We start from the raw sequence: 56,420 nt of genomic DNA, 5'->3' as shown, positions 1-56,420 counted from the left end.
CCTCTGCAGGTGGGTGTATCCCGGCAGGTACGCGTCGCCGGCTTCGATCGCCTGCTCGAGCAGCGCCTGCTGCATCTCGACGAGACGCGCCGCAACATCACGCAGCTCGCGCTTGCACCAGAGGCGCAGGTCGGTCGCGACCTGATCGTTGCGCGACCGCGCGGTGTGCAGCTTGCCGCCCGCCGGGCCGGCCAGTTCGGTGACCCGCCGCTCGATCGCGGTGTGGATGTCCTCGTCGGACGGCGCAAACGCGAACGTCGCGGTCTCCATCTCGACGCCGACCGCGTCGAGCGCATCGAGCACATCGTTGCGTTCGTCGTCGCTCAGGAGACCCACTCGCGCCAGACCCCGCACGTGCGCCTTCGACCCGGCGATGTCGTCACGCCACATTCGCTGGTCGTACGGGAGGCTGACGGTGTAGGCGAGCAACGACTCCGACGGCCCGCCGGTGAAGCGGCCGTGCCAGAGCGTCTGAGCCTTGGCGGGCAGCTCCCCGTCGCGCGCGAATTCGTGCTTGTCGTCGAGATCCATGGGTTCCTTGTCAGTTCATTCCTGCGAGTTGGCGGAGCTTGTCGGCGAGGACCGAACCGTCTGGTTGGTCGGCGACACACATCAGCGTGTCGTCGCCGGCAACGGTGCCGATCATTCCCTCGATCCGGCTGCGGTCGAGAGCTGATGCCACGACGTGTGCACATCCGGGTGGCGTCCGCAGCACGACGATGTTGCCGGAGAGCGCAACTTCGGCGACCCACTCCCCCATCACCCTGCGGAGTTGGTCGAGCGGCGCGAACCGGTCGGGCTCGAACTGGGGGATCGCGTAGACCGTGTTGCCGCTTGCGACGCGGACCTTCACCGCGCCGATGTCGTCGAGGTCACGCGACACGGTCGCCTGCGTGGCCTCGATCCCCTGCGCGCCGAGCAGTTCGATCAGCTCGGGTTGGCTGGTCACTTCCTGCTCGCCGACGATCCGGACGATCACGGACTGGCGTTGCACCTTCGTGGTCATCGCGGGCTCACCCTGCGTTCGCTGCGAGCTGAGCTTCAAGGGCCTGGCCGATCATGGCGACCGCTTCGTCGATCTCGTCGTCGGACACCGTGAGCGGAGGCAGCAGTCGGATCGTGGTCGGGTTGACCGCGTTGACGATGAGGCCCGCCTCCAACAGATCGGTGTACGCCTGCTTGGCATCGAGTCCTTCCGCGAGTTCGATGCCGAGGATCAACCCGGATCCCCGCACACCGGTCACGCCAGGGACCGACGAGAGCGCCCACGCAAGACGTTCCCCTGCGCGCTCGGAGAGGGCCGGCGCATCGAGTCGCACCATTTCGTCGATGACCGCGTTGACGGCTGAGCAGGCGATGGCGGTTCCGGAGTAGGTGCTGCCGTGATCGCCCGGTTCGAACACCGCGGCCACGTCGCGCCGGGCCCAGCAGGCGCCGATGGGCATCCCGTTCCCCATTGCCTTCGCCAGGGTGACCACATCTGGTGCGACCCCGAAGTGCTCGAACCCGAACCACTTGCCGGTTCGGGCGAATCCCGTCTGCACTTCGTCGACGATCATCAACGCGCCGACGTCGTCGCACACCTCACGGACGGCACGGAAGTACTCCTCGCTCGCGGGGTTGACGCCGCCCTCGCCCTGGATCGGCTCGATCAGGACGGCGGCGACGGTGCCATCGACCGCGCCTCGCATGGCCTCGATGTCTCCCCACGCAACGTGACGGAAGCCTTCCGGCATCGGTTGGAACGGCTCGTGCTTCGTCGGTTGCCCCGTCGCCGCCAAGGTGGCGAGGGTGCGGCCGTGGAAGCTGCCGAGCGTGCTGACGATCGTGTGCCGGCCGCGACCACCGTGCTTGCGCGCGAGCTTGATGGCGCACTCGTTCGCCTCGGCTCCGGAGTTGGTGAAGAAGATCTGTCCGTCGTGGCCGGTCGCGTCGTGGAGCAAGGTGTTGACCTTCACCGCCGCTTCGGTCGCGACCGGGTTGGCGAAGAAGTTCGAGACGTGGAGCAGTTGCTCCGCCTGGTCGGCGATCGACTCGGCGACGATCGGATTCGCATGTCCGAGCGACACGACGGCCAGGCCCGCCAGGAAATCGAGATAGCGCTTGCCCTCGGAGTCCCAGAGTTCCGTCCCTCGACCTCGGTCGAACATGATCGCCGGCGGCCCGAAGACGGGCATGAACGGACACGCGTCCATCGGGGCGTGGTGAAAGTCGTGAGATGTCATGTGGGTACCACCATGGTTCCGATTCCGGCGTCGGTGAACAGTTCGAGGAGCAGGACGTGCGCGATGCGCCCGTCGAGGATGTGCGCGCCCTGCACTCCGCTGCGGACCGCCTGTTGGCAGCTGGCGACCTTCGGGATCATCCCGCCGGCGATCGTGCCGTCGGCGATCAGGTCGTCGAGCGCATCGGCGGTCGTCTGGCGGATCAGGCTGGCGGCGTCGGCCACGTCCGAGCGGAGGCCCTCGATGTCGGTCAGGTAGATCAACTTCTCGGCACCCAACGCCTCGGCGATCGCTCCGGCGGCGGTGTCGGCGTTGATGTTGAACGCCTGGCCGGTCTCGTCCGAACCGATGGTGGCGATCACCGGAATGAACTCGTCGTCCAACAGCCGCTCCACGACGGCCGGGTTGATCTCGGTGACGTCACCGACGAACCCGAGCCGTTCGTCACGCGCCCGCGCCCGGATCAGGCCGGCGTCCACACCGGACATCCCGACCGCGTAGTTCCCGTGCACGTTGATCGCCGCCACGAGTTGGGGGTTGACCTGCCCCTTCAACACCATGCGCGCGATCCCCACGGTTTCGGCGTCGGTGACCCGGAGACCGTCGACGAACTCGGTGGTCTTGCCCAACCGTGACATCAGTTCCGAGATCTGCGGACCGCCGCCGTGCACCACGACCGGCCGCATCCCGACGAGCCGCATCATCACGATGTCCTCGGCGAACAGGGCCAACGCATCGTGGTTCGAAGTTCCGGCGAGCGCGTTGCCGCCGTACTTGACCACGATCGTCTTGCCGGCGAAGCGTCGGATGTACGGCAGCGCCTCGACCAGAGTCTCCGCGCGAAGTGCGGATGCGTCGGGGGCGAACGTCACGGAGCGAGTCCGATCGTCGACAGCCCGGCCGTTTCCTCGAGACCGAGCGCGACGTTGGCTGCCTGCAGCGCGCCGCCCGACGCCCCCTTGGTGAGGTTGTCGATCGCGCACATCGAGATGACCGTGCCGGTGCGTTCGTCGAGACGAGCCGTGACGTGCGCGGCATTCGAGCCGAGGACCGATTTCGTCGCCGGGGCACCGTCGATCACCGACGTGAACGGTTCGTCGCCGTAGAACTCATGGAGCGCGCCCATCAGTCGATCCGGGGAGCAGTCGGCGGCGGGCCGGGCGTAGCAGGTGGCGAGGATCCCGCGGCTCATCGGGACGAGGTGCGGGGTGAACGTGACCTGCGCCCCGATCTCCTGCTCCATCTCGGGCGTGTGGCGATGGTGCAGCAATCCGTACGGCACGACGTTCGAATCGATGTTGGTGAACACGTTCGTCTCGGTCGGGTTGCGGCCGGCACCGGTGATCCCGGTGACGTTGTTGACGATGATGCCGTCGGCGTCGACCAGACCGGCCGCCACGAGCGGCCGGAGCGCGAGCGTGGCTGCGGTGACATGGCAGCCCGGTGTGGCGATCAGTCGGGAGCCGACCAGGTCGGCGCGGTGGAGTTCCGGCAGTCCGAACACGGCTTCGGCGAGGAGTTCGGGCTCGGAATGCTCGAAACCGTAGAAGTCGGGATACTGCTTCGCGTCCTTGAGCCGGAACGCCGCCGACAGATCCACGACGCACGGAACCTCGCCGACGATCTGCGGTGCGAGTTGCATCGACGCCTCGTGCGGGAGTCCGAGGACGACGAGATCGAGTCCGTCGACCAGGCCCGGATCGAACTCCGAGTACACCAGGTCGGGGTACGCGGTCGCGAGCGACGGATACAGGTCGGCCGCGCGGCGACCGGCCATCGAGTCCCCCGTCGCGACGACGAGTTCCAGGTCCGGGTGTGCCGCGACCAGTCGCAGGAGCTCCGCGCCCGTGAACCCCGACGCCCCGATGATGCCGACCCGCAGGCGTGCCTCGCTCATAGCTGCATGACCATACACGACTCTGCATGTTCATCCAAACAGCTGAGTCCCGTGGCGTCACGCCGACGGTAGTGCTCGCGGTGTCGGCGGGCCAGACTGAGGCGGTGTTCGCGATGTCACAACAGACGAAGGGTCGGCTGCTCGTCGCTACCCCTCCTCTGGCGGACCCGAACTTCGACCGGGCGGTCGTCTACGTGCTCGAACATCACGAGGACGGAGCGATCGGCCTCGTCCTCAACCGTCCGACCGACGAGGCGCTGTCCGAACCCCTCGACCGTTGGATCGAACTGCAGAGTGTGCCGTCGTCGGTCTTCGCCGGCGGACCGGTGGACACCAACGCGATGATCGGAATCGCGAGAACCAAGGATCTGCTCGATGAGTCGACCGAGCTCCTCACACCGATCAGCGGCCTCGTCGCCTCTGCCGACTTGTCGGCCGACCCGGCGATCGCCGCCGCGCACATCGATGCCGTTCGTGTGTTCCGCGGCTATGCCGGCTGGGGAGCCGGACAACTCGAATCCGAGATCGACGAGGGCGCGTGGTTGGTCCTCGACTCCGAGATCGGTGACGTGTTCTCCGACGTTCCGGAACAACTCTGGTACGACGTGTTGCGTCGGCAGCCGGGACGGCTGAGCTGGCTCGCGCTCGCCCCCGATGACCTCAGCTTGAATTGACGGACAACGCGGCGATCGCATCGTCGGCCCGTTCGACCGGGACCAACAGATGATCATGGTGGTACCCCGCGAGCACGTTGCACGAGATTCCCGCATCGCCGAGCACCTTCGAGAATGCTGCGGTCAAGCCGACGGCCTCGAGGCTCGATTGCACCGTCAACGACAACCATGCCATCTCGACCACGACCGGGAGCCCCGCCCGTCGCGCCGACTCGACCGGCAGCACCAGCGTCGTCAGCGTCCCCTCCTTGACCATGCCGTGAGATGCCGCGAGCAACCCCGGAGTCGGAACCTCGACCGCCACGAACGTGAACACACCGGGTCGACGCTCGACATCGAGCGAGGCGAGCATCGCCTCGAGGTCGGTGGATCCCGGTGCAGTCATGGCCTCAGCTTCGCAGTTCGGCACCCAGCTTGGTCGCCGCGGCCTCGATTCCGCGTCGGATCTCGGCGATGTCGGCATCCGTGAGGTTTCGCTCCTGGGACTGGAGGCGCAATCGATAGCCCAACGCGCGTGACCCGACGGACGCTTGGTCGCGGTAGTTGTCGAACAGGTCGAGGTCGACGAGGAACTTGCCGGCGCCTTGTCGCACCGCCTTCTCCAACTTCTCCGCGGGGACCGCCTCGTCGAGTCGGAAGGACACGTCGAGGTCGCTCGACGGGTACCGGCTCGTCGATTTCCACTGCGCCGGCTTCGGCTCGCGAGCCAAGAACTGATCGAGGTCGACCTCGAGGATCGCCACGCGTTCGGTCACGTCGAACGCAGCGAGGACCTCGGGGGCGACCTCGCCGACGGCTCCAAGTGGTTCCTTGCCGGCCTGGAGTGTCGCGCTGCGGGTCGCATGCAACCCGGCCGGGACGCGGGCCTGATCGATCCGCGCGCCGCCGCCGAGGGCAGCGGTGATCTCCCGCCAGACGGCCATCGCCGCCGGCGCGTCATGACCCGCGAGCACGACGGCGAGCGCCTCGAACTCGCCCGGCAGCTCACCGTCGCCGGGCGGGTAGACGTGGCCGATCTCGAAGAGTCGGGCACCGGTCCGACGGTGCGACTCGTTGAACGCGATCGACCGGAGCAGCCCGGGACGCAGCGACGTGCGCAGCACGCTCTCGTCGGACACGAGCGGGTTGGTGATCGCGATCGACTGCGCGTCGAGACCGGCCTTGGCCAGTGTGTCGGGAGCGAGGAACGGGTTGGGCATCGCCTCGGAGATCCCGAGGCCGAGCAGCACGTCACGGAGCACCCGCCGCCGCTGCTGGCGTACCGTCAAGCCGCCGTGGTCGGATGACTTCGGGACGCGCGACCCCAGCCGGGCGTAGCCGTAGTGGCGACCGACCTCTTCGATCACGTCGACCTCGGCGGTCGAGTCGAGCCTCCAGGTGGGCAGAGCGACGGTGCGCGTGTCACCCGATCCGGACACGGTGTATCCGATCGGATCGAGCAGGCTCGGGAGATCGTCGGCGGACAGGTCGGTGCCGAGAATGCGGTTGACGTTGGAGATCCGCACCTCGGCGGTGCGCTGCTCGGCCGGGAGGTGCTCGGATCGTGCGTCGACGGCACCGGCGTGGACGACCAGATCGGGGCAGGTCTCCGAGAGCAGTTCTGCGAAACGCGCGACTGCCAGTGGCATGCCGTACGGGTCGACACCGCGTTCGAACCGCTGTGAGGCTTCGGAACGGAGCCCCGAACGGGTCACGGTCCGGCCGATCCCGACGAGTTCGAACCATGCCATCTCGAGCGCGACGGTCGTCGTGGCGTCGGAGATCTCGGAGTCGAGGCCGCCCATGATCCCACCGACGCCGATCGGTGCATCGTTGGCGTCGCAGATCAGCAGGTCGTCGGTGGTGAACGTGCGATCCTCACCGTCGAGCGTCACGAGGTGTTCGCCGTCGGTCGCGAGGCGGATCCGGAAGCCACCGCCGCCGAGGGTCTCGAGGTCGTAGGCGTGGTTGGGCTGGTTCAGTTCGAGCATCACGTAGTTACTCACGTCGACCACGTTGCTGATCGGCCGCATCCCGGCGGCCGTCAGTCGGCGCTGCATCCAGCCCGCCGATTCTCCGACGACGACACCGGAGATGACCGTCGAGGTGAAACGCGCGCAACGGTCTCCGTCGACGATCTCCACGGGCGTCGTCCGCTCGTCGCCGGTGACGTCGATCGTTGGCGTCGGTGGCCGGAACTCCACGCCCATCTTGGCGGCGAGATCGCGGGCGATTCCGACGTAGCCCCAACAGTCGGGCCGGTTCCGCGTGACATCGGCGTCGATCAACACGTCCGGTCGGATGCCGAGCGCGTCGCCGTACGGAATGCCGAGCGGCAAGCCCGAGGGCAGGATGCGGATTCCGTCGTGGTCCTCGCCGAGGCCGAGTTCCCGGGCAGAACACAACATCCCTTCCGAATCGATGCCGAGGATGCCCCGGCGCTCGATCGTCATGCCGTTCGGCATCGTCGTACCGAGCGTGGCGAGCGGGACGATGTCGTCCTCGGAGATGTTGTCGGCGCCGCACCACACATGGCGTTCCTCGCCGTCGCCCGCGTCCACGTAGACGCGCTGGACCTTCGCGGCGTCGGGGTGACTCTGGAGGCGCAGGATGCGCGCGGTGACGACACCCTCGACGGTCTCGCCGACCGGGGTGATCGACTCGACCTCGAGGCCGAGCGCGGTGAGCTCGTCGGAAACCCGCTGAACGTCATCGGGGTTCGTGGGGTCGCCGAAGTCGCCGTAGTCGTTGAGCCAGGACAGGAGAATCTTCATCGTTCGCTCCCTCTCAGAACTGTTCTGCGAATCGGAGGTCGTCGGAGAACATCTCACGGATGTCGGCGACACCGTGGCGCATGATCGCCATCCGGTCGATCCCGAATCCGAACGCGAAGCCGCTCCATTCCTCGGGGTCGAGTCCGCCGGCGGTGAGGACGTTGGGGTGGACCATGCCGCATCCGCCGAGCTCGATCCACGAGCCGTCGGGGCGTTGGATGTCGAACTCCGCCGATGGTTCGGTGAACGGGAAGTAGCTCGGCCGCAGGCGCGAGTTCCAGCCCTTTCCGAAGAATGCTTTGGTGAACGCGTCGATCGTGCCGGCGAGGTCGGCCATCGAGATGTCCCGGTCGACGACCAAGCCCTCGATCTGATGGAACACCGGCATGTGGGTCGCATCCGGGGTGTCCCGGCGGAAGACTCGACCCGGCGCGATGACGTAGATCGGCGGCTCCTCGGTGAGCATCGTGCGGATCTGCACCGGCGACGTGTGCGTGCGCAGCACGGTTGTTCCGGGTCGGCCGCCGGGCGGAACGTGGTCCACGAACAGCGTGTCGAACTCGCCCCTCGCCGGGTGCCCTTCGCCCATGTTGAGCGCTTCGAAGTTGTGCCAGTCGGTCTCGACCTCGGGACCCTCGGCCACGCGGAACCCGAGTCCGACGAACACGTCCTCCAGCCGTTCCCACGCCTGCGTCACCAGGTGGGCGTGTCCACGAGCCGGTTTGCCGACGTACTCGGTCAGGTCGAGGCGTTCGTTCTCGACCTGCTGACGCATCGCATCTGCCGCAACGGCCGCACGGCGTTCGTCGAGGGCGGCATCGACCGCGCTCATCGCCTCGTTGATGGCAGCGCCGGCGACCTTCTTCTCGTCGATCGTGTCGAGCGAGCCGAGCCGCTTCTTCAGCCCGGCGAGTTCGCCCTTCTTTCCCGCGAAGCGGGTGGTCATCTCGGCGACCTCGTCGGGTGAGGTCGCGCGTGCGATGTCGGCGAGTGCCGCGTCACGGGCGGCAGTGATATCGGAAATCAAGAGGTGTCCTTTCGAAGGAACGGTGTGAGCAGGAGCGTTTCGGGAACCCCGGGGTCAGCCGGGGTACGGAAATCGCTGCAACCGCGTCGTCACGACTCCAAGCGTAGCCGCCGTCCTCGGTCCACACATCGTTTCATTTCGCCGCCGACGTCGGAGGGAAACCCGGAATGAACAGCTGGCGAACACCTGGTCCACACTCCCAGCGGAGCGAGTCCGCGTCCGTAGCGTCCGGCGCCGTGCGTCTCCACCACATGCTCGCCCTTCCCCTCGCGCTGGTCCTCGCCGTGTCCGCGTGCGGCGGTTCCGACGAATCCTCCGATCCGTCCTCGCCGGTCACCGACGCCGCTGCGGAACCGGCCGACACCGAGCCCGCCGAGACCACGGCTCCGCCAACGTCGGCCGAGGAAGCGACCACGACGGCCTCCCCGACCACCACGACAACGAGTACGACGACCACGACGCCGGCCCCGAAGGTGTTGGAGATCCTGGTCACGAACGACGACGGGATCCGCGCTCCCGGCATCGACACGTTGGTGGAAGCGCTTCGCGCCGTGCCCGACGTCGAGGTGGTCCTGGTGGCGCCGAGCGAGAACCAGAGCGGGTCGTCCGACACCACTACCGCGGGAGCGGTCACCAGCGCCGACGGAACGACGGCAACCGGGTTTCCGGGCACGGCGGTCATGGGCACGCCCGCCGACTCGGTCGGAGTCGCCCTCGGTGAACTGGGGCTGATGCCCGACCTCGTCGTCTCCGGCGTCAACTCGGGCCAGAACATCGGTCCGTTCGTCGACCTGTCGGGAACGGTGGGCGCTGCCCGGACAGCCGCGCGTGCCGGGGTCCCCGCAATCGCGGTCAGCTCCGGATTGGTCCCCGACGAGGCCGACGCGTCGTTCTCGGACGCGGCGGCGTACGTCGTCGCGTTCATCGCGGAGCACCGCGCCGACGACGGCTCGCTCGACCTGGCCGTGTCGGTCACCAGCGTGAACGTGCCGAGTTGTACCGACGGCGGTCAGATCCGCGGTCTCGTCGAGGTTCCCGTCGCCACGGCGTTTCCCGACGGGGCCGATCCCTTCGCCAGCGATTGCAACTCCGAGTCGACGGAACCGGCCGACGACTACGCCGCCGTGTCGACCGGATTCGCCAGCATCAGCGACGTCGGATTCTGATCACCCGACCGCTTCGGCCAGACGGATGCGATTGCCGTCAGGATCGGTGACCTCGAAGTCACGGGCCCACGGCATCTCGTCGGGAACCACACCGAAGTGTTCCGCGAGTGGGTCGATCTCGTCGACCCAGATGTAGAGAAGACCCGGTCCGGGTGCGTCGCCGGTGTGTTCGGAGAGGTGGATCAGCGCGCCCTCGCGTTCGAGCCCGACGTACGCCGGCATCCCCTCGTCGAAACGGTGTTCGAACACCTGCTCGAACCCGATCCGTGCGTACCACTCGACCGACACCTCGGCGTCGGCGACGCGGAGGATCGGAACCACCTGCGTCGTCATGGTTCGGCGACCTTGGCCAGGTCCGTCACGACCTCGGCGCCGATCGCTTCGAGGATCGTCGGTGGTGCGATCACCTTCTGGCTCCGATCGCCACCACCGAGAACGATCCTCGGGCGAGACAACACCCGCTCGTCGACCCAGATCGGAAGATCGGCGGGGAGCCCGAAGGGGGTGACGCCCCCAATCTGCATCCCGGTGAGATCAGCGGTCGCCTCCGCGTTCGCAAACGACGCCTTCTTCACCCCGAGCCGTTTGCGGACCACCTTGTTCACATCGAGTCGGGTGTTCGCCAGGACGACGCAGGCTGCGTGGACCGGCGGATCGGACTTGCCCACGACGACGATCGTGTTCGCCGAGTCGCCGAGTTCGAAGCCGTACGCCTCGCAGAACTGAGCCGTGTCGGCCAGATCCGGGTCGCACTCGAAGATCTCGTACTCCACGCCCGTGTGGTCGAGTCGTTCGGTCAGCGCGGCACCCATCCCGCACGAAGGTATCAACCGGGGTCGGACCCCGGTTGATACTCCGCTCGTTGGCGGGCGGCTTCGAAGACGATGATGGTCGCCGCCATCGCGACGTTGAGCGACTCGCTCCGACCGCGGTGGCGAATCGTCAACCAGGTGTCGATCGGACCGTCGTGGTCGTTCCATTCGTCGGGCAATCCGGCCGCTTCGTTGCCCATCACGATCGCGAGTCGACGAGTGAGGTCCGCCTCCGTGTGCGCCACCACCGTCCGGTCGGGAAACTCGTGGCTGCTGGTCCCTGCCAGTTCGAAGCCCGAGTCGGCGACCTCCTCGAGCGTCGCGACGAGAACCGGAACGTGGAAGACCGCGCCGGCCGACGATCGCAGCACCTTCGGGTTGAAGACATCCACCGACCCCGGCGTCAGCACGATCGCCTCCGCTCCCGCCGCCTCGGCCGAGCGCAGGATGGTGCCGACATTGCCCGGATCACCGACCCGGTCGAGGACGACGATGAACGAGGCCGCCGCGAGAACGGCCACCACGTCGTGGTCTCGCATCTTCGCGAGCGTGAGCGGTGCCTGCGGGGACTGGGTCGAGGCAACCCGCTCGAGCACTCCGGCGGCCAACTCGTTGACCGGCCCCGCACCCTCGACCTTCACCCCACTCCCCTCCGGGACGTACTGGGCGAGGCAGATCCATCCGGCCCGCACCGCCTCGGTCGAGAGGACCGGCCCTTCGATCACGAACTGTCGTGTCGCATGGCGCTCGCTCCGCCGACCCAACAGCTTCTTCAACTGCTGGACGTTGCGATTCGTCGCTCCGAGTCCGGTCATCGGGACCAGTGTGGCCGATGAGGTGTGGATGCGCCCGAAAACGCCGAAGGGGCCGTGCATGTGGCACGGCCCCTTCGAGATTCGGTGTTCGTTCAGCTGCTCAGAGAGCGGCCTTCGCGTTGTCCACCAGCTTGGTGAACGCCGCAGCGTCGGTGACGGCGATCTCGGAGAGGATCTTGCGGTCCACCTCGATGCCGGCAGCGTTCAGACCGGCGATGAACCGGCTGTAGCTCATGTCGTTCTGACGGCAAGCTGCGTTGATCCGCTGGATCCACAGCCGCCGCATCTCACCCTTGCGGGCGCGACGGTCGCGGAAGGCGTAGTTGCCCGACCGCATGACCTGCTCGTTGGCGGCCCGGAACGAACGGCTCTTGTTGCCGTAGTAGCCCTTGGCCTGCTTCAGAACCTTCTTGTGGCGGTTCGTCTTGGTGACGCCGCGCTTGACTCGTGCCATTGTTCTTCTCCTACTTCTGCTTCAGCGTCTCGATCAGCGCTCTGCGAGCAGACGCTTGATCCGCTTCGTGTCGCTGGGGTGCACGTCGACGTCCCGATCGAGACGGTGCTTCCGGCTCGACGACTTCGACTCGAACTTGTGCTGGTTGTTCTGCTGTTCGTGACGGAGCTGGCCCGTCCCGGTCTTCTTGAACCGCTTCGCAGCGGTCTTCGATGTCTTCATCTTCGGCATCTCAATCTCCTTGTGATTCGGCCGTTTCGCCTTCGGCCTCGGCGGCTGCTTCCTTCTCGGCAGCTGCCGCTGCTTTCTTGATGGCCTCCTGGGCCTGCTTGTCCGGTGAGAGCACCATCGACATCGCGCGACCTTCGAGCCGCGAGCGGCTGTCGAGCTTCGCTGCCGGACCGACGGCTTCGATCACGTCGTCGAGGATCTTCGCACCCAGCTCCGGGTGGGCCATCTCGCGGCCGCGGAACTGCAGGGTCACCTTGACCTTGTGACCGTCATCGATGAACCGGATGACGTTGCGGGTCTTGGTGTCGAAGTCGCCCTTGCCGATCTTGGGGCGATACTTCACCTCCTTGACCTGCACGTTGGTCGACTTCTTGCGGGCCTCTTTGGCCTTCTGATCTTCTTCGTACTTGAACTTGCCGTAGTCCATGATGCGACAGACGGGCGGTTTGGCTTGCGGGGCGACTTCGACGAGGTCGAGGTCGAGACCCCGGGCCATCCTCAGCGCCTCCGGCACCGGCTTGATTCCGAGTTGGTCACCACTCGGTCCGATCAGTCGGACTTCACGGCTTCGGATGCGGTCGTTGACGCGGTGTTGATCGCCACGCGGTTCTGGTCGTCGCGGTGCTATGAGACTTCACTCCTGTGCAATGGGCCTCCCCATGTTGAATGTTTCGGTGCTCGACGCGAAGTCCGCGGAGCGACCGACACTCAGCCGACCCGATGGGCCGGTGGTGGCTGTCTCAGCCTCAGTACCTGTGTCACGGTTTCGACGATCTTCTCGCCGGGGAGTGGACAGGTGGGGACTCGCGTCCCACTTCGCCTCAGTTGTGCCCCGGTAGGGTACCGCGCGTGAGCGACGAAACCTCTGAGCACGATTCCGCCGAAACCGCCGACGCCGTGGACTCCTCCGGCTTCTCCGGTGAGATCCCGGGTCTCGACGACCTCCAGTCCCAGTTCGAGCAGCTGTCGCCCGAGGAACAACAGGAGATCGCCGAGGCGCAGCAGGCGATGGAGGAGAGCCGCCAGCGACTCGCGTCGGTTCCGGCCGAGGTCGTCATCACCAACCATGTGATGGGCCTCTACGAACTGGCGGCCATCCACCTGTCCGCCGAGGAACCCGACCTCGCACAGGCCGCGCTCGCGATCGACGCACTCGCGTGCCTGGTCGACGGCCTGGGCGACCGCCTCGGCCCGGAAGCACCGACCATGGTCGGCGCCCTCCAGAACATCCGCCTCGCCTTCGTCCAGATCAAGGGCCAAGCAGCGCAGGCCGGCCAGCCAACCGACTGAGGCTCCCGCTCGACCCGGTCGACGGGGTCAGCCGTCGCTCGAGGCGAAGCGGCCGATCGGGGCGCGGATCACCCTGCCGTCGCGGACCACGACGTTCTCCTCGGCCAGCAGCTGCGCCTGGAGGCCGGGATCGGACGCGCGGATCACGCCGGCGACGTTGACGACGCGCCACCACGGAACGTCGACGTCGGTCGTGCTCAGGATGCGGCCCACGAGCCGTGACTGTCTCGGATATCCCGCGACCTCGGCCACGTCGCCGTAGGTGGTGACCTCGCCCTCCCCCAGCGACATCAGCACGTCGATGATCCGTCGCTCCCGTTCGGTGCGCGGATCGGTGTCGGTCACGACCGGATGTCGGCGGCCTCGTACCGGCCGAACTTGCCGATCAACTCGAACGTCACGGCGGTACCCACCGCAATGTCACGGGTCCCGTCGGCGATCTCGATGCAGTGGAATGCGTATCGATCATCACCGGACTCGACGACACCGAGGCCCACGGCGGCATCGAACTCGACGATGCTGCCGGACAGACTTCCGTTCCGATGCGCGGTCACGGGACGATCTTGGAGATCGGCAGCTCGAGGAGATCGGTTGCCCCCGCCTCGCGCAGCGCCGGGATCACCAGGTTGATCGTCCGCTTCTCGACCACCGACTCCACCGCGAATCCGCCGTCGGACAGCGGCGACACGGTCGGTGACTTCATCGACGGCAGGACCGCGAGGACCGCTGCCTTCTTCTGCTCGCTCACGTTGAGCTTCAGCAGCACCCGGCCGCGTGCGTCGAGCACGCCGTTCAGCAGGGTCATCACCTGCTTCATCGCCTTCTGCTTCTCCGGGTCGGCGAACGAGACCGGATTGGCGACGACTTCGGTGTAGCTCGTGAGGATCGTGTCGATCACCTTCAAGCCCGCCGCACGGAGCGCTCGGCCGGTCTCGGTGATCTCGACCACACAGTCCGCGATGTCGGGGATCTTCGCCTCGGTCGCTCCGTACGACAGCCGCACGTTCGCATCGACGCCGTTCTGTTCGAAGAACCGGCGAGTCGATTCGAGGTACTCGGTCTGCACTCGCACGCCGTTCGGGAGGTCCTTCACCGACTCGGCCGGCGAGTCACCGGCGACGGCGACGACCATCCGGATCGGGTTCCCCGTGTTCTTCGAGTACTTCAGTTCACCGAGACTCTCGACGACGCTGCCCGTCTCCTCGACCCAGTCGCGGCCGGTGATCCCGAGGTCGAACAGACCCTCGGACACGTAGGTCGGGATCTCCTGTGGTCGCAGGATGCGCACCGAGTCGATCCGCGGGTCGTCGATGTTCGCCTGGTAGTCGACCGACGACGACCGATGCACGGGGAGGTCCGCCGCTTCGAAGAGTTCGAGTGTCGCTCGTTCCAACGAGCCCTTCGGCAAGACCAGTTTCAGCACCCGAGCGAGGCTACCGGCGACCGCAGTCCAGGCTCCGGCCGATTGCGGATCGCTGCCGTCAGTGGCTGGCGTCGGTGTCGTGGAGCAGACGCAGGGCGTGGGGCAGCACGTCGATGACCGCTTCCAGCTGCTCGACGCAACCCTTCGTGCTCCCCGGCGCGTTCACGATGATCGCGTTCCCACGAATGCCGGCGACACCGCGGGACAACCGTCCGAGCGGATTGCACAGCCGCATCGCCTCGGCGAGTCCGGGAGCTTCCCGCTCGATCACCGATCGGGTGCCCTCGGGCGTCTGATCGCGAGGAGCGAAGCCCGTTCCGCCGGTCGAGGCGATCAGCCCGGCGAACCCATTGGTCATCTCGGAGAGCGCCAGGGCCACGTTGTCGGCACCGTCGGCGGTCACCCGGCGCTCGACGACGTCGAACCCGTTGGCGGCCAGGAAATCGGCCAGCGCCCGACCACTCTTGTCCTCGCGCGTTCCGTGCACCACTCCGTCGGAGCACGTGAGCACCTTCGCTTCGAGCCGATGTTCGCGTTCGTCGCTCATGTCGTGCGACGGTAGCGAATCATCACCATGCCGTCGGTGTCGGCATCTTGTGGCAGCACTCTCCAGCCTTGACGGTGCCGCCGCCATCGACCAGCCGGTGGTTCGGCGTCGTCGACCTCGAACCCGTCGGGCGTCGGATGGTCGACCGATTCGGCGTCGAGCAGCGTGCACACGCTGTACACGAGACGGCCTCCGGGCCGGACCAGCGACGCGGCCGATGTGAGCAGCTGCGCCTGCAACCGTGCGAGCTCGCGGACGTCGTTCGGTTCGATTCGCCAACGGGCGTCGGCGCGGCGCCGGAGCGCTCCGAGGCCGGAACAGGGGGCGTCGAGCAACACGGCGTCGAACGTGGCGGGAGCGAACGGAGGCCGTGTCCCATCCGCGACAAGAACTGGCAACGACAGCTCCAGCCGTTGCACGTTGTCGTGGACGAGGGCAGCTCGGTGATCCTGACGGTCGGCGGCAATCACGGTGGCACCCGAGCCGGCCATCGCCGTGGCCTTGCCGCCCGGGGCCGAGCACACGTCGAGCACCCGCTCACCCGCTCGCGCTTCGACGGCGTACGCGACCCAGAGCGACGAGAAGTCCTGGACGTAGCCGTCGGGGCGCTCGGTGACGGTCGGCGCCTGGTTCATTCGCTCCATCGCCTCGCCCGCGCCGTCTCCGAGGTCCGCGGTGAGAGCGTCGGCGATCCACTCCGGATAGCTCAGACGCGCTGCCTCGGACGGCCAGACCATCTCGTCGATGTCCATCTCGGCGACGCGGCGGAGCACGGCGTTGACGAAGCCACGGGTCTTGGTCGGCGCTAGGTCGACCGTCGCGCTGACCGCTGCGTGCGCCGGGACCCCGGCGAACGCGAGCTGGTAGGTGCCGAGCCGGAGGATCGAGCGGGTCTGCTCGTCCGGTGGCTGACTGGCGTACCGATCGATGATCGCGTCACAGGCCCGCCGCATGCGAGTGGAGCCGTAGACCAGTTCGGTTGCGAACTTGCGATCCTGCTCGGACAGATCGGAGTCGGCCAGCATCGGCCCGAGAACGAGGTTGGCGTACGCCCCGTCGTTCTCGATGCGTCGCAGCACGTCGAGCGCGACGCCACGGGCCATCCGCCGTGCAGCAGAACGAGATGTCGGCTTCGGCGTCGTCGTGCCCGTGTCCGTCTTCGGACCGCCCTGGAGCGCGGCACGGCGTTCCTTGCGGTTCATCGGTCGCCGAACAGTTCATCGGGGAGCGGCTGCGCACCGTTGCGCCACGCGTCGAACGCCATCGGACCCTTGCCTTCGGGCTGCACCATGGTCGGGACGACCGTGCCGTCGACGAGGTCAGCAGCGAGGATCTTCAACCGCTTCTCGCGGAAGGTCGTCCACGCTCCGCCGACTCGGATCAGCCGGTGGTTCTCGACCGCAGGACGCTTCCAGTCGAGTTCGAACTCCGCCTTGTCGAGCTTCGACGCATAGGTCGTCTCGCCCGTTTGCGGGATGGCGTCGTCGATCCATGACGCGAGCGGCTGTGCGAGCACGTCGACGAGCAGCCGGCAGCCGACGTCGCTCAATGTCGCACGGAGTTCGTCGGCCGTCGTGTCGCCGCCGATCGGCACCCGCTCTTCTGCGTACAGGCCACCGGTGTCGAGTCCTTCCTCGAGCCGCATCACCCCGACGCCGGTCTCGTCGTCACCCGAGAGGATCGCCCGCTCGACGGGCGCCGCCCCACGCCAGCGCGGCAACAACGAGTAGTGCAGGTTGACCATGGGGACGGCATCGAGCAGGTGCGGCTTGATGATCCGCCCGTATGCCACCACCACGCCGAGTTCGGCTCCGTCGGCCACGGCGTCGAGGACGTCGTCGGGATCGTGGGAGACGGGCAGCCCGAGTTCGACGGCCGCAGCCTTCACCGGACTCGGCGAGAGGGCGCCACCGCGCCCACGCTTCTTGTCCACCCGGGTGACCACACGCACGATGTCGTGTCCGGCGTCGACGAGCGCCACCAGCGGGGCCACCGCCATCTCGGGGGTCCCGAGGAAGACGAGCTTCATGAAAGGCGCAGTCGACGCCGAATCCCACCGCGCGCGGCGGCCTCCGCTTCGGCTGCGGTCTGTTCTTCGATCCGGCGGTACTCGGCGAGCGCTTCCTTGCGCTGATCTCCTTCGAGCCGGTCGAACATCAGCACGCCGTTGAGGTGATCGATCTCGTGCTGGAACATGCGCGCCTCGAGTTCGTCGGCCTCGATTTCGATGACCTCGCCGTCGAGGCTGACGCCCCGGACCAGCACCTGCTTCGGGCGAACCATCTCGACATACAGACCGGGAATCGACAGGCAGCCCTCGTCGAACACCCATTCACCATCGCCTTCGATGATCTCGGGGTTGACGATCGCGAGCGGTTCGTCGCCGAGGTCCCAGACGACGACCTGCTTCTGGATACCGATCTGCGGCGCCGCCAGGGCAAGACCGTTGCCGGTCTCGACGAGCGTGTCGAACATGTCGTCCACCAGGCGGATGATCTTGCCGTTGACGTCGGTGACCTTCGCGGCCTGACTCTTGAGCACCGGATCGCCGTATGTCCTGATCTTGTACGACATTGGTGCCAGGCTACGGGAGATGACGCCCAAGCCCATGCCCCCTACCGGTCACACAGGTGGGTCCCAGTATTTCGAGGACCCGACGGTGCCATCGGACCCCGTCGTCGTCGACGTCACACTTCCCGACACCGCGTTCACGATGGAGACCGACACCGGAGTGTTCAGCCGCGGCCACGTCGACGCGGGAACGTCGCTGCTCCTGCGCTCCGAGGTACCGCTCGCCTCGAAGGGAAACCTCCTCGACCTCGGAGCCGGATCGGGAGCGATGGCGCTCACGATGGGCCGACGGTCCCCCGATGCGACCGTGTGGGCGGTCGACGTGAACACACGAGCACGGGAGTTGTGCCGACGCAACGCGGCCCGTAACCATCTCGACAACATTCGCGTCGCCGCGCCCGAGGACGTGCCCGACGAGATTCGTTTCTCGACCATCTGGTCGAACCCGCCGATCCGGATCGGCAAGCTCGCACTCCGCGAGCTCCTGCTGACCTGGCTCGGCCGCCTCGACGCCGAGGGAACGGCGACGCTCGTCGTCCAGAAGCATCTGGGCGCCGATTCGCTCCAGCGCTGGCTCACCTCCGAAGGTCACACCACCGAACGCGTCGCGTCGAAATCGGGCTTTCGCCTCCTCGCCGTCCGTCCCACCTCCGGCACGACTGCGTGAAGATGTTCAGGCGGTGAGGACTGCGGGGACCGCGGCGTCGGTGACGAAGGCGAGGCGTTGGACCGCTCGGGTCATGGCGACGTAGAGCAGACGTGCGCCGAGGGCGGAGTCGCCGAGGATGTCGTGGGGGTTCGCGACGACGACTCCGTCGAACTCGAGACCCTTCGCAGCGTGCGGTTCGAAGAGCGGAACCTCGGTCGGGCCCAGTTCGTGGACGTGGTCGACGGCACTCAGGTCGACCTCCGCCAGCGCCGTCGCAATCGCTTCGTGCAGTGCGAGCGGCGCGACGAGTCCGGTGAGTCGATGGAGCCGCTTCGTCTCCTGCACCGTCGTGGCGACCCGCCACGGAAGGTCGTCGGTCGCACCGTGATTCCACGTCGGTGGGACCCCACCCACACGCACGCTGCGACTCTCGGTCGCGTCCACCTCGGTGAGTGGGAGCAACCGGTTCGCCATGGTGAGGATCGCCTCGGGAACGCGGTAGCCGATCGTCAAGTCGGCGATCGTGCCGCTGGTGCCGGTCGGCGACAGGTGCGCGAACACGTCCGCCCATCGCTCCTGACCCGCCGGTGCGGTCGATTGGGCGACGTCGCCGAGGAGCGTCATCGATCCGGCAGGGCTCCGGCGACCGATGACGCGCAGCGCGACATCGGAGTGGTCCTGCGCCTCGTCGACGACGACGTGGCCATAGGTGAACGGTGAGCCGTTGAGCAACGAGTTCGCTTCATCGACGAGCAGTTGGTCGCCGACCGTCCACGCACGACGCTTGCCGCGAGGGCCGGGCAGGAGCCCGTCCACCAGCTTGATCGGTTTCTGCGTCGGCCACGCCTTGTTGATCGCCGTCTTCAGCGGCCCCGCGTGCCGCCAACAGCTGTCATCGCCCGAGCGACGGGTGAGTTCGCGCCTCGCGATCGCCACGAGGCGTGTGCGCCGCTCGTTGATCGGCGTGGAACCGTTCTTCGCCGTGTCGATCCACTCGGCGAACTCCGCAGCGGGGATCACGTGCTTGCGGACGCCGATCGGAACGACGACGTCCTCACCGGGCGGACTGATCGCTCTCAACGCCGCCCGTTCGAGGTGCTCGAGCCGCTCCGATGATCCCTTCCAGCGCGCCGTTTCTGCATCGTCGGTCGTCGTGACATCCACCTTCGGGATGCAGAGTTCGTCGACCGTCGACTGGCGGACCGTGCGTTCGCCGAGCGACGGCAACACATTGCCGATGTAGTCGAGAAAGGCCCGGTTCGGTCCGACGACGAGCACACCGTCCCGGGCGAGCCGGCCGCGGTGCTCGAACAGCAGGTACGCGGCACGGTGCAACGCCACCGCCGTCTTACCGGTACCGGGTCCACCCTGGACGATCAACACCTGATCGATGTCCGAGCGGATCACGACGTCCTGTTCGCCCTGGATCGTCGCCACGATCTCGCGCATCTCACCGCTGCGCTCCGCTCCGATCTCGGCGAGCACCGGATCGGGGATCCCGGCGGCCGTTCCCCCGGCCTCCGGGTCGTCGAGATCCTCGTCGAGGTACGCGACGAGCTCTCCCTCGTCGAGCGTGAACCGACGACGGAAGGCCACGCCGAGCGGATCGACAGCGGTCGCACGGTAGAACGGCGCCGCGATCGGCGCGCGCCAGTCGACCACGACCGGGTCGTGTGACTCGTCCTCGATGTGGCGGCGACCGACGTACCACGAGCCGTCGTCATCGTCGATGCGGCCGAAGAAGTCTCCCGCTCCGGGCCCCCGTAGATCCTCGAGCGCCTCCGCGACCGTGACCTCGATGTAGTCCTTGGTGATCTCGTCGGCGGCACCCTCCGGGTCGACCGCGTCGAGGCGCTCGATCATCCGGTCTCGCGACGCGCGCGCGAACGACAACTGCGCACGCTCGTCGGCGAGATCGGGGAAGAGGTCGGCGTTCACGGGACGTGCGAGGCTATCGACGCGACCGGGGCACCCCGCAGTGACGCGCGGCGATCAACCGCTGTCGACGACCGGCGGGCGGATCGCCGGAAAGTCCTCGCGGCGCCATTCGTTGTAGACCGCTCTGACCACACCTGCCGCGGGAATCGCGAGGACGGCGCCGACGAGGCCCGCGACCGCGACTCCGACCAGTGCCGCAGTGAGCGCGGCCAACGGCGTGATGTCGACCGCATGACCCACGATCGCCGGTTGGATCAGATTGTTCTCGACCAACTGGTAGCCGACGAAGAGCCCGAGGCAGACGACTCCGGCGAGCGGACTGACGAGGAACGCCAACACCAGCATCGGCACCCACCCGATGATCGCACCGATCTGTGGGACGAAGTTCCAGCTGAACGCCCAGATCCCGAGCACCGCGGGAGCGGGGACGCCGACCGCGAAGCCCATGCTCGCCACGATGAAACCGTTCAGTGCGGCCACGGTGGCCGAGCCGGCAACGTACCCCGACAGTGCCGAGTGGCCCGCCCGTGCCAGACGCTCGGTCTGACGGCGGAGCCGTGCGGGAACGCGACGATCGATCGCGACCACCAGTTTCGGGCCGTCGATCAGGCAGGCCATCGCCACGACGAGGATCCAGAATCCGCCGACGAGCCCTCCTCCGACCAGTGGTGCGACTCGTTCGCTCACGTTCGTGCTCGACATCAGATTGGGGACGTCACGCTCGAACTCGTCGATCCGTTCGCTGAGGTCGAGATCCGCGATGCGGTCGCCGATCAGCGGCAGGTCCTCGAACGATGCCTGGATGGCGGCCAGATCGGTGTCGAGCTTCGACGAGCCTCCCAACGACTCCGACGCCGAGAACGCGAGACCGGCCAGGGCTCCCACCACCAGCAACGCACCGAGCGCCACCGTCAGCGATCGCCGGATCCCCCACCGTCGCTCGAGCCACGACACCGGCCGATCGAGTCCGATCGCGATCAGGATGCCGACCACGGCCCAGATGATCGTCGGTCCGATGCGCGTGATCGACAGCTGCAGCGAGAACGCTGCGAGCACGATGCCCGTGATCCGCCAGAGGGTGCGGTTGGTCGGCTGGAGCAGCAGACGTCGGTCGTTCACGGGGGCATCGAGCGGGGCAAAGTCGGTGTCGGCCTCGTCGGACTCCGCGGTCCGGACGAACTCGGATGTGTGCGCCAACGGAGCGGTCACCCCACGCATCCCGGCGATGCGTTCCACCGTCCAGTCGTGACCGAGCGCACTCGCTGCGAACACCGCCAGGAACATGCCACACATCGCACCCGGGAGTCCCCCGGCGCTCAGTCCCGCTGCGAGCCCGAGCGCCACCAGCAGCAGACCCGGCGAGAAGCCGTGGCCGAGAACCCGAGCTCGCAGCAGCCCCACCGCGATGACACCTGCGACGGCGACAACGGCCACGGCGGCGACCTCTCGCGGTTCTCGATCCACGGCGGCGATCACCACCAACGGCAGCCAGCCCACCACCGGGCCGAGCAGCGGGACGATCGAGAGCAGTCCGGCGGCCACCCCGATCAGCAGCGCGGCGGGGAGCCCGAAGGCGAGCGCGACCGCGCTCGCTCCGAGCCCGCTGACGACGGCGACGAATCCGGCCCGTCGGGTGAACGATGCTCCACGCTCGACACCCTCTTGCCAGATCTCGCGAAGGACGCGACGCCGATCGCGATCATCGATCCATCCGAGGGCCATGGTGAGCAGCGCCCCGCCCTGGACCGAGAAGAACGCGCTGAACACCACGAGGAGGACCAGTTCCGACATCCGGGTCGCGATGCCGGTCGCGTCGTCATCGCCGACCACCGCTCCCACGCCCCATCCTGTGACGGTGTCGCCGATGCGTTCGTCGAGTCGGGTGCGCGTGAGAAACGTCGGTCCGCCATCCTCGTCGAGACGCTCCAACTGCACCGCGGTGTAGTCCTCGAGGGCCGTCGACTCCGCCCGGATCGACTGCACGACGAGAACCGTGGAGCCGGCGACCACCAGCAGCAGGATCACGTGGACGACGATCGTGGACGCAATTCCCCCGATCAGCTGCGCGCCGGCCCGGATCGCCGGTCCGATCACCGCGGCAACGACTGCGGCGGCGATGGCGATCCCGACGAGCTGCTGCGCGCGCGAGAGACCGGCGAGGAGCAGAAAGCTGACGACGAGGACACCCGCGAGTTTCAGCAGCGCGGTGACCGGGACGTCGACCTCGTAGACCGGTCGCTCGCTCGACAACGGATCCACTCCGTCCGATCCGTCGGTCATGGCCCGATCATTCCACGTCGAACCGGATCCGAACCGCTTCTCCGAGCGATGACGTGCGAGGCTGCGGACCATGATCGTCAGAGGAGCCGAGATCGACGTCGAACGCATCGGAACGGGTCTCGATCTGGTCTGGGGTCACGGGCTCACGCAGAGTCGCCTGCTGGAGGATCGGCGAACGCTCATCGACTGGACCGAGGTTCCGGCGCGGGTCGTCCGCTACGACGCCCGCGGCCACGGCGTGTCCGAGTCGACGACGAATCTCGACGGCTACCGCTGGGACGAGCTCGCCCGCGACCAACTCGAGCTGGCGACCGGGATGGACATCCACCGATACATCGCTGCGGGAGCATCGATGGGTGCCGCCACCGCGCTGCACGCAGCGGTGCTCGCCCCCGATCGAGTTCGCGGTCTGGTGCTCGTGATCCCGCCGACCGGTTGGGAAACCCGTGCGGAACAGGCGGGCACCTACGAGGTCGGGGCCGAGGTCATCGAGTCGCGCGGCATCGAGACGCTGATCGCCGCCGGCGCGAACGTCGCTCCACCCGATCCCTTCGTCGGCGATCTCGAGTACCGCGAGCAGCGCGCTGCCGGACTCCGAAGCTGGGATCCGGACCGGCTCGCGCGCGCGATGCGCGGTGCCGCCCGGGCCCAGCTCCCGTCCCGTGACGACATCGAGTCGATCGCGTGTCCCACGCTCGTTCTCGCCTGGACCGGCGACCCCGTCCATCCGGTCTCCACCGCCGACGAACTCGGCCGTCTGATCCCATCTGCCGACGTGCACATCGCCTCCAGCGCCGCCGAACTCTCGACGTGGACCCAGCTCGTCGCCGATTTCGTGTCGGCACGCTCGAGTCATCCCGCCTGACGCGCCGACGACAACCGGCGTTCAGACGCGTGGTGGGTCCACGGCGACCCGCACGCGGGACCCCGACGGACGAACCGTCTCGTTGATCGCCCGTCCGAGTGTCGTCCAGTCCTCGGCCCGCACGAGATACCGATCGACACCGGTCCGTCCGACCTGAATGGCCTCACGGTCGAGTTCCGCGACCACCTCGTCGCTGTAGGCACCGGTGATCGACGCAAGCGCGCCGAACGGCGGTAGGCCGAGCATTTCGCGACGCTCGCGCTCCTCGCCGAGCACGATCTCCGGGTCGGCTGCAACCGCGGCGCGGACGACTTCGTGGTCCGGGTTGAACGTCTGGATCATCACGGTGGGAGCGAGTCGACCGGCGCGCACGAGCAACGCCAGAGCCTGCTCGGACGCCCGGAAGCGAGGCGCCAACATCTCGGAATCGAACTCGAGAAACGCGACCACATCGACGGGCTCCACGCGGTACAGCGCCGCCTCGGTGCCGACGTAGACATCGGAGCGCGGCGGTGGGTCGGCGTCCTTGCCGGTCACGACGACGACCTCGCGGTTCGCAGCCGCCTCCAACTCCTCCCCGAGTCGGGTCACACCAGGGCGCAGGTTCGCGAACGTCCCGCCGCCACATTCCTGGCACACCGGCGGACGGTCGACACCGCATCGGGCGCAGGCGAGCCCACGGTCGTCCGCGAGACCGACGGCCGCGTCGCAGTTCTCACAGCGCACGAGCGCTCGGCACGTGCGGCACGCGAGCACCCGCGCCCGCCCGGTCGTGTTGCTGATGCAGAGCACCCGTTGCAGCGGGTCGCGGATCCGTTCGATCAGCTCCGAGGTGACGAGGGACTTCTTCCACGGCTCGTCGTCACTCCGATCGACCACCTCGACGTGCGGCCAGTGGGCGCGCTCACGCTCCGCCGGAGGATGGATCACACCGTCCGATCCTGCGAGTTCCTCGACGGCGACGAGTGTGGGAACCGGTGAGATGTACACCACCGGCACGCCGGCGCGAAAGCACCGTTCGGCGATCACATCCCGCGCGTGCCACGTCGGCGCCCGTTCCTCCTGGAGCGCCTCGTCATGTTCATCGACCACGACGGCCGCGGCCATGCCCGCACACGGCATCCACGCCGCCGACCGGGTGCCGACCACGACATCGACCCCGCCCGCAGCGGCCGCGAAGTCGTCGGGGACCAGGGCCACGGTGGCACCGGAGCGGCGCAGTCGCGAGACGAGCAGCGCCGCATCCGACGCCGTCGGCACGACCACGAGCGTCGGACCGACGGCGATCGCCGACAGGATCGACGGCAGGACATCGCTGCGCGGCGGCAACCGGAGTACCCCTCCACCCGATTCCAGGAGCTGGGTCGTCGCGGGCGACGACGGTGCCGGCGCCTGTGCCCGACGATGCGGGAGGGGAAGGGCTTTGACCGCTCGCTTCGGCGACGCGGCGACGAGGAACGGCCGGATCCGACGGGCGGCCCAGCGGACGTGCGCCCACTCTGCCAGTTCGATCAGTTCCTCCGACGGTCCGTGCCCCGTGACCTTGGCGATCGGTTTCAGCGCATCGGCGTCGATCTCGGAGTCGGCGACGATGTCCACGACCCATCCGCCGATACGTCGGCCGTGGAGTTCGACGCGCACGATCGTTCCCACGCCGACGTCGTCGACGAGGTCGTCCGGAATCGAATAGTCGAAGGACTTGTCGAGTCCGGTGACGTCGGGCAGCACCCGCGCCACCCGACGCGATTCAGAGGTTGTCCGACCGACCGCGACGGATTCGGCGGAGTCGGTCACACGAACCCGTGCGAGCGCGCTGCTCGGGCGGTCAGGCGCCGAGCGCTGCCTTGAGGTCGTCGAGCTTGCCGAGCTGCTCCCACGGGAACTCCTCGCGACCGAAGTGGCCGTACGCCGCGGACTGCTTGTAGATCGGACGCTTGAGGTCGAGGTCACGCACGATCGCACCGGGACGCAGGTCGAACGTGGCGCGCACCGCAGCCTCGATCTTCGTCGGGTCCTCCTTGGCCGTGCCGAACGTCTCGACGAGAATGCTCATGGGCTGTGCCATGCCGATCGCGTAGGCGAGCTGGATCTCGCAACGGTCGGCGGCGCCGGAAGCGACGACGTGCTTCGCGACCCAGCGGCCGGCGTAGGCGGCGGAGCGGTCGACCTTCGACGGGTCCTTGCCCGAGAAGGCGCCGCCACCGTGTCGGCCCATGCCGCCGTAGGTGTCGACGATGATCTTGCGCCCGGTGAGACCGCAATCGGCGTAGGGCCCGCCGAGCACGAACTTGCCGGTCGGGTTGATGTAGATCTCGTACTCGTCGTCGGCGAACTGCTCGGGGATGGTCGGACGGATCACCTGGTCGATCAGGTCCGGGCGGATCACCGAATCGCGATCGATGCCCTCCTGATGCTGCGTGGAGATCAGCACACCCTTGAGCGAGACCGGCTTGCCGTTCTCGTCGTACTCGAACGTGACCTGGGTCTTGGCGTCAGGGCGCAGGTACGGGATCTGACCCGACTTGCGCACGTCGGCGAGGCGCTCGGCGAGGCGGTGGGCGGTGTTGATCGGCAGCGGCATCAAGACGTCGGTGTCGTTGCAGGCGTACCCGAACATCATCCCCTGGTCGCCTGCACCCTGCAGGTTGAGCTGATCCTCGCCGGACGTGCCGCTGCGGACCTCTTCGGACGTGTCGACACCCTGTGCGATGTCCGGGCTCTGCGGATCGAGTGCGACCATGACGCCGCAGGTGTTGCCGTCGAACCCGTAGAGGGCGTTGTCGTAGCCGATTCCGTTGATCGTGTCTCGCGCGATCTTCGGGATCTCGACGTATGCCGACGTGCTGACCTCACCGGCCACGACGCAGAGACCGGTCGTGATCATCGTCTCGCATGCGACGCGGGCATCGGGATCCTCGGTGAGGATCGCGTCGAGGATCGAGTCCGAGATCTGGTCGGCCATCTTGTCGGGATGGCCCTCGGTGACGCTTTCGGACGTGAACGTGTAGTTGGCCATGGGTCAGTCTTTTCCTGTCTGAGTCGATGCTCGGATCTCGACGATCGTGTTGATGACGGCCCGGGCGACATCTCGCTTGGCGGCGAGGTCGATCTCGACAGGCTTCGCGTCGGGCCTCAACAGCGTAACGGCATTCGTGTCGTGAGCGAAGCCAACGCGATCGGCCCCGACGTCGTTGGCGACGATCAGGTCGAGATTCTTGCGGATGAGCTTGGACCGGGCGTTCGCCACCAGATCGTTCGTCTCGGCCGCGAAGCCGACCAGGACCTGCCCGGCCGGCTTGTTCGCTCCGAGACCGGCGAGGATGTCGGGAGTCGGTTCGAGCACGATCTCGGGGACACCGTCCTGCTTCTTGATCTTGCCGCTCGCCGCCGACGAGGGGCGGAAGTCGGCAACCGCGGCCGCCATGACGATCACATCGCTCGATGCGGACCGTTCCTCGATCGCCGCCTGCATCTCGGCGGCGGTCTCGACGGGAACCACCGTGACGCCGTGAGGAGTCGGGAGCGCGACGGTCGAGATCAGGGTCACCGTTGCCCCACGCGCCGCGGCTTCCTCGGCGACCGCGTAGCCCTGTTTGCCGGAGCTGCGATTGGCCACGACGCGCACGGCATCGATCGGTTCGCGCGTGCCACCGGCCGACACGACCACGGTGGCTCCGGCGAGGTCGTTCGGTCCCAGCACCCGCTCGGCGGCTGCAAGGATCGACGCGGGCGACGCGAGCCGACCGGCGCCGCTGTCGCCGCCTGCGAGTCGACCCGATTCCGGCTCGACCACATGGACGCCACGGGCGCGCAGCGTGTCGATGTTGTCGACGACGCTCGGGTGTTCCCACATCTCGGTGTGCATCGCCGGACACACGATCACCGGGGCGCGGGTCGCGATCAGCGTGTTCGTGAGCAGATCGTGGCTGTACCCCATCCGGTACGCGGCCAGGAGCTTCGCGGTTGCCGGGGCCACCACGATCAGGTCTGCGGTCTGACCGAACTTCGTGTGCGGGATCGGCGTCGTGGCGTTGTCCCAGAGCTCGGTCTGGACCGGCTCGGACGCGAGCGCGCTGAGTGTGGTCGAGCCGATGAACTGCTGCGCCGCATCGGTCATGATCGGCACCACATGGGCACCGGCATCGACGAGACGCCGCGAGACTTCGATCGCCTTGTACGCGGCGATCCCGCCGGTCACACCGAGAACGATGCGCTTGCCCGCGAGGGCGTTCACCGTGTGCTCAGTCGTCGCTCTCGGCGGCAGCCGCGTCGGCTGCGGCCTGGGCTTCGGCCTCGGGGTCGATCTCGAGTTCCGGCTCGGGCTCAGGGGCCTCGGTCCAGACGATCTTCTTCTCGGAGATCTCCTGGAAGCCGATCGACAGCGGCTTGCGCGCCGTGGACGACACCTGCGGGGGAATCATGCCTCCGAGGCCGTCACCCAGCTGGTTGAAGTACGAGTTGATGTTGCGGGCCCGCCGGGCCGCGAGCGTGACCAGCGTGAACTTCGAATCGACCTTGTCGAGAAGGCTCTCGATGGGCGGGTTGATCATCGTGTCGTGGTCCAGCGCCATAGTTCACGGAGTGTACCGCCATCGCCGCCGTCCCCGACGGTCTCGACCGCCTCAACCCTGGCGGGCGTCGTCGATGATCGCGAGCATCTCGTCGATCGTCGATTCCAGATCGTCGTTGACCACGAGGTGGTCGGCGAGCTCGCGGCCGATCGGTTCTTCCTCCTCGGCCTTCTTCAGCCGTGCGAGCACCTTGTGATCGAGATCGCCACGGCCGCGCAACCGACGTTCCTGCTCGGCTCGGGACGGCGGAAGCACGAAGATCAGCATCGTGTCCGGAGCGATCCGCTTGACCTGTTGGGCGCCGTCGACCTCGATCTCGAGCACGAGGTCACGGTCGTCGCCCGCTTCGGGTGTCGGCGTGCCGTAGTAGTTGCCGAGGAACTCGGTCCATTCGAGGAATCGACCATCGGAGATCCGCTGTTCGAACTCCTCCGGGGTCGTGAACACATAGGCGTCCTCGGATTCGGACGGGCGACGGTCACGCGTCGTCCAGGAGCGACTCAACCACAGGCGCGGGTCGCGGCGAACCAGGGCATCGACAATCGTGCCCTTTCCGACCCCTCCGGGTCCGGAAACGACGATGATCATGCGATCAGAGCGGATCGCGGCGCTTGAGATCCCGGTCGCTTCAATGCAGCTCGTCGAGCAACGACTTGCGCTGTTGAGCGCCGAGGCCCTGCACGCGACGGTTGTCAGCGATGCCGATCTCTTCCATCAGCTTGCGGGCCTTGACCTTGCCCACGCCGGGAAGCGATTCCAGCATGGACACGACCTTCAGCTTGCCAACGTTGTTGTCATCGGACTCGAGCGCCTCGGCGAGCGACATCGAACCCATCTTCAGGCGGGCCTTGATCTCTGCTCGGGCGGTCCGAGCCTCTGCCGCCTTCTGCAGCGCAGCCGCCCGCTGCTCCGGGGTCAACTGTGGTGGTGTTGCCATGGATTCACGTTAGTGCAGTCACGTCGCAGACGCGTGCGATCCCGCGCTCTGCAGCCCAGTTCCCCAACTCGCGCTGGACATCGGCGGGAGCGTGCGGATCGGCGAAGGTGGCGGTTCCGACCTGGACCGCGCTGGCCCCGGCGAGCAGCATCTCGACCGCGTCCCACCCGGACGCCACTCCCCCGACCCCGATGATTGGCAGACCCGGAAGCGCCGCGTGGACGTCGTGCACGGCTCGAACCGCCACCGGATGGATCGCCCGACCCGACAGTCCTCCGCCACCGGCACCGAGAACGGGCCGCAACGTCTCGGGCTCGTAGGCCAACCCGAGCAAGGTGTTGATGCACGTGACCGCCTCGGCGCCCGCTCCGTGAACGGCTCCGGCGACGTCGATGATCCGATCGGTGTTCGCGCTGAGCTTCGCCCATCGGGGCCGACCGCACGCTTCGGTCGCTGCGATGACCTCGGCCGAGAGTTCGACATCGTGGGCGAAGATCGATCCGCGCCCTTCGAGGTTCGGACACGACAGGTTGACCTCGACGGCGACCACGCCGGCGGGAGCGACGGCGAGCATCTCGGCGGCCCGCCGATACTCCTCCACCGATCGCCCCCAGATCGATGCGACCACCGTTGCGCCGGTCGCCAGCAGCGTGGGCAACACGTTGGCCAGCCAGTACTCGACGCCAGGACCCTGCAGGCCGACGGCGTTCATCATCCCCTGCGCGGTCGGGTGCACACGCGGGGCGGGGTTCCCGGCCCATTCGTACGGGGCGAGCGACTTCGTCACCACCGCGCCCAGTTGCGACAGGTCCATGAACGGCGCGAGTTCGTCGCCGTAGCCCGCCGTTCCCGACGCCGTCATCACGGGCCCCGGCAAGGTCACCGACCCGACCACGGTCTCCATCAGCACCCCGACCACCCGGCGTGCGGTGAGATGTGAGACCAACAGGTCGTCCGCGTTCTCACCGACGACGCGGCAGATCCCGTGCGGTGAGATGTGAGACCGACGCCTGCGCTCACATCTCACCGGAAGGGGGTGTGGCGGACCAATCGGCGGGGCGGTGGTACTCCTGGAGGGAGCGGACGACCGGGGTGCCGTTCTGGCGCTCGGCGAGGCCCTGAGCCGCGGCGAGCGCGGCGGCGACCGTGGTGACGCAGCTGACCCGATGGAGGTTCGCGGCCTTGCGGATCGTCTCGCCGTCCTTGCGCGCCGACCGGCCTCGCGGCGTGTTCACGACGAAGCAGACCTTGTCGTCGGCGATCAGCTCGGGCGCGGTCGGGAGGGACAGCTCGCCATCCGAGCGCTCGCCGTCGTTGCCGACCTTGGCGACGATCTGGTCGACCGGCTGATCGAATCGTTCCAGGTACGCCGCAGTTCCGGCCGTCGCTGCGATGCCGAGGCCCAGCGCTCGCAGCCGCATCACGACCGCGAGGCCCGCGGGCTTGTCCCGATCGGCGAGCGACAGGAACACCATCCCCTCGTCGCTGGACACGGGGAGCACCGTGCCCGCCGCGAGTTCCGCCTTGTAGAACGCTCGGCCGAACGACGTGTCGATTCCCATGACCTCGCCCGTCGAGCGCATTTCCGGTCCGAGTGCCGAATCGACCTCGGGGAAGCGGGTGAACGGGAGCACGGCTTCCTTGACCGAGACGTGCGGCGGCGGTCCGTCGACTCCCCCACCCAGACCGTGGTGACCCCCGCCGACGGGGGGCTTCAGAAGTCCTTCGTCACGCAGCTCGGCGAGTGTCGCCCCGAGCATCACCCGCGTCGCGACCTTCGCCAGCGGGACGCCCGTCGCCTTGGCCACGAACGGGACGGTCCGGCTCGCTCGCGGGTTGGCCTCGATCACGTAGACCGTGGTTCCGGCCACGGCGAACTGCACGTTGATCAAGCCACGTACGTCGAGCCGCTTGGCGATCGCCGCGGTGTACGACTCGAGAACCTCGACCACCCAGCGGGGCAGGGTCTGGGGCGGAATCGCGCACGCCGAGTCCCCGGAGTGCACGCCGGCCTCCTCGACGTGTTCCATCACACCGCCGATCAGGATCTCACCCGTGTGATCGCGGATCGCGTCGACGTCGACCTCGGTGGCATCGCCGAGGAACCGGTCGACGAGCACGGGGCGTTCGGCCGACAGACCGCCTTCCTTCCCCAGCGATCCGAAACCGGCGAGCTCGCGCATGGCGTCGGTGAGTTGCTCGGCGTCGTGCACGATCTGCATCGCGCGTCCACCGAGCACGTAACTGGGCCGGACGAGCACCGGGAAGCCGACGTCGTTCGCGATCGCGAGCGCCTGGTCGAGGTCGACCGCCGTTCCGCCGGGTGGCTGGGGAATGTGCAGCTCGTCGCAGATCTGGTTCCAGCGCTCACGGTCCTCGGCGGCGTCGATGGAGTCCGGAGATGTCCCGGCGATGAGGTCGAGCGGAATCTCACCCGCCAATTTCAGCGGCGTCTGGCCGCCGAGCGACACGATCACCTTGTGCGGCCGCTCCGCCTCGATGACGTTGAGCACGTCCTCCTTGGTGAGCGGCTCGAAGTACAACCTGTCGGACGTGTCGTAATCGGTCGACACCGTCTCCGGATTGCAGTTGACCATGATCGTCTCGTACCCGGCATCGCGCAGCGAGAACGAGGCGTGGACGCAGCAGTAGTCGAACTCGATTCCCTGTCCGATCCGGTTCGGACCCGAGCCCAGGATGACGACCTTCGTGCGGTCGGACTCGCGGACCTCGCTCTCGTCCTCGTAGGTCGAGTAGTGGTACGGCGTCTCGGCGGCGAACTCGGCGGCGCAGGTGTCGACGGTCTTGTACGTCGGCAGTACTCCGGCCACGATCCGCGCATCACGGATCTCACTCTCGTCACGGTTCCACAGATACGCCAGCTGACCGTCCGAGTACCCGAGCTGCTTCGCCCGCTTCCAGCTGCGCTTCGTCATCCCGGCAATGCCCGTCGTCGCCAGTGCGACCCGTTCCTCGACGATGAGTGACATCTGATCGAGGAACCACAGATCGATCCGGTTCGCCTCGTGGATCGTCTCGATCGGAACGCCACGCCGAATCAGATCGGCGACCTGCAGGAGTCGGTCCGGCGTCGGGATGGTCGATGCGACGAGGAGTTCGTCGTCGGTCATCGACTGGTACTCCTCTTCTCCGGGATCGCAGTTCAGGCCCAGCCGACCCTGCTCCAGCGAACGCAACGCCTTCTGCAGGCTCTCGGGGAACGTGCGCCCGATCGACATCACCTCGCCGACCGACTGCATCTGCGTGCCGAGCACGCCCGAGGTACCCGGAAGCTTCTCGAACGCCCATCGTGGGATCTTGGTGACGACGTAGTCGATGACGGGCTCGAACGACGCAGGAGTCGATGAATCCTGCGTTGCCGTGATGTCGTTGGGGATCTCGTCGAGCGTGTAGCCGATCGCGAGCTTCGCCGCGATCTTGGCGATCGGGAAGCCGGTCGCCTTCGACGCGAGCGCGGAGCTTCGCGACACGCGCGGGTTCATCTCGATGACCACTTGGCGGCCGTCGACCGGGTTCACCGCGAACTGGACGTTCGATCCTCCGGTCTCCACGCCGACGCGACGGATGCAGGCGATCGCCGCATCGCGCATGGTCTGGTACTCGACGTCGGTGAGCGTCTGAATCGGCGCCACCGTGATCGAGTCGCCGGTGTGCACGCCCATCGGGTCGACGTTCTCGATGCCGCAGATGATCACGCAGTTGTCGGCGTGATCACGCATCACCTCGAGTTCGTACTCCTTCCAGCCGACGATCGACTCCTCGACGAGGATCTCGCTGATCGGGCTCGCCTCGAGACCGGCGGCAGCCATCTTCTCGAACTCGGCTTCGGTCGAGGCGATTCCGGTGCCCCGGCCGCCGAGGATGTACGCAGGGCGGATCATGATCGGCAGGCCGATCTCGCCCATCGCCTCGTGTGCCTGCTCCATCGTGTGGGCGATCTGCGATCGGCAGGACTCGAGTCCGATCTCGGTCATCGCGTCCTTGAACTTCTCGCGGTCCTCGGCGGTGGCGATCGCCTCGGCGTTCGCACCGATCATCTCGGGCGTCCCCGGCACGCCGATGAGGCCGCGCTCGAAGAGTTCCATCGCGATGTTCAGGCCGGTCTGGCCTCCGAGCGTGGGCAACACCGCGTCGGGTTGCTCCTTGTCGATGATCGCCGAGACGACCTCCCACGTGAGCGGCTCGATGTAGGTCGCGTCTGCGAAGTCCGGGTCGGTCATGATCGTCGCCGGGTTCGAGTTGGCGAGGATCACACGGAATCCCTCGTCCTTGAGGACGCGACACGCCTGGGTTCCGGAGTAGTCGAACTCGCAGGCCTGGCCGATCACGATCGGACCGGAACCGATGATGAGGATCGAGTGGAGATCGGTGCGACGAGGCATCAGTGCACCGCCCGCGAGTCGTTCATCAACTCGGCGAACTGTGTGAAGAGGTAGTTCGCGTCGTGCGGTCCGGGGTTCGCTTCGGGATGGTGCTGCACGCTGAAGGCGCGCTCGTCGGCGACCGCGAGCCCTTCGCACACTCCGTCGTTCAGGTTCACGTGGGTCATCTCTGCATTCGTGGGGAGGCTGCTCGCATCGACCGCGAAGTTGTGGTTCTGGCTGGTGATCTCGATGCGCTCGGTCGCAAGGTTCTTCACGGGGTGGTTCGCGCCGTGGTGTCCGAACGGGAGTTTGACCGTGTCGGCACCGATCGCTCGCCCGAGCAACTGATGTCCGAGGCAGATCCCGAAGATCGGCACCGTTCCGAGCAGACCGCGAATCGACTCGACGGCGTACGGCGCCATCTCCGGATCACCGGGTCCGTTCGACAGGAAGACTCCGTCGGGCTCCATGGCCAGGATGTCGGCGGCACTGGTATCGGCGCGGACGACGTCGACGTGGCCGTACTTCGCCAGGCTGAGTGCGATGTTGCGCTTCATGCCGAAGTCCACGGCGACGATGCGACGGCGATGGTCGGGGTCGACCGCGGGAACCGAGTAGCCGACCGGCGTGGTGACCGTGTGGACGAGGTCGACGCCGTCGGTGCCCGGTTCGGCTTGCGCCGCGGCGACGAGTTCGTCGTAGCCGGCCGCTCCGAAGGCACCGGGAATCGCGCCGTGGTCGCGGACCAGGCGGGTGAGCCGCCGCGTGTCGACACCGGCGATGCCCGGCACACCCTGCTGAAAGAGCATCGAACCGAGGTCGGCCTGGGCGCGAAAGTTGCTGTGGCGGCGGGCGAGGTCACGCACGACGACGCCGCGACAGAACGTGCCGACCGACTCGAAGTCGGTCGCGTTGATTCCGTAGTTGCCGATGTGGGGATACGTGAAGGTGATGATCTGGCCGGCGTAGCTCGGATCGGTGATGATCTCCTGATAGCCGCTGAGCGAGGTGTTGAAGACGACTTCACCGGTCGCGATCGGCACCGGAGCGCCGATCAGATCTCCTTCGAACACGCTTCCGTCGGCGAGGACGAGCTGGCCCTCCGTCGGTTTCCTGGGATCGGTTTCCGCATTCATTTCTGGGCGACTCCATCTTTCACTGTCGGCACACCGTTCAGGATCGTGTGCTTCACTTTCCCGCGCAGCGGGACGCCGACATAGGGGGTGTTGCGGGACTTGCTGGCGAGCCGGGCAGGGACGACCTCCCACTCCTCGGTGGGGTCGAACACCGTGAGGTTGGCGGGCTCGCCGGCCTCGATCGGGCGCCCGTGGGCGTCGCCGATTCCGGCGATCGCGGCAGGCTTCCACGACAGCGCTCCGACGACCGTGGCGAGGTCGGTGTCGAGGTGGGCAATCGCCACCCCAAGGGCGGTTTCGAGCCCGAGCATCCCCGGCGGCGCCTGGTCGAGCGGTTGTTCCTTCGACTCCGACACGTGCGGTGCGTGGTCGGTGGCGAGCGCGTCGATCGTGCCGTCGAGGAGACCTTCACGGACCGCTTCGACGTCGTCCATCGTGCGCAGTGGTGGGTTGACCTTGTAGATCGCGCTGTAGCTCCGGAGCAGTTCGTCGGTGAGGCTGATGTGGTGTGGCGTGGCCTCGGCCGTGACCGGGAGTCCGTCGGCTTTGGCCATTCGCACGAGTTCGACGCTGCGAGACGTCGACAGGTGGAGGAAGTGTGCGGGCGCACCGGTGAGGCGCACCAACTCGATGTCGCGATGCACCATCAGTTCCTCGGCGAGCGACGGCCATCCGGGAAGCCCGAGATGGCTGCAGCAGTCACCCTCGTGCATCACCGCTCCCCCGGTGAGGCGCTCGACCTCACAGTGCTGCGCCATCGTCACGTCGAGGCCCAGCGCGTACTCGAACGCCCGCCGCATGAGCAGCGGGTCCTGGACCCCGTTGCCGTCGTCGGTGAACAGCTTGACCCCGGCGGCGGCCAGCTCGGCGAAGGGCGTCAGCTGTGTTCCCGCTCGACCGACGGTGATCGACGCCGACGGGTGGACGTCACAGAGTCCTGCTGCCTGCCCCTGGCGACGGACGAACTCCACGACGCTCACGCAGTCCTGCGTCGGGTCGGTGTTCGGCATCGCCACGACCGCCGTGTATCCACCCAGGGCCGCCGCGCGGGAACCCGTTTCGATCGTCTCGGCCTCCTCGCGGCCCGGCTCGCGCAGGTGCGTGTGCAGGTCGACGAATCCGGGAGAAACCACGAGCCCGGATGCGTCGATGAGATCATCGCCATCGATCGATTCGAGGTTCTCGCCCACCTCGGTGATCGCTCCGTCCTCGATCCTCAGGGCGCCGCCACGCCGGCCGTTCTGGTCGAGCAGCGTCGCTCCGGTGATGAGCAGGCTCATGTGGTGGGTCCTTCGGTGAGGGACTGCTCCGGCGACTCGGCCGACAGCAGGTCGAACAGAACGGCCATCCGCACGGCGATGCCGTTGGTGACCTGTTGCGTGATGAGCGCTCCCGGGAGTTCAGCGGGATCGACCGCGACCTCCACCCCCCGGTTCATCGGGCCGGGGTGCATCACCAGCGTGTGCGGTGCCAGGCGCGCGGCCCGTTCCGGTGTCAATCCGAAGCGCGCGGTGTACTCACGGAGATTCGGGACGAGCGCCTCGTTCATCCGCTCCTGTTGCATCCGCAGCATGTACAGGACGTCGACGCCACCGTCGCGGTCCAGGACCGCGTCGATGTCGTTCTCGACGTGCTCGTGGACGACGGGTGGGAGCAACGTCCGCGGTGCAACCCAGGTCACGTCGGCACCGAGCGCCGTGAACGCAGCCGTGGTCGAGCGAGCGACGCGGCTGTGCTTGATGTCGCCGACGATCGCGACCCGCAGCCCGTCGAAGCCGTCGGGCCGGTTGAGTGCAGTCCGCACGGTGTAGGTGTCGAGCAGGCCCTGCGTGGGATGCGAGTGCCAGCCGTCGCCGGCGTTGATCACCGCGGCGTTGGTCCACCCGTCGACGAGCCAGGGGGCTCCGGTCGACTTGTGACGAATGACGAACGCGTCCACACCCATCGCGGCGATCGTCTCGATGGTGTCCCGCAGGCTCTCGCCCTTGTTGAGGCTCGATTGCGACACGGCGAACGTCATCGTGTCCGCAGAGAGTCGCTTGGCAGCGGTCTCGAAGCTCAACCGGGTCCGCGTCGAGTCCTCGAAGAACACGCTGCACACGGTCTTGCCGCGCAGCGCCGGCACCTTCGGGTTCGGCCGCCGGTTGACCTCGGCCATCGTGTCGGCCAGATCGAGGATCCGCTGCACGCCCGCGGTCCCCAGCTCCTCGATCGACAACAACGACCGACTCATCGCGCTCCCCCCGCTACGTGACGGGTCTGACCCGTTACGTAACACTTCATGAGATGACCACGCCGTCGACGGTGACGGTGACGGTTTCGTCGCCGCTCGTGGGAAGGTTCTTGCCCACGTAGTCCGGCCGGATCGGCAACTCGCGGTGACCCCGATCGACCAGGACCGCGAGCTGGACCGCCTTCGGGCGTCCGTAGTCGCCGAGTGCGTCGAGAGCGGCTCGAACGGTGCGGCCGGTGAAGAGGACATCGTCGACGAGCACGATCGTCGCTCCGTCCACATCGCCCCCGACGTCGCTCACCGCGGCCGGGCTCACGGGGCGGAGACCGATGTCGTCCCGATAGAGCGATGCGTCGATCGATCCCACGTGGATCGACTCGCCGATCCGGGCGATCTCGCTGCCCAGTGCGTCGGCCAACCAGACACCACCGGTCTGGATCCCGATCAGGACCACGCCGTCGAGGCCCTGGTTGCGTTCGATGATCTCGTGTGCCATCCGGGTGGTGGCCCGGCGCACGTCGTCGGGTGTCAGGACCCGCTTGTCTGCCATTGTTTCCTCTCCGTTCGAGCCTCTCGGGACTCGCTTCACGGTCAGGACTGCAACGTAGCAGCACGAAGCGGGTTCGACGAAGGGCGTGGAGAGACGCCCGTGGAACCGACGTGCACACGAGGTCTACGCTCGATGCCATGAACGATCTCGTGATCCGCAACGCCGAACTGGTGGACGGAAGCGGGGAACCGGCGCGGCGATGCGACGTCTCGGTCGAGGGCGGGACGATCGCGTCCGTCGACGACCCGGGAACCGCCGATTCCGCCCGCCGCGAGATCGACGCCGACGGCCTCCTCCTGACCCCGGGTTGGGTCGATGTGCACACCCACTACGACGCGCAGGCATCGTGGGATCCGTATCTCACGCCGTCGTCGTGGCACGGGGTGACCACCGCCGTCATGGGGAACTGCGGAGTCGGGTTCGCTCCCGCGGCACCCGATCGTCATGAATGGCTGATCGAGCTGATGGAGGGCGTCGAGGACATCCCCGGCTCGGCGATGACGGAGGGCATCACGTGGGACTGGGAGTCGTTCGAGGAATTCCTCGACGCGCTCGACGCCCGTCACTACGCGATCGACCTCGGCGCCCAGATCGCCCACGGACCGGTCCGCGGCTACGTGATGGGCGACCGCGGTGCCGACAACGAGCCTGCGACGCCCGACGACATCGCGGCCATGTCGGCGATCGTCGAGTCCGGTCTGCGCGCCGGAGCGCTCGGCTTCTCCACCTCGCGCACTCCACTCCACCGATCGCTGTCGGGTGAACTCGTTCCCGGAACCCACGCGGGAGCCGACGAACTGATGGGGATCGCCGACGCCCTCGGCCGCGTCGGACACGGCGTGTTCCAGTTCGCCCCCGACCACGTCGACGTCCCCACGACCGAGATGCCGTGGATGCGCGAACTCGCGCGACGGACCGGGCGCACCGTGAGCGTGAACCTCAACCAGCCGAACAGCGCTCCCGATCTCTGGCGTGACGTGCTCGGCCTCCTCGACGAGGCCAGCGCCGACGGCCTCGACATCGTGGCGCAGGTCGCCGGCCGCGTGGTCGGTCTGTTGATGTGCCTCGAAGGCAGTTTCAATCCACTCGACTTCCACCCGGCGTACGGGCCGTACTCGGCACTGCCACTCGATGACCGGGTCCGCGCGCTGCAGCAACCGGAGCTCCGCGAAGCACTCCGCGCAGAGCCCGACGACGGCGGCCTGTTCCGGACGGTGGTCCTCGACAAACTCGATTCCTGGTGGGCGGTCGACGACGGCGACATCGACTACGAACCCGCCGCCGACGACTCGATCGCGGCGGTTGCGCAACGGACCGGCGCCCACCCCATCGATCTGATCGTCGACCAGCTCTGTGCGCACGACGGGCACGGGATGATCCTCACGCCGTTCTTCAACTACGCCTACGGCGACCTGTCGTTCCAGTACGAAGCCCAGCAGCACCCTTCCACCCGGATGGGTCTCGCCGACGCCGGCGCACACTGCCGGGTGATCTGCGACGGCGGAACGCCGACGTTCATGCTGACCCACTGGACTCGCGACCGTCGTCGTGGTCCCACCCTGCCGCTCGAGCACGTGATCCACCGCCAGACCCGTCAGACCGCCGAACTGTACGGGCTCCGCGACCGCGGTCTCGTGGCACCCGGGATGCGCGCCGACCTCAATCTGATCGACTACGACCGCCTGACGTTCGGTCCGCCCCGGATGGCGTACGACCTGCCCGGAGGTGCCCGCCGCCTGGTCCAGAAGGCCGACGGCTACGTGGCCACCTTCGTCGACGGTGTGCAGACGGTCGACCACGACGAGTTCACCGGCGAACTCCCCGGGCGCCTCATCCGCGGACCCCGCTGAGCAATGCCCCCAGCGAAGTGTTTCAGTCGGGTGACGAAGGGAACGTTCGTCGGATGAAGAACACACTCAGCACCAAGCTCCTCGCCACCGCGGCCGTCGGCGCCCTCGCATTCGGCGGCGCCGCATGCTCGAGCGACGACCAGGACGACGTGGACGACGTCGTCGACAACGTGGAGGAAGACGTCGGCGACGTGGTCGACGAAGTCGAAGAAGACGTCGACAATGTCCAGGAAGACGGCTGATCCGATTCATCGATCGAGAGATGTTTCAGTTGCGTTACGACGGGAACAGTGATCGCCATGAGGAACACACTCAGCACCAAAATCATCGCCGCCTCCGCAGTCGGAGTGCTCTCACTGGGCGCCGCGGCCTGCTCCAGCGACGATGACGGCAACGACGACGACCCCATCGAGGACGTCGGCGACAGCATCGAGGAAGGCGTCGATGACGTCGGCGACGAAATGGAAGAGGAAACCGACGACGGCTGATTCAGCCGAGCGTTGTCCGTTGGTGACCGTCACCAACGGACATTCTCGTCAGTCGACTCGAGGGATGATCCGGAGGCCGAGTTCTTCGACGGCCTTCGGATCTCCCGCGGTCGGGCTGTTGGTCATCGGGTCCTGACCGGACTGGGTCTTCGGGTACGCGATGACTTCGCGGATGTTGTCCTCTCCGGCGAGGATCGCCACGAGTCGATCGAGACCGAACGCAAATCCGCCGTGCGGAGGCGCGCCGTACTCGAACGGGTTGAGGAAGAACCCGAACTTGCGCTCGGCCTCCTCGTCGCTGATCCCCAACCCTGCGAACACGCGCCGCTGGAGTTCCGGCTCGTGGATTCGGATCGATCCGGATCCGAGTTCCCAACCGTTCAACACGAGGTCGTACGCGATCGAGCGGACCGACATGGGATCCGACTCGAACTTGTCGACGTCGTCCGGATGCGGCATGGTGAACGGATGGTGACCCGACTTCGGGTTCCCGGTCTCCTTGTCCCGACCCACGAACAGCGGGAACTCGACGACCCACACGTAGCGGTAGGGGCCCTGGTGGACGGGCGGGCGGCCGATCTCGTTGCGGAGCATTCCGAGAACCTCACACGTCGGTTCCCAGTCGTCGGCAACGATCAGCACGAGGTCGCCGACGGCGGCGTCCATCGCTGCGGCGAGCCCGGCGACCTCGTCGTCCGAGAGGAACTTCGCGACCGGTGAATCGAAACGAACCCCACCGTCGTCGCCGGCCACCGCCTTCATCCACACCAAGCCCTTGGCGCCGGCGCCCTTCGCCTTGTCGGTCAGCTTGTCGAGCTGGTTGCGGCCGTACTCGTCCGCTCCTCCGTCGACCTTGATGCCCTTGATCGCTTCGGCCCCGGCGAACGCCTTGAACTCGGTCGAGGCGAACGCATCGGTGAGCTCGCGCAGTTCCATTCCGAACCGGAGGTCGGGCTTGTCGATCCCGAACCGGTTCATCGCGTCGCGCCACGTGATCCGCTCGATCGGGTCGGGCCGCTCCCCCGTCACCGCTTCGGCGGCGTCGAGCACCGATGCCGACACCGCTTCGAGCACGTCGTCCTGGTCGACGAAGCTCATCTCCATGTCGAGCTGCATGAACTCGTACTGTCGATCGGCGCGCAGGTCCTCGTCGCGCAGGCAGCGCGCGATCTGGTAGTAGCGGTCGACACCGCCGACCATCAGCAACTGCTTGAACAACTGCGGCGACTGCGGCAGCGCGTAGAACGAACCCGGCTCCTTGCGCGACGGCACCAGGAACTCGCGAGCGCCTTCCGGCGTGGATGGCACGAGCATCGGCGTCTCGACCTCGACGAAGCCCTGGTCGGCCATCGAGTTGCGGACGGCCGCGTTGACCGCGGAGCGGATCCGCAGGTTCTTCTGCATCCGTTCGCGACGGAGGTCGAGGTACCGGTACTGGAGACGGATGTTCTCGTCGACGTCGTCTGCGCGGGCATCGATCGGGAACGGGGGCGGAGTTGCGGTGCGCAGGATCTCGACCTCGCAGTCGCCGATCTCGATCTGGCCGGTCGGCAGGTTGTCGTTGATCGTGCCCTCGGGGCGCTCTCGAACGACGCCGGTGATCCGCAACACGTACTCGCTGCGCACGTCGATGTCGTCGTTGATGACGCACTGGACGATGCCCGAGTGATCGCGCAGGTCGACGAACGCGAGGTGTTCGCCGTGTTCACGACGTCGACCGACCCAGCCGCACACGCTCACCGTGTCGCCGATCTGGTCCGGGCGCAGGTCGCCACAGAGGTGGGTTCGCATCGAGGTGGAGCTCATCGCAGGTTTCTCAATTCGTGTTGCAGGTGGGAGATCAGGTCGGTTCGAGGAATGGTCTGTTGCTCGCCGGCGTCGCGTGCCATCGGTTTGACGACGACCGTGTTGTTCGCATCTTCGTCCTCACCGACGATCAATGCGAAGGCTGCGCCGGACCGGTTGGCGAGCTTCATCTGGGCCTTCATGCTGCGGTTGTCGTACCCGCGATCACCAGCCAGTCCGGCGGCGCGCAGCTCGGCGGTGACCTCGACGGCTGCTCCCCCGCCGACGACGTCGACCACGAAGGCGTCCAGGCGACGGTCGTCGGACGCGAACACGCCTTCGTCCTCACAGGCCAGGAGCGTGCGGTCGACGCCGAGCGCGAAGCCGATCCCCGGAGTGGCCGGACCGCCGAGAGCTTCGACGAGTCCGTCGTACCGGCCGCCGCCTCCGAGCGCGTTCTGCGCAGAGTCGAGCGTGGCGCCCTGGAACTCGAAGATCGTGCGTCGGTAGTAGTCGAGCCCGCGCACAAGTGTGGGTTCGACCTCGAAGTCGATGGCGAGGCGGTCGAGTCCGGCGCACACGGTGGCAAAGTGTTCCGCTGCCTCGGCCGAGTAGAACTCCGAGATCTTGGGGGCCGTGGCGATGGCCCCGGCGTCCTGCTCGCGCTTGGAGTCGAGCACCCGGAGCGGGTTCTTCGTCAGCGTCGCCCGACTCTGCTCGCTGAGATCGCACTGCTCGAAGTGCTCGGCGAGTGCTTCGACGTAACGCGCGCGGTCCTCGGGTTCACCGAGGCTGTTGACGATCAGCTTCACGCGGCGGAGGCCGAGCCGTTGGAAGAACTCCGACGCGAGGGCGATCACCTCGACGTCGAGATTCGCGTCGTCGACACCGAGCACCTCGACTCCGACCTGGTCGAACTGGCGGAACCGGCCGCGCTGCGGCTTCTCGTAGCGGAAATTCGAACCCGTGTACCAGACCTTCCATGGGACCGTCGGGCGATGCTGGGCGAACGAGCGGCAGACGGCCGCCGTCATCTCGGGACGCAATGCGACCTGACGGCCGCCGAGGTCCTCGAATGCGTACATCTCCTTGGTGACCACGTCGGTCGCGTCACCGATCCTCGTGAAAACGCCGATGTCCTCGAGCAACGGGGTGATGATCTGGCCGTATCCCGCCGCCTCGACGACCTCGGCGAACACACCGTTCAACCGCCGCCACCGAGCACTGTCGGCCGGAAGGATGTCCCTCATGCCGGGACTGGTCTGGAAGGCGGGCACGGCCGATCAGGCTACCCACGGGCCTGCGGCATCGCCGCAGACGATTGCCCTGCGCTACGTGTTCACGGCACGGGCGGGAGTCCGAGCTCCGCCGCCCGGGACCGTGCGGTACGCGTCGTACACCGAATCGATCCCCTTGATCCGGCTGATCACCGAATCGAGGTGCGTGCCGTTCGCCAGTTCGAACTCGAAGCGCATCTTCGCCTCGCGGTCGGCGCTGGTGATCGTCTCGCAGGACATGATGTTCACCTTCTGCTCGACCAGCGCGCTCGCGACGTCGGCCAACAACCGTGACCGGTCGAGGGCGACGACTTCGATCCCCGCGGTGAAGGTGTTCTCGAACTGCCCCTCGCCGTCCCAGTCGACCTCGATCATCCGGGTCGCCTGCTCCTCCATGAGGGCATATGCGTTCGCACAGTCGGAACGGTGGACGCTCACCCCGCGCCCGCGCGTGACGAATCCGGTGATCTCGTCACCGGGAACCGGGGTGCAGCACTGTGCGATCCGGACGAGCATGTCGTCGAGGCCCTCGACGTGGATCCCGACGGCCTGGCGGTGGCCGTCCCGGCGCTCCCGGCGCGGCCGATCGATCGTGGCCGGGAGTTGGACCTCCTGCTCGCCGGTCCGATACCCGCGTGCCACCCGCTGCGCCACGCTGCGTCCGGAGACGTGGTGTTCACCGACCGCCGCGAGGAGTGCCTCGAGATCGACGTAGCTCATCTCGGTGACCACTTCGGCCAACTGCTCGGATTTCCAGACCTGTTGGACCGGGAGTCCTTCGCGCCGGAACTCGTCGTGCAGTTCGTCGCGGCCGGCCTCGACCATGTCGACGCGACGTTCGCGACTGAACCACTGCCGGATCTTGTTGCGCGCTCGCGGCGACGCGACGAATCCCAACCAGTCCTGGCTCGGCCCAGCGGTTTCGACCTTCGAGCAGAAGATCTCGCAGGTGTCACCCGACTGCATCACGTGATCGAGACCGACCAGGCGACCGTTGACCTTCGCCCCGATCGTCGCGTGGCCGACCTCGGTGTGCACCGCGTATGCGAAGTCGACGGCGGTCGACCCGACCGGGAGGCTGATCACACGTCCCTTCGGCGTGAAGACATAGACCTCGTCCTGCTCGAGGTCGGTCTTCAGGCTCTGCATGAACTGCGCCGGGTCGCTGACCTCTTCCTGCCAGTCGATGATCCGGCTCAGCCAGTCGACCTCGTTCGGCGTCCCGCCGGAACGATCCTTGTAGGCCCAGTGAGCGGCGACACCCCACTCGGCACGCTGATGCATCTCGGTGGTGCGGATCTGGATCTCGATCGGCTTGCCCGACGGGCCGACGACGGTGGTGTGCAGGCTCTGATACAGGTTGAACTTGGGCATCGCGATGTAGTCCTTGAACCGCCCGACCACCGGTCGCCAGCGGCCGTGAATACATCCCAGTGCGGCATAGCAGTCCTTGGTCGTCGGCACGACGACGCGGACGGCGACGAGATCGAAGATGTCGTCGAACTCGAGGCCCTTGACGACCATCTTCTCGTAGATGCTCCAGAGGTGCTTCCCGCGGCCCGTGACCTCGGCGTCGATCTTCAGCTCGGCGAGCCGGTGACGAACCTCGGCGACGGTCTTGGCGAGGTACACGTCACGTTCGGGCGTGCGAACCCGCACGAGGTGGTCGAGTTCGGCGAACCGCTTCGGGTGCAGCGACGCGAACGACAGGTCCTCGAGCTGTTGTTTCAGGCCCTGCATGCCGAGGCGGTGCGCCAGCGGAGCGTAGATGTCGAGCGTCTCCTGCGCGATCCGCTGCTGTTTCTCGAGCGGCATCGCGGCGATCGTTCGCATGTTGTGCAGCCGGTCGGCCAGTTTGATGACGAGCACCCGCAGGTCCTTCGCCATGGCGACGAGCATCTTGCGCATCGTCGCGGCCTGCTGCTCCTCACGACTGTCGAAGCGGATCCGTTCGAGCTTCGTGACACCGTCGACGATCTCGGCCACCGGTGCACCGAACTCGCGCTCGACGTCCTCGACGGTGATCTCGGTGTCCTCGACCGCGTCGTGAAGCAATGCGGCGGCGACCGAAATCTGGTCGAGTCCGATCTCGGCGACGATCTGGGCGACGGCGAGCGGGTGGTTGATGTAGCTCTCGCCGCTCTTGCGCATCTGCGAACGGTGGGCGTCGGAGGCGACGCGGTACGCACGGTTGATCTCGCTGATCGAGGCCTTGGGGTGCCGGCGCCGATACGCGCCGAGCAGCGGCGCCAACTCACCGGAGGCGTTCGAGAACCCGGGTGACGACGAACTGTGTCGCCGCCAGGGAAGAACTCGGTCGACGGTCGCCACGATGCCTCAGCCGTAGTGCAGGAGCGAGCGGACCAGACGCTCGCCCAAGCGGGATCGACCGTTCAGGTCGTCGAGTTCGAGCAGGAAACCCAGCCCCGCGATCACACCGCCCAGGGTCTCGACGAGGGTGGCGGTGGCAGCAGCGGTTCCGCCCGTTGCCAGGACGTCATCGACGATCAGAATCCGTTCGCCGGTGTGGATTGCGTCGCGGTGGATCTCGAGCTTGTCGGTGCCGTACTCGAGGTCGTACTCCTCGCGGACCACCGCCCACGGAAGCTTGCCCGGCTTGCGGACCGGGACGAAACCGGCGCCGATCCGATAGGCGACGGCGGCACCGAAGATGAAGCCGCGTGACTCGACGCCGACCACTCGGTCGACCGTCACGTCGGCGAACTCCTCGACGAGACCATCGACGGCCGACGTGAAGCTCGACGAATCACCGAGCAGCGGTGTGATGTCCCGGAAGTTCACACCTGGCGTGGGGTAGTCCGGAATCTCTCGCACCTTGTCGCGGAGCTTGTCGTGCCGACCTGCCATGTCCGAAGGATATCGCTCGGGCCGGACCGCGCCGCGTTCGCCGGATGCGCTCAGCGCTTCTTCTTCTTGCGTGGACGAGGCGGGTGCGTCAGGATCCGCTCGGCCGGACGGTGCACCGCTGCGGTCTTCTCGGCGTCGACGTGATCGTCGTCCTCGTCGCCCCCGTCATCGGCCTGGAGATCGGATTCCGATCCGATTCTCCCGCTCACGCCGGCACCGACCACTGCCGCACGCAGAGCCTCGCCGGTCAGCCGCTCGCGCCGCGACTTGCGTTTCGAACTCGAGCGCAACGTCGCGAGCAGCGGGGACGCCACGAAGATCGACGAGTAGACACCCGCGATCATGCCGACCAGGAGCGCCAACGCGAACTCGCTCAGGGCGACGGCCCCGAGCAGGCCCGCGCCGACGACGAGCAACGAGATCACCGGCAGGATCGACGAGATGCTCGTGTTGATCGAGCGCATCAGCACCTGGTTCATCGAGATGTTGACGATGTCGGGGTACGGCATGCGGACCCCCGCGTACTTCCCCTCGTTCTCCTGCACACGGTCGAACACGACGATCGTGTCGTACAACGAGTAGCCGAGAATCGTGAGGAACGCGATCACGGTCGCCGGGGTGACCTCGAACTGGAACACGGTGTAGACGCCGACGGCGACGAGCAGGTCGTGGGCCATGGCGGCGAGCGCGGCGATCGCCATCCGCCATTCGAAGCGGATCGAGATGAAGATCGCGACGATGATCAGGAAGATGACGAGTGCGCGGACGGCCTTGTCGGTGATGTCATCGCCCCACGACGGGCTGGTGAACTCGAAGCTCAGATCGTCGACGCTCGTCCCCGACGCGTCGGCGAAGTCCTGCGTGAGGGCTTCAGCCTTGTCGTTGGACACCACCTCGATCTGGATTGCGACCGACGAACGGCTCTCGGCCTCGCGCAGCTGGATCTTCGAACTGGCGACCGACACGTCGTTCTCGACGAGTACGTCCTCGGCCTCGTCGACGCCGAACGTCTCGCTCGCCGGGACCTCCCACGCCTGACCGCCTTCGAAGTCGATGCCGAGGTTGAAGTCCTGCACGGAGAGCGACACCACGGTCACGATGACGACCACGATCGCCACGAACATGCCGATGCGGCGATGACCGTAGAAGTCGATCGCGGTCTGGCCGCGATAGAGCCGGCCCGGGCCGGTGGATGCGATGTGGTCGGGACGGGTCACTGCACCACCTCCAGGCCGAACGCCTTGCGACCGGCCATGAACTTGCTCCGCGCCAGCAACAGCACCGCGGGACGGGTGAAGAAGAAGCAGACGAACAGGTCGCAGAGCGTCGTGATCCCGAGGAACAGTGCGAATCCGCGGACCGAACCGACGCTCAACGAGAACAGAATCGCGGCACCGATGACCGACACCAGGTCGGCAGACCAGATCGTGCGCCACGTCATCTTGAAGCTGCGCGGGGCCGCGTTCTTCAGTGTGCGTCCGTTGCGGATCTCGTCCTTCATCCGCTCGAAGAACACCACGTAGCTGTCGACGGTGACACCGACCGCGACGATGATGCCGGTGATTCCGGCGAGGCTGAGCGAGTAGTTGGTCGCGCTTGACACGAGCGCAGCCACGCTGTAGACGGTGAGCCCCCAGATCGTCATGCCCCCGATGATCACGAGCGCGATCCAGCGGTAGTACGCGAGCAGGAAGGCGAGCACGAGGGCGACGCCGATCAGACCGGCGATCACCGAGGCGCGCAAGGATTCCTGACCCGCTGCCGGGGAGATCGTCTGCGATTCCTGGGCCACCATCTCGACCGGGAACGCACCACGGTTGAGGATGTTGGCGAGGTCCTGCGCTTCGGATTGCGTGAACTCACCCGTGATCGACACGGCGCCATCGAACGCCGGTTGGTTGACCGACGGTGCCGACTGGATGACGTCGTCGAGCACGATCGCGAGCTGACCGTTCGAACCCGGCTGGGTACGGGGGCAGATCGGGGTGCCGTTGAAGCACTGTTCGGCCAGGCGGTTCCACGTCGTCTCGCCCTCTCCACCGCGGAGTTCGACATTGACCTGAAAGCCGAACTGGTTGTCGACGAACGCGCTCTGACGTTCGAACACCTCGCCCGTTCCGTCGGAAGGGCCGACACAGAGCGGCTGGCCGTCACGGGTGATCAACAGCTCGGCGCCCGTCGGGGACTGGAGCTCGGACAGATCGAGGTCGTCCGGGAGATCAGGCAGCGGAACCGTGTCGGGAACCGGTTCCGTGCTCGGCGTGGTGTCGGGCGTGCGCGCCGGGCGCAGACCGACGGTGTCGTCCGGAACCTGGACCTCCGCGGGCGGCTCGGGTGCGAACACGCCGAGCGTCGTCGGAGGTGCCGTGGGGTCGGCACTCACACCGTCGGGAGCGGCCTGCTCCTCCTCCGGAGTGCACTGTGCGAACTCGACGACCGGTCGCAGCTCCACGATGCCGGAGACGTCGACCGCGTCGAGTGCCTGCTGTTGATCTTTCACGCCCGGAAGTTCGACCACGATCGTCTCGCCCTGAACGCGGACGTTGGGTTCGGCGATGCCGGTGCGCTCCAGTTCGTCACGGATGAGGTCGCGGACGACCGTCAGGTCCTCTCCGCTCGCGTCGTCAGCAGGTTCGAGGATGACGCTCGCGCCGCCCTGCAGGTCGAGACCCAGCAGCGGCGCCGTTCCCGTGGCGAGGTTCGCGATGAACACGCCAAGGATCACGATCGTCGTCGCCAGCAACGACGACCAGAGCCGGCGCTTCATCAGTCGCCGTCGACCGAGTTCTTCGAATCGATGTCCTCGTCGGCGTCGTCGACCTCATCGGTCGGCTCGACGTCTTCCGCGCTGGTGTCGATCTTGCCCTGCACCGACCCGCGCGCGATGCGCACCTGTACGTCGTCATCGATCTCGAGCCAGAACCGGGTCGGTCCGTCCTCGCCCGTGATCGTGCCGACGATTCCGGCCGCCGTCAGGACCTCATCGCCCACGCTGAGCTCGGATTGCAGTGCGGCGGCTTGCTTCCGGCGCTTGCTGTTCGGACGAATGATCAGGAAGTACATCCCGACGAGCATCAGCGGGAGCAGCAGGAACGAGAAGATGCTGCCGCCCCCTTCGTCGGATTGAGCGATGATGGAGAGCAGATTGGTCATGGCGGCAGCCGATGCTATCCCCAGACATCCAGCACGCCGCGGCGCAACTCGTGGAACGTTCCGGCGGCGATCGCCGAGCGCATCTGGTTCATCAGGTCGATCGTCCACGCGATGTTGTGGATCGAGAGCAATCGTGACGCCGTCGGCTCACCGACCTGGAGGAGGTGGCGGATGTAGCCGCGGCTGTGGCGGGCACACACCTCGCACGGGCAGTTCGCGTCGAGAGGTTCGTCGAGTTCGGCATGACGCGCCGCCTTGGCCTGGAAGCGGCCGGTCGACGTCAACGCGGTGCCGTGACGGCCGAGACGTGTCTGCATCACGCAGTCGAACTGGTCGACGCCGAGGCCGACCGCTTCGACGAGCGACGCCGGATCACCGACACCCATGAGGTAGCGCGGCCGGTCGGGTGGGAGGTGCTCGATCGCCGCAGCGAGCGCGGGAAGCATCTCATCTCGGGTCTCGCCGACCGAGAGTCCGCCGATGCCGTAGCCGTCGAAGCCGATCTCGACCGTCCGCTGGGCGCTCTCGGCGCGCATCGTCTCGGAGATCCCACCCTGCACGATGCCGAACAGTGCTTGATCCACACGCGTGTGCGCCTGTTTGGCCCGCGCCGCCCACGCCGTGGTCCGCTCGAGTGCCTGGCGGACCACGTCGGCGGAACTGGGCAGTGGCGGACACTGGTCGAGCACCATCTGGATGTCAGCCCCCAGTTCCTGCTGGACTCGCACCGCGTCCTCGGGAGTGAAACGCACGGTCGAGCCGTCGTACGTGCTCTTGAACGTGACGCCGTCGTCGTCGACCTTCGGGTCGAGCGAGAACACCTGGAAACCGCCGGAATCGGTGAGGGTGAGCCCGCCCCATCCGGCGAAGCGCCCGAGTCCACCGAACCGTTCGATCAGCTCCGACCCGGGCCGCAGCATCAGGTGATACGTGTTGCCGAGCACGATCTGGGCGCCGATCCGCTCGTAGTCGGCGGCGCTCAGGTACTTGATCGCGCCTCGGGTCCCGACCGGCATGAACAGCGGCGTGGTGTACGACCCCGTCGCGGTGACCGCGGTCCCGGCGCGCGCCGCCCCATCACTGGCGTCGGTGGTGAACTCGACCGGATGCACCGCCGCGACGGTACCGCCCCACCCGCCTCAGCCATCGTTTGTGTTGCACTTGTGGTCCCCCGGGCAGCCACAAATACAACGCAAACGGGAATGGCAGCGGTGTCAGGGCAGGCTCACGCGTGACGGTCGAGGAGCATCGCGTCGCCGAAACTGAGGAAGCGGTAGCCCTCCTGCAGGGCGATGTCGTAGAGAGTGCGCCAGCGGTCGCCGACGAAGGCGTCGATCATCATCAGCAGCGTCGTCTTGGGGAGGTGGAAGTTGGTCAGCAGCACGTCGACGACCTGCCAGTCGAACCCGCGGTGGATGAACAGGTCGGTTCTCCCGGCGAGTTCGCCGCGGGCCGCAGCCGACTCGAGGGCCCTCACGGCGGTGGTGCCCACGGCGATGACACGGCCCCCTGCCGCCCGGGTCTCGAGACACGCGCTCATCGTCGACTCGGGGACGCGGTAGCGCTCGGTGTGCATCGGGTGATCGAGTGGGTCGTCGGTGCTGATCGGTTGGAACGTGTCGAGACCGACGACCAACTCGACCGTCGCCCGTGCGATGCCCAGGTCGTCGAGGCGGGTGAAGAGCTCGGGGGTGAAATGCAAGCCGGCGGTGGGCGCTGCCGCCGATCCCGGCTCGTTCGCGAATACGGTCTGGTACCGGTCGGGATCGTCCAGGCGCTCGCCGATGTAGGGCGGGAGCGGCATCTCGCCGAGACGATCGAGGGTGAGCAACGGGTCATCGTCGCCGAGCAACTCGACCTCGAACGTGTCACCGGCTGCGGTCCGGTCCCCCATCCGCACGACACCGGTCCCGTCGATCGACAACACCTCACCGGGTCGCACCTTGCCACCGGGGCGCACCAACGCTTCCCAGCGTCGCCGTTCGGCGTCGAGCGCTTCGAGCAACAGCGCCTCGGCCGCTCCTCCGGTCGATCGCTGGAGCCGGAGCCGGGCAGGGATGACCCGGGTCTCGTTCAGGACGAGCAGATCTCCGGGACGCACGATCTCGTCGAGATCGGCGACCACCCGGTGTTCGACCGCTCCCCCGCCGAGATCGACGAGCAGACGTGAGTGGTCACGAGGTTCGATCGGAACCTGCGCGATCCGTTCGGACGGCAACGAATAGTCGAAGTCGGAGAGCTGCACGATCCACTGCCCGTCAGGCGTCGAAGAGGCGTTGTTCGGAACGGTCGGCCGCGGGCGGCCGCATCCCGATGTGTTCGTACGCCGCTGCGAGCGCGATTCGGCCCCGCGGTGTGCGCGCGATCATCCCCTGGGTGATGAGGAACGGCTCGTACACGTCCTCCACCGTCTCGGGCTGCTCGCCGACGCTGATCGCGAGCGTGGACAAGCCGACCGGTCCGCCGCCGAACTGTTTGCACAGGTTCGTCAGAATCGCTCGGTCGACCTTGTCGAGTCCGCGGTCGTCCACGCCGAACAGTGCGAGTCCCTCGCTCGCCACGTCGGCGGTGATCGCTCCGTCGGCGCGCACCTCGGCGAAGTCTCGCACCCGCCGCAGGAGCCGGTTCGCGATCCGCGGAGTGCCACGCGAACGCCGCGCGATCTGTTGGGCACCGTCGGTGTCGATGTCGATCTCGAAGATTCCCGCCGCACGTTCGACGATCATCCGCAGTTCATCGGTGTCGTAGTAGTCGAGACGGGCGACCAGGCCGAAGCGGTCACGGAGCGGACCGGTGATCATCCCGGTGCGGGTGGTCGCCCCGACGAGGGTGAACGGCGGCATCGTGAGTCGGATGCTCGAGGCGGCCGGCCCCTTCCCGACGATGATGTCGAGCTGGAAATCCTCCATCGCCGGATAGAGGATCTCCTCGACGGCTCGCGAAAGACGGTGGATCTCGTCGATGAACAGCACGTCACCGTCTTCGAGCTTCGTGAGGATCGCGGCGAGATCTCCAGCCCGTTCGAGAGCCGGGCCGGACGTGACGTGCAACTGCACGCCCATCTCGGTGGCGATGATTCCGGCCAACGTGGTCTTGCCCAGGCCGGGAGGACCCGCGAAGAGCAGGTGGTCGACCGACTGGCCGCGCTTGCGCGCCGCCTCGAGCACGATCTGGAGGTGCTCCTTGAGCTCGCTCTGACCGACGAACTCGTCGAGTGCCTGCGGTCGCAGGCCCGCTTCCGCGTCGAGCTCGGGCGTCAGCGGCTCGCCCTCCGGGTCACGGTCGGAGTCACGCATGTTCGGATCGAGGAACTCCTCACGCACGCTTGGCTCCCAACGACTTGAGCGCATCACGCAACAGCGTTGCGCTCGGCGCATCGCTCGGAAGATCACGCAACACGTCTCGGATCTCGTCGGGCCCGTAGCCCAAGCCGGTGAGCGCCTCGCGCACGTCGGCCACGGCCGAACTCGACACGTCGCCCCCGCCGTCGAGCATCGGCACCGACAACCGGTCCCGCAGTTCGACGAGCAGCCGCTCGGCGGTCTTCTTGCCCACACCGGACACCAGCGTCATCGCGCCGATGTCGTTGTTCGACACGATGTCCACCAGTGCCGCGGGCGGATGCGTGGCCAGCACCGCCATCGCGAGGGTCGGCCCGACGCCGTTGGTCTTGATCAGGTGGTGGAACGTGATCCGCTCGTCCTTGGCGCGGAAACCGAACAGCGACTCGGCGGTCTCGGTGACGTGGTGGTGGATGTAGAGGAACGTCTCGGTGCCGGGCTCGAGCTCCGCGAGCGTGCGTTCGGTGACGTTGACCCGGTAGCCGACCCCCGCGACCTCGACCAACGCGGTGCCGTCGAGCTCGCGTTCGAGCACCTCGCCGCGCAACGACCCGATCATCGGACCGCCGCCTGGCGTTGCTGGCGTCCGATCGGCGACATCGAGAGGTGGGTGAGCGCAAGTGCGGCGGCGTCGGCGGCGTCGGCCGGCTTGGGCAGGGTCGAGAGCTTGAGTCGTGCTTGCACCATCTTCTGGACCTGTTCCTTGCCGGCGCCGCCCCATCCCGCCACGGCGTCCTTGACCTGATTCGGCGTGTACTGGATCACTTCGCACCCGGCGATCGCCGCCTCGGCCAGCGCGAGCCCACTCGCCTGGCCCGTCGCCATCGCCGTTCGCACGTTGACCTGGAAGAAGACCTGCTCGACGGCCACGACATCGGGCTCGAACTCGGCGATCAACGACGTGAACTCCATCCTCAGCGTGGCCAACCGGGTGGCCAACGGATCGGAAGCGGGTGTACGAATGACGCCCATCGACACCGCCCGGACGTTCGACGGACCTCGACCGTCGACGACGGCGTACCCACAGCGGGTGAGGCCGGGGTCGATGCCGAGTACACGGGAAGCGAACACAGGTTCGTACCGTATCAGCTCAGTTTCCGCAGTTCAGCGACCAGTTCCTTGACCGGTCGGAACGTCAGTCCCGCGATCGCTCGGTGTGCGTAACGGACGATGCCGTCGGCGTCGATGATGAACACGCTGCGCCGCGGGAAGCCGATCGGACCGAGCGTCCCGTACCTGCCGGCGACCTCCTTGTCGACATCGGCGAGGAGTGGGAACTGGAAGCCATGCTTGTCGGCGAAGGCGTCGTGGCTGCCGATGTCCTGCGCGGAGATCGCGACGATCTGCGCATCGAGTTCCTCGAACTGTTCGAGGCCGTCGTTGTAGCTGTTCAACTGGCGCGTGCAGACCGGGGTGTCGTCGCCGGGGTAGAAGATCAACACCAGCGGCTTGCCGGCGAAATCGGCCAACGAATACGTCGAGTCGTTCGTGCCCGGCAAGGTGAAGTCGGGAGCGCGGTCGCCGATCGACAGGCTCATTCGGCGGCCGCCGTTTCCATCAGTTCGTCGCTGATGTCGAAGTTGGAGAACACGTCCTGGACGTCGTCGTTGTCCTCGAGTGCCTCCATGATCCGCAGGATCGCCTTGGCGTCCTTCAACTCGGTGACCTCGATCAGGTTCTCGGCGACCATCGGTGAATCCGCCGAGACCGTCTCGATGCCGGCCTCCTCCAGCTTCGCCTTGACGTCGTACACATCCGACGGGTCGGTCATGATCCGCCACGCGTCGCCCTGCGCGACGATGTCGTCGGCGCCGGCATCGAGTGCAGTGAGCATCACGTCATCCTCGGCAATTCCATCGACGGTGATGATGACGCCGCGACGTGCGAACTGCCACCCGACGGCGCCGGGCTCGGCCATCGAGCCCCCGAGCTTGCTGAACACCTGACGGACGTCGGCGCTGATCCGGTTGCGGTTGTCGGTCAACACGTCGATCAGGAGCGCGACGCCGCCCGGCGCGTATCCCTCGTACATGATCGTCTCGTACTGGACCGCGTCGCCGCCCTCGCCCGAACCACGCTTGATCGCCCGATCGATCGCGTCGTTGGTCATACTCGCGGACTTGGCCTTCTGGACCGCCGTGCGCAAGGTCGCGTTCATGTCCGGGTCGCCGCCGCCCTTGGCCGCGACCTCGACCTGACGGGCGAGTTTGGCGAAGAGCTTGCCGCGCGCCGCGTCGGCGGCACCCTTCTTGTGCTTGATGGTTGCCCACTTGGAATGGCCCGACATCGCAGCTCCTTCTCAGCTCGGGGACTCGATCGATTCGACGAACATCGCGTGCAGTCGCCCGTCGGGCGTCAGCTCCGGATGGAACGACGCCACCGTACAGCTTCGCTGCCGCAGGAGAACGGGGACCCCATCGTGGCACGCCAGAATCTCCACCTCGTCGCCCACCCGCTCGACGATCGGTGCACGGATGAAGACCGCTCGGAACGGGTCGTCGAAGCCGCTGACGTCGAGGTCGGATTCGAAACTCTTGAGCTGTCGCCCGTAGCCGTTGCGCCGAACACCGACGTCGATCGCTCCGAACGAACGTTGATCGGGCCGGCCGTCGAGTACTTCGGTCGCACAGATGATCATCCCGGCGCAGGTACCGAACACCGGTAGACCGTCGCCGATCGCGGAACCGAGTGGCCCGAACAGGTCGTTCGTGCGCAACAGGTGCGACATCGTCGTGCTCTCGCCACCGGGCATCACCAGCGCATCGACGCGGGCGAGTTGGTCGGCGGTGCGTACGGCTGGCGCGTCGACGCCGAGTGCGGTGAGACGATCCTGATGAGCGGCGAAGGCTCCCTGGAGAGCCAGAACGCCGACGATCACCAGCCGCGCTCGGCGTACCTGGTGTCGATCTCGTCCATCCCGATGCCGGTCATCGGCGCGCCGAGGCCGCGGCTGACCTTGGCGAGGATGTCAGGATCCTGGAAATGGGTCGTCGCCTCGACGATCGCCTTCGCCCGTGGGGACGGGTCGTCGGACTTGAAGATCCCGGAGCCGACGAACACCGACTCGGCGCCCAACTGCATGGCGAGCGCGGCGTCGGCCGGTGTGGCCAGCCCGCCGGCGCAGAACAGCGGCACCGGGAGCTTGCCGGTCCGGGCGATCTCCTGGATCAGCGGGAGTGGGGCCTGGAGACGCTTCGCCCACTCGAACAGCTCGGCCTGGTCGGACTGGGTGATGCGCTTCATGTCACCGATGATCGAGCGCAGGTGACGCACGGCCTCGACGACGTTGCCGGTACCGGCCTCACCCTTCGAACGGATCATCGCGGCGCCTTCGGAGATCCGCCGCAGCGCCTCGCCGAGATTCGTCGCTCCGCACACGAACGGGACGTCGAACGCGAACTTGTCGATGTGGTGCGTTTCGTCGGCCGGGGTGAGGACCTCGGACTCGTCGATGAAGTCGACGTCGAGCGCCTGCAGGATCTGCGCTTCCACGAAGTGTCCGATGCGGGCCTTGGCCATGACCGGGATCGAGCACACCGACTGGATTCCCTCGATCATCTCCGGGTCGCTCATGCGCGCCACACCGCCATCGACCCGGATGTCGGCGGGAACGCGCTCGAGTGCCATGACGGCAACCGCACCGGCGTCCTCCGCGATCTTCGCCTGGTCGGGGGTGACGACGTCCATGATGACGCCGCCCTTCATCATCTCGGCCAGGCCGCGCTTCACTTCGAAGGTGGCCGTCACCGTGCCGGTTTCGCTCATGTCGTCAGCGTACTTCCGGATCACCGATCAGCGGATGGTGAGTTCCGTGCTGATCAGGTCAGGATCGACGTTCCCGTTGTACTCGGCCAACTCGATCCAGGTGTTTCCCGGCGTGAGCAGCACCGGAGGGCCGTTCGTTCCGGCCGTGAACCGGATCGGCTCGGTGTTGTCGTCACGTGACCACGTGGCCTTGAGGTACTGGCCATTGCTGAAGATGATGGCCTGGCCGGCAGCGACGGTCTGCGCCTCGGGTGAGTTGCGGTCGATCGAGCTCGGCAGGTAGGTCGCGATCAGGACGACCACGTTCGTCGCGCTGATCTGGCCGTTCGCGACGTCCATGTGCGGGCTCCCGGCCTGCGAGCGCATGAACGCGCCCTCGTCCGCGTTCCAGTCCCATTGCACGAGGTTGCTGCGCATCGGCAGGTCGAGCCCCTCGACGGGAGTCCACCCCTCGACCTCGTCGC

Annotated in this window: 60 protein-coding genes (1 of these 60 running past the window's edge); 8 read left to right on the top strand and 52 right to left on the bottom strand. The window is 67.1% G+C overall.

Annotated elements, in window-relative coordinates:
- The 5 genes in view from argH to argC are tightly spaced (at most 10 nt apart) and all read right to left on the bottom strand, a layout consistent with a single transcriptional unit that may run on beyond the window.
- Window positions 1-531, bottom strand: the 5' end (the start) of a protein-coding gene (gene argH, locus ON45_RS15535) for an argininosuccinate lyase (protein ID WP_040494906.1). Its footprint begins 921 nt before the window's first position; the window shows 531 of its 1,452 coding nt (coding positions 1-531); the start codon lies at window positions 529-531; its stop codon lies beyond the left edge, outside the window.
- A 10-nt stretch (window positions 532-541) separates the two neighbouring features.
- A complete protein-coding gene (argR, locus tag ON45_RS15530; RefSeq protein ID WP_051063164.1) occupies window positions 542-1,006 on the bottom strand; it encodes an arginine repressor in 465 nt (154 codons plus the stop codon).
- Between the two features lie 7 nt (window positions 1,007-1,013).
- A complete protein-coding gene (locus tag ON45_RS15525; protein WP_241432223.1) occupies window positions 1,014-2,225 on the bottom strand; it encodes an aspartate aminotransferase family protein in 1,212 nt (403 codons plus the stop codon).
- Window positions 2,222-3,097 carry an acetylglutamate kinase gene (gene argB / locus ON45_RS15520; protein WP_040494903.1) on the bottom strand — a complete coding sequence of 292 codons (876 nt, stop codon included), beginning with the start codon at window positions 3,095-3,097 and terminating at the stop codon, window positions 2,222-2,224. Before argB ends, ON45_RS15525 begins: the two co-directional genes overlap by 4 nt.
- Window positions 3,094-4,122 (bottom strand): N-acetyl-gamma-glutamyl-phosphate reductase, encoded by a 1,029-nt coding sequence (gene argC, locus ON45_RS15515; RefSeq protein ID WP_040494902.1) that lies wholly within the window; start codon window positions 4,120-4,122, stop codon window positions 3,094-3,096. The genes argB and argC overlap by 4 nt, the downstream gene beginning before the upstream one ends.
- A gap of 113 nt (window positions 4,123-4,235) precedes the next feature.
- Between argC and ON45_RS15510 the strand changes: the two genes are divergently transcribed.
- Window positions 4,236-4,796 carry a YqgE/AlgH family protein gene (locus ON45_RS15510; protein ID WP_040494923.1) on the top strand — a complete coding sequence of 187 codons (561 nt, stop codon included), beginning with the start codon at window positions 4,236-4,238 and terminating at the stop codon, window positions 4,794-4,796.
- On the opposite strand, the gene ON45_RS15505 is transcribed toward ON45_RS15510, so the two are convergent.
- Genes ON45_RS15505 through pheS form a run of 3 tightly spaced genes read right to left on the bottom strand, consistent with a single transcriptional unit; the run spans window position 4,783 to window position 8,573 of the window.
- Complete coding sequence (locus ON45_RS15505; RefSeq protein ID WP_040494922.1) at window positions 4,783-5,181, bottom strand: ACT domain-containing protein; 399 nt, start codon at window positions 5,179-5,181, stop codon at window positions 4,783-4,785. The genes ON45_RS15510 and ON45_RS15505 overlap by 14 nt on opposite strands.
- A gap of 4 nt (window positions 5,182-5,185) precedes the next feature.
- The gene (pheT, locus tag ON45_RS15500; RefSeq protein ID WP_040494901.1) at window positions 5,186-7,549 is read right to left on the bottom strand and encodes a phenylalanine--tRNA ligase subunit beta; all 2,364 of its coding nucleotides are present in this window, start codon (window positions 7,547-7,549) and stop codon (window positions 5,186-5,188) included.
- Between the two features lie 13 nt (window positions 7,550-7,562).
- Complete coding sequence (gene pheS / locus ON45_RS15495; RefSeq protein ID WP_162833689.1) at window positions 7,563-8,573, bottom strand: phenylalanine--tRNA ligase subunit alpha; 1,011 nt, start codon at window positions 8,571-8,573, stop codon at window positions 7,563-7,565.
- Between the two features lie 239 nt (window positions 8,574-8,812).
- Here pheS and ON45_RS21670 point away from each other — a divergent pair, with 239 nt between their 5' ends.
- Window positions 8,813-9,742 (top strand): 5'/3'-nucleotidase SurE, encoded by a 930-nt coding sequence (locus ON45_RS21670; RefSeq protein ID WP_148288718.1) that lies wholly within the window; start codon window positions 8,813-8,815, stop codon window positions 9,740-9,742.
- Here the strand turns inward: ON45_RS21670 and ON45_RS15480 are convergent, their stop codons facing one another.
- The 6 genes from ON45_RS15480 to infC all read right to left on the bottom strand — a co-directional run bounded on the left by ON45_RS15480 (window position 9,743) and on the right by infC (window position 12,682).
- The gene (locus tag ON45_RS15480; RefSeq protein ID WP_040494900.1) at window positions 9,743-10,075 is read right to left on the bottom strand and encodes a glyoxalase superfamily protein; all 333 of its coding nucleotides are present in this window, start codon (window positions 10,073-10,075) and stop codon (window positions 9,743-9,745) included.
- Entirely contained in the window at window positions 10,072-10,554 is a 483-nt protein-coding gene (locus tag ON45_RS15475; protein ID WP_040494899.1) for a YbaK/EbsC family protein, read from the bottom strand. Before ON45_RS15475 ends, ON45_RS15480 begins: the two co-directional genes overlap by 4 nt.
- Before the next feature lie 14 nt (window positions 10,555-10,568).
- Window positions 10,569-11,369: a TrmH family RNA methyltransferase gene (locus ON45_RS15470; protein ID WP_158412445.1), complete on the bottom strand. Its 801-nt coding sequence runs from the start codon at window positions 11,367-11,369 to the stop codon at window positions 10,569-10,571.
- Between the two features lie 100 nt (window positions 11,370-11,469).
- Window positions 11,470-11,823, bottom strand: a complete 354-nt coding sequence (rplT, locus tag ON45_RS15465) for a 50S ribosomal protein L20 (protein WP_040494898.1) — start codon at window positions 11,821-11,823, stop codon at window positions 11,470-11,472.
- 33 nt (window positions 11,824-11,856) lie between these two features.
- On the bottom strand, window positions 11,857-12,054 hold the full coding sequence (gene rpmI / locus ON45_RS15460) for a 50S ribosomal protein L35 (RefSeq protein ID WP_040494897.1): 198 nt from the start codon (window positions 12,052-12,054) through the stop codon (window positions 11,857-11,859).
- Window position 12,055: 1 nt separating this feature from the next.
- The gene (infC, locus tag ON45_RS15455; protein ID WP_051063159.1) at window positions 12,056-12,682 is read right to left on the bottom strand and encodes a translation initiation factor IF-3; all 627 of its coding nucleotides are present in this window, start codon (window positions 12,680-12,682) and stop codon (window positions 12,056-12,058) included.
- Between the two features lie 221 nt (window positions 12,683-12,903).
- On the opposite strand from infC, the gene ON45_RS15450 reads away from it, so the two are divergent.
- Complete coding sequence (locus tag ON45_RS15450; RefSeq protein ID WP_040494895.1) at window positions 12,904-13,344, top strand: hypothetical protein; 441 nt, start codon at window positions 12,904-12,906, stop codon at window positions 13,342-13,344.
- A 27-nt stretch (window positions 13,345-13,371) separates the two neighbouring features.
- On the opposite strand, the gene ON45_RS15445 is transcribed toward ON45_RS15450, so the two are convergent.
- The 7 genes from ON45_RS15445 to def are packed head-to-tail and all read right to left on the bottom strand — an operon-like array spanning window position 13,372 to window position 17,888.
- Window positions 13,372-13,689: an MGMT family protein gene (locus tag ON45_RS15445; RefSeq protein ID WP_040494894.1), complete on the bottom strand. Its 318-nt coding sequence runs from the start codon at window positions 13,687-13,689 to the stop codon at window positions 13,372-13,374.
- Window positions 13,686-13,898, bottom strand: coding sequence for a hypothetical protein (locus ON45_RS15440; protein WP_040494893.1), 213 nt, complete (start codon window positions 13,896-13,898; stop codon window positions 13,686-13,688). The genes ON45_RS15445 and ON45_RS15440 overlap by 4 nt, the downstream gene beginning before the upstream one ends.
- Window positions 13,895-14,767 (bottom strand): ATP phosphoribosyltransferase, encoded by an 873-nt coding sequence (gene hisG / locus ON45_RS15435; RefSeq protein WP_040494892.1) that lies wholly within the window; start codon window positions 14,765-14,767, stop codon window positions 13,895-13,897. The genes ON45_RS15440 and hisG overlap by 4 nt, the downstream gene beginning before the upstream one ends.
- A gap of 58 nt (window positions 14,768-14,825) precedes the next feature.
- Window positions 14,826-15,314 (bottom strand): MogA/MoaB family molybdenum cofactor biosynthesis protein, encoded by a 489-nt coding sequence (locus ON45_RS15430; RefSeq protein ID WP_040494891.1) that lies wholly within the window; start codon window positions 15,312-15,314, stop codon window positions 14,826-14,828.
- The gene (locus tag ON45_RS15425; RefSeq protein WP_051063158.1) at window positions 15,311-16,516 is read right to left on the bottom strand and encodes a transcription antitermination factor NusB; all 1,206 of its coding nucleotides are present in this window, start codon (window positions 16,514-16,516) and stop codon (window positions 15,311-15,313) included. The genes ON45_RS15430 and ON45_RS15425 overlap by 4 nt, the downstream gene beginning before the upstream one ends.
- Complete coding sequence (locus ON45_RS15420; RefSeq protein ID WP_051063157.1) at window positions 16,513-17,343, bottom strand: methionyl-tRNA formyltransferase; 831 nt, start codon at window positions 17,341-17,343, stop codon at window positions 16,513-16,515. Before ON45_RS15420 ends, ON45_RS15425 begins: the two co-directional genes overlap by 4 nt.
- A complete protein-coding gene (gene def, locus ON45_RS15415) occupies window positions 17,340-17,888 on the bottom strand; it encodes a peptide deformylase (RefSeq protein ID WP_040494890.1) in 549 nt (182 codons plus the stop codon). Before def ends, ON45_RS15420 begins: the two co-directional genes overlap by 4 nt.
- Window positions 17,889-17,973: 85 nt before the next feature.
- Here def and ON45_RS15410 point away from each other — a divergent pair, with 85 nt between their 5' ends.
- A complete protein-coding gene (locus ON45_RS15410; RefSeq protein ID WP_241432222.1) occupies window positions 17,974-18,552 on the top strand; it encodes a class I SAM-dependent methyltransferase in 579 nt (192 codons plus the stop codon).
- Window positions 18,553-18,558: 6 nt separating this feature from the next.
- On the opposite strand, the gene ON45_RS15405 is transcribed toward ON45_RS15410, so the two are convergent.
- Both ON45_RS15405 and ON45_RS15400 read right to left on the bottom strand, forming a co-directional pair.
- The gene (locus tag ON45_RS15405; RefSeq protein WP_040494889.1) at window positions 18,559-20,472 is read right to left on the bottom strand and encodes a HelD family protein; all 1,914 of its coding nucleotides are present in this window, start codon (window positions 20,470-20,472) and stop codon (window positions 18,559-18,561) included.
- Window positions 20,473-20,526: 54 nt separating this feature from the next.
- Window positions 20,527-22,752, bottom strand: a complete 2,226-nt coding sequence (locus ON45_RS15400; RefSeq protein WP_158412443.1) for an AI-2E family transporter — start codon at window positions 22,750-22,752, stop codon at window positions 20,527-20,529.
- A 70-nt stretch (window positions 22,753-22,822) separates the two neighbouring features.
- On the opposite strand from ON45_RS15400, the gene ON45_RS15395 reads away from it, so the two are divergent.
- A complete protein-coding gene (locus ON45_RS15395; protein WP_051063156.1) occupies window positions 22,823-23,617 on the top strand; it encodes an alpha/beta fold hydrolase in 795 nt (264 codons plus the stop codon).
- A 21-nt stretch (window positions 23,618-23,638) separates the two neighbouring features.
- On the opposite strand, the gene ON45_RS15390 is transcribed toward ON45_RS15395, so the two are convergent.
- The 12 genes from ON45_RS15390 to pyrR form a co-directional block, all read right to left on the bottom strand.
- On the bottom strand, window positions 23,639-25,345 hold the full coding sequence (locus ON45_RS15390) for a primosomal protein N' family DNA-binding protein (RefSeq protein ID WP_148288717.1): 1,707 nt from the start codon (window positions 25,343-25,345) through the stop codon (window positions 23,639-23,641).
- A 97-nt stretch (window positions 25,346-25,442) separates the two neighbouring features.
- A complete protein-coding gene (metK, locus tag ON45_RS15385) occupies window positions 25,443-26,633 on the bottom strand; it encodes a methionine adenosyltransferase (RefSeq protein ID WP_040494886.1) in 1,191 nt (396 codons plus the stop codon).
- Window positions 26,634-26,636: 3 nt separating this feature from the next.
- A complete protein-coding gene (coaBC, locus tag ON45_RS15380; protein ID WP_040494885.1) occupies window positions 26,637-27,851 on the bottom strand; it encodes a bifunctional phosphopantothenoylcysteine decarboxylase/phosphopantothenate--cysteine ligase CoaBC in 1,215 nt (404 codons plus the stop codon).
- A 7-nt stretch (window positions 27,852-27,858) separates the two neighbouring features.
- The gene (rpoZ, locus tag ON45_RS15375) at window positions 27,859-28,188 is read right to left on the bottom strand and encodes a DNA-directed RNA polymerase subunit omega (protein ID WP_051063155.1); all 330 of its coding nucleotides are present in this window, start codon (window positions 28,186-28,188) and stop codon (window positions 27,859-27,861) included.
- A gap of 51 nt (window positions 28,189-28,239) precedes the next feature.
- On the bottom strand, window positions 28,240-28,776 hold the full coding sequence (gmk, locus tag ON45_RS15370) for a guanylate kinase (protein WP_051063154.1): 537 nt from the start codon (window positions 28,774-28,776) through the stop codon (window positions 28,240-28,242).
- 40 nt (window positions 28,777-28,816) lie between these two features.
- A complete protein-coding gene (gene mihF, locus ON45_RS15365; RefSeq protein ID WP_040494883.1) occupies window positions 28,817-29,125 on the bottom strand; it encodes an integration host factor, actinobacterial type in 309 nt (102 codons plus the stop codon).
- Between the two features lie 4 nt (window positions 29,126-29,129).
- Entirely contained in the window at window positions 29,130-30,071 is a 942-nt protein-coding gene (locus tag ON45_RS15360) for a dihydroorotate dehydrogenase (protein WP_241432221.1), read from the bottom strand.
- Between the two features lie 70 nt (window positions 30,072-30,141).
- Window positions 30,142-33,528: a carbamoyl-phosphate synthase large subunit gene (gene carB / locus ON45_RS15355; protein WP_040494882.1), complete on the bottom strand. Its 3,387-nt coding sequence runs from the start codon at window positions 33,526-33,528 to the stop codon at window positions 30,142-30,144.
- Window positions 33,528-34,646, bottom strand: coding sequence for a glutamine-hydrolyzing carbamoyl-phosphate synthase small subunit (gene carA, locus ON45_RS15350; protein WP_040494881.1), 1,119 nt, complete (start codon window positions 34,644-34,646; stop codon window positions 33,528-33,530). Before carA ends, carB begins: the two co-directional genes overlap by 1 nt.
- On the bottom strand, window positions 34,643-35,926 hold the full coding sequence (locus tag ON45_RS15345) for a dihydroorotase (RefSeq protein ID WP_040494880.1): 1,284 nt from the start codon (window positions 35,924-35,926) through the stop codon (window positions 34,643-34,645). The genes carA and ON45_RS15345 overlap by 4 nt, the downstream gene beginning before the upstream one ends.
- Complete coding sequence (locus ON45_RS15340) at window positions 35,923-36,879, bottom strand: aspartate carbamoyltransferase catalytic subunit (RefSeq protein ID WP_040494879.1); 957 nt, start codon at window positions 36,877-36,879, stop codon at window positions 35,923-35,925. Before ON45_RS15340 ends, ON45_RS15345 begins: the two co-directional genes overlap by 4 nt.
- Before the next feature lie 46 nt (window positions 36,880-36,925).
- Complete coding sequence (gene pyrR / locus ON45_RS15335; RefSeq protein ID WP_040494878.1) at window positions 36,926-37,429, bottom strand: bifunctional pyr operon transcriptional regulator/uracil phosphoribosyltransferase PyrR; 504 nt, start codon at window positions 37,427-37,429, stop codon at window positions 36,926-36,928.
- Window positions 37,430-37,566: 137 nt separating this feature from the next.
- Here pyrR and ON45_RS15330 point away from each other — a divergent pair, with 137 nt between their 5' ends.
- From ON45_RS15330 to ON45_RS15320, 3 genes are read left to right on the top strand one after another with little or no spacing between them, the layout of a single operon-like run.
- Complete coding sequence (locus ON45_RS15330) at window positions 37,567-39,279, top strand: N-acyl-D-amino-acid deacylase family protein (RefSeq protein WP_040494877.1); 1,713 nt, start codon at window positions 37,567-37,569, stop codon at window positions 39,277-39,279.
- Between the two features lie 53 nt (window positions 39,280-39,332).
- Window positions 39,333-39,521 carry a hypothetical protein gene (locus tag ON45_RS15325; RefSeq protein WP_040494876.1) on the top strand — a complete coding sequence of 63 codons (189 nt, stop codon included), beginning with the start codon at window positions 39,333-39,335 and terminating at the stop codon, window positions 39,519-39,521.
- Window positions 39,522-39,578: 57 nt separating this feature from the next.
- Window positions 39,579-39,767 carry a hypothetical protein gene (locus ON45_RS15320; RefSeq protein WP_148288716.1) on the top strand — a complete coding sequence of 63 codons (189 nt, stop codon included), beginning with the start codon at window positions 39,579-39,581 and terminating at the stop codon, window positions 39,765-39,767.
- 48 nt (window positions 39,768-39,815) lie between these two features.
- On the opposite strand, the gene aspS is transcribed toward ON45_RS15320, so the two are convergent.
- The 17 genes from aspS to ON45_RS15235 form a co-directional block, all read right to left on the bottom strand.
- Window positions 39,816-41,573: an aspartate--tRNA ligase gene (gene aspS / locus ON45_RS15315; RefSeq protein ID WP_040494874.1), complete on the bottom strand. Its 1,758-nt coding sequence runs from the start codon at window positions 41,571-41,573 to the stop codon at window positions 39,816-39,818.
- Window positions 41,570-42,829: a histidine--tRNA ligase gene (gene hisS, locus ON45_RS15310; protein WP_148288715.1), complete on the bottom strand. Its 1,260-nt coding sequence runs from the start codon at window positions 42,827-42,829 to the stop codon at window positions 41,570-41,572. Before hisS ends, aspS begins: the two co-directional genes overlap by 4 nt.
- 54 nt (window positions 42,830-42,883) lie before the next feature.
- Complete coding sequence (locus tag ON45_RS15305; RefSeq protein ID WP_051063153.1) at window positions 42,884-45,160, bottom strand: RelA/SpoT family protein; 2,277 nt, start codon at window positions 45,158-45,160, stop codon at window positions 42,884-42,886.
- Window positions 45,161-45,166: 6 nt separating this feature from the next.
- Window positions 45,167-45,697, bottom strand: coding sequence for an adenine phosphoribosyltransferase (locus tag ON45_RS15300; RefSeq protein WP_040494872.1), 531 nt, complete (start codon window positions 45,695-45,697; stop codon window positions 45,167-45,169).
- A 50-nt stretch (window positions 45,698-45,747) separates the two neighbouring features.
- Window positions 45,748-46,914: a protein translocase subunit SecF gene (gene secF, locus ON45_RS15295; protein WP_051063152.1), complete on the bottom strand. Its 1,167-nt coding sequence runs from the start codon at window positions 46,912-46,914 to the stop codon at window positions 45,748-45,750.
- Window positions 46,911-48,464: a protein translocase subunit SecD gene (gene secD, locus ON45_RS15290; protein ID WP_040494871.1), complete on the bottom strand. Its 1,554-nt coding sequence runs from the start codon at window positions 48,462-48,464 to the stop codon at window positions 46,911-46,913. The genes secF and secD overlap by 4 nt, the downstream gene beginning before the upstream one ends.
- Complete coding sequence (yajC, locus tag ON45_RS15285; protein WP_051063151.1) at window positions 48,464-48,850, bottom strand: preprotein translocase subunit YajC; 387 nt, start codon at window positions 48,848-48,850, stop codon at window positions 48,464-48,466. The genes secD and yajC overlap by 1 nt, the downstream gene beginning before the upstream one ends.
- Before the next feature lie 14 nt (window positions 48,851-48,864).
- A complete protein-coding gene (gene tgt / locus ON45_RS15280) occupies window positions 48,865-49,962 on the bottom strand; it encodes a tRNA guanosine(34) transglycosylase Tgt (protein ID WP_040494870.1) in 1,098 nt (365 codons plus the stop codon).
- A gap of 113 nt (window positions 49,963-50,075) precedes the next feature.
- On the bottom strand, window positions 50,076-51,095 hold the full coding sequence (gene queA / locus ON45_RS15275) for a tRNA preQ1(34) S-adenosylmethionine ribosyltransferase-isomerase QueA (RefSeq protein ID WP_040494869.1): 1,020 nt from the start codon (window positions 51,093-51,095) through the stop codon (window positions 50,076-50,078).
- A gap of 13 nt (window positions 51,096-51,108) precedes the next feature.
- Window positions 51,109-52,146, bottom strand: coding sequence for a Holliday junction branch migration DNA helicase RuvB (gene ruvB, locus ON45_RS15270; protein ID WP_040494908.1), 1,038 nt, complete (start codon window positions 52,144-52,146; stop codon window positions 51,109-51,111).
- Between the two features lie 19 nt (window positions 52,147-52,165).
- Window positions 52,166-52,750 (bottom strand): Holliday junction branch migration protein RuvA, encoded by a 585-nt coding sequence (gene ruvA / locus ON45_RS15265; protein ID WP_040494868.1) that lies wholly within the window; start codon window positions 52,748-52,750, stop codon window positions 52,166-52,168.
- Window positions 52,747-53,262, bottom strand: coding sequence for a crossover junction endodeoxyribonuclease RuvC (gene ruvC / locus ON45_RS15260; RefSeq protein ID WP_040494867.1), 516 nt, complete (start codon window positions 53,260-53,262; stop codon window positions 52,747-52,749). Before ruvC ends, ruvA begins: the two co-directional genes overlap by 4 nt.
- A gap of 14 nt (window positions 53,263-53,276) precedes the next feature.
- Complete coding sequence (locus tag ON45_RS15255) at window positions 53,277-53,729, bottom strand: peroxiredoxin (protein ID WP_040494866.1); 453 nt, start codon at window positions 53,727-53,729, stop codon at window positions 53,277-53,279.
- Window positions 53,726-54,478, bottom strand: coding sequence for a YebC/PmpR family DNA-binding transcriptional regulator (locus ON45_RS15250; RefSeq protein ID WP_040494865.1), 753 nt, complete (start codon window positions 54,476-54,478; stop codon window positions 53,726-53,728). The genes ON45_RS15255 and ON45_RS15250 overlap by 4 nt, the downstream gene beginning before the upstream one ends.
- Window positions 54,479-54,490: 12 nt before the next feature.
- Window positions 54,491-55,069 carry a pyridoxal 5'-phosphate synthase glutaminase subunit PdxT gene (gene pdxT / locus ON45_RS15245; protein WP_241432219.1) on the bottom strand — a complete coding sequence of 193 codons (579 nt, stop codon included), beginning with the start codon at window positions 55,067-55,069 and terminating at the stop codon, window positions 54,491-54,493.
- The gene (gene pdxS, locus ON45_RS15240) at window positions 55,066-55,956 is read right to left on the bottom strand and encodes a pyridoxal 5'-phosphate synthase lyase subunit PdxS (RefSeq protein WP_040494863.1); all 891 of its coding nucleotides are present in this window, start codon (window positions 55,954-55,956) and stop codon (window positions 55,066-55,068) included. Before pdxS ends, pdxT begins: the two co-directional genes overlap by 4 nt.
- Window positions 55,957-55,983: 27 nt before the next feature.
- Window positions 55,984-56,420: DUF3048 C-terminal domain-containing protein (locus tag ON45_RS15235; RefSeq protein WP_040494862.1), on the bottom strand; the 437-nt coding region annotated here is incomplete at its 5' end.

It is taken from the genome of Ilumatobacter nonamiensis YM16-303 (assembly GCF_000350145.1).
Classification (GTDB): domain Bacteria; phylum Actinomycetota; class Acidimicrobiia; order Acidimicrobiales; family Ilumatobacteraceae; genus Ilumatobacter_A; species Ilumatobacter_A nonamiensis.
Note: the sequence above shows the minus strand (reverse complement) of the source record. Positions and strands in the feature narration are given on the sequence as shown.

Excerpts from the sequence above, each read along its gene's own strand:
- argR (WP_051063164.1), bottom strand. The coding sequence starts at position 1,006 with ATGACCACGAAGGTGCAACGCCAGTCCGTGATCGTCCGGATCGTCGGC.
- ON45_RS15525 (WP_241432223.1), bottom strand. The coding sequence starts at position 2,225 with ATGACATCTCACGACTTTCACCACGCCCCGATGGACGCGTGTCCGTTC.
- argC (WP_040494902.1), bottom strand. The coding sequence starts at position 4,122 with ATGAGCGAGGCACGCCTGCGGGTCGGCATCATCGGGGCGTCGGGGTTC.
- ON45_RS15510 (WP_040494923.1), top strand. The coding sequence starts at position 4,236 with ATGTCACAACAGACGAAGGGTCGGCTGCTCGTCGCTACCCCTCCTCTG.
- ON45_RS15505 (WP_040494922.1), bottom strand. The coding sequence starts at position 5,181 with ATGACTGCACCGGGATCCACCGACCTCGAGGCGATGCTCGCCTCGCTC.
- pheT (WP_040494901.1), bottom strand. The coding sequence starts at position 7,549 with ATGAAGATTCTCCTGTCCTGGCTCAACGACTACGGCGACTTCGGCGAC.
- ON45_RS15480 (WP_040494900.1), bottom strand. The coding sequence starts at position 10,075 with ATGACGACGCAGGTGGTTCCGATCCTCCGCGTCGCCGACGCCGAGGTG.
- ON45_RS15475 (WP_040494899.1), bottom strand. The coding sequence starts at position 10,554 with ATGGGTGCCGCGCTGACCGAACGACTCGACCACACGGGCGTGGAGTAC.
- ON45_RS15470 (WP_158412445.1), bottom strand. The coding sequence starts at position 11,369 with ATGACCGGACTCGGAGCGACGAATCGCAACGTCCAGCAGTTGAAGAAG.
- rplT (WP_040494898.1), bottom strand. The coding sequence starts at position 11,823 with ATGGCACGAGTCAAGCGCGGCGTCACCAAGACGAACCGCCACAAGAAG.
- rpmI (WP_040494897.1), bottom strand. The coding sequence starts at position 12,054 with ATGCCGAAGATGAAGACATCGAAGACCGCTGCGAAGCGGTTCAAGAAG.
- ON45_RS15430 (WP_040494891.1), bottom strand. The coding sequence starts at position 15,314 with ATGAGCGACGAACGCGAACATCGGCTCGAAGCGAAGGTGCTCACGTGC.
- ON45_RS15425 (WP_051063158.1), bottom strand. The coding sequence starts at position 16,516 with ATGAACCGCAAGGAACGCCGTGCCGCGCTCCAGGGCGGTCCGAAGACG.
- ON45_RS15420 (WP_051063157.1), bottom strand. The coding sequence starts at position 17,343 with ATGAAGCTCGTCTTCCTCGGGACCCCCGAGATGGCGGTGGCCCCGCTG.
- def (WP_040494890.1), bottom strand. The coding sequence starts at position 17,888 with ATGTCGTACAAGATCAGGACATACGGCGATCCGGTGCTCAAGAGTCAG.
- ON45_RS15400 (WP_158412443.1), bottom strand. The coding sequence starts at position 22,752 with ATGACCGACGGATCGGACGGAGTGGATCCGTTGTCGAGCGAGCGACCG.
- ON45_RS15395 (WP_051063156.1), top strand. The coding sequence starts at position 22,823 with ATGATCGTCAGAGGAGCCGAGATCGACGTCGAACGCATCGGAACGGGT.
- metK (WP_040494886.1), bottom strand. The coding sequence starts at position 26,633 with ATGGCCAACTACACGTTCACGTCCGAAAGCGTCACCGAGGGCCATCCC.
- rpoZ (WP_051063155.1), bottom strand. The coding sequence starts at position 28,188 with ATGGCGCTGGACCACGACACGATGATCAACCCGCCCATCGAGAGCCTT.
- gmk (WP_051063154.1), bottom strand. The coding sequence starts at position 28,776 with ATGATCATCGTCGTTTCCGGACCCGGAGGGGTCGGAAAGGGCACGATT.
- mihF (WP_040494883.1), bottom strand. The coding sequence starts at position 29,125 with ATGGCAACACCACCACAGTTGACCCCGGAGCAGCGGGCGGCTGCGCTG.
- carB (WP_040494882.1), bottom strand. The coding sequence starts at position 33,528 with ATGCCTCGTCGCACCGATCTCCACTCGATCCTCATCATCGGTTCCGGT.
- carA (WP_040494881.1), bottom strand. The coding sequence starts at position 34,646 with ATGAATGCGGAAACCGATCCCAGGAAACCGACGGAGGGCCAGCTCGTC.
- ON45_RS15345 (WP_040494880.1), bottom strand. The coding sequence starts at position 35,926 with ATGAGCCTGCTCATCACCGGAGCGACGCTGCTCGACCAGAACGGCCGG.
- ON45_RS15340 (WP_040494879.1), bottom strand. The coding sequence starts at position 36,879 with ATGAGTCGGTCGTTGTTGTCGATCGAGGAGCTGGGGACCGCGGGCGTG.
- pyrR (WP_040494878.1), bottom strand. The coding sequence starts at position 37,429 with ATGGCAGACAAGCGGGTCCTGACACCCGACGACGTGCGCCGGGCCACC.
- ON45_RS15330 (WP_040494877.1), top strand. The coding sequence starts at position 37,567 with ATGAACGATCTCGTGATCCGCAACGCCGAACTGGTGGACGGAAGCGGG.
- ON45_RS15325 (WP_040494876.1), top strand. The coding sequence starts at position 39,333 with ATGAAGAACACACTCAGCACCAAGCTCCTCGCCACCGCGGCCGTCGGC.
- ON45_RS15320 (WP_148288716.1), top strand. The coding sequence starts at position 39,579 with ATGAGGAACACACTCAGCACCAAAATCATCGCCGCCTCCGCAGTCGGA.
- aspS (WP_040494874.1), bottom strand. The coding sequence starts at position 41,573 with ATGAGCTCCACCTCGATGCGAACCCACCTCTGTGGCGACCTGCGCCCG.
- ON45_RS15300 (WP_040494872.1), bottom strand. The coding sequence starts at position 45,697 with ATGGCAGGTCGGCACGACAAGCTCCGCGACAAGGTGCGAGAGATTCCG.
- secD (WP_040494871.1), bottom strand. The coding sequence starts at position 48,464 with ATGAAGCGCCGGCTCTGGTCGTCGTTGCTGGCGACGACGATCGTGATC.
- yajC (WP_051063151.1), bottom strand. The coding sequence starts at position 48,850 with ATGACCAATCTGCTCTCCATCATCGCTCAATCCGACGAAGGGGGCGGC.
- ruvB (WP_040494908.1), bottom strand. The coding sequence starts at position 52,146 with ATGCGTGACTCCGACCGTGACCCGGAGGGCGAGCCGCTGACGCCCGAG.
- ruvA (WP_040494868.1), bottom strand. The coding sequence starts at position 52,750 with ATGATCGGGTCGTTGCGCGGCGAGGTGCTCGAACGCGAGCTCGACGGC.
- ON45_RS15255 (WP_040494866.1), bottom strand. The coding sequence starts at position 53,729 with ATGAGCCTGTCGATCGGCGACCGCGCTCCCGACTTCACCTTGCCGGGC.
- ON45_RS15250 (WP_040494865.1), bottom strand. The coding sequence starts at position 54,478 with ATGTCGGGCCATTCCAAGTGGGCAACCATCAAGCACAAGAAGGGTGCC.
- pdxS (WP_040494863.1), bottom strand. The coding sequence starts at position 55,956 with ATGAGCGAAACCGGCACGGTGACGGCCACCTTCGAAGTGAAGCGCGGC.